This window comes from Hymenobacter sp. HSC-4F20 (genome assembly GCF_019599275.1).
GTDB lineage: Bacteria > Bacteroidota > Bacteroidia > Cytophagales > Hymenobacteraceae > Hymenobacter.
Window position 1 is genome coordinate 399,668 of the sequence record NZ_JAHZTD010000003.1, and the last position, 57,671, is coordinate 457,338.

Annotated in this window: 40 protein-coding genes, 1 other RNA gene and 1 pseudogene (2 of these 42 running past the window's edge); 18 read left to right on the forward strand and 24 right to left on the reverse strand. The window is 59.9% G+C overall.

Annotated features, from left to right (window positions below; all coding sequences use genetic code 11):
• On the forward strand, positions 1-1,585 hold the 3' portion of the coding sequence (ade, locus tag K3G63_RS17735; RefSeq protein WP_220615454.1) for an adenine deaminase. It extends 71 nt beyond the left edge of the window; only the last 1,585 of its 1,656 coding nucleotides appear in the window; its start codon lies off the left edge, out of view; the stop codon is at positions 1,583-1,585.
• A gap of 85 nt (positions 1,586-1,670) precedes the next feature.
• Here ade and K3G63_RS17740 read toward each other — a convergent pair whose 3' ends face one another.
• Both K3G63_RS17740 and K3G63_RS17745 read right to left on the reverse strand, forming a co-directional pair.
• A complete protein-coding gene (locus K3G63_RS17740; RefSeq protein WP_220615455.1) occupies positions 1,671-2,090 on the reverse strand; it encodes a response regulator in 420 nt (139 codons plus the stop codon).
• A 49-nt stretch (positions 2,091-2,139) separates the two neighbouring features.
• Positions 2,140-3,114: pseudogene (locus K3G63_RS17745) on the reverse strand (PLP-dependent cysteine synthase family protein); the annotation flags it as partial.
• Between the two features lie 248 nt (positions 3,115-3,362).
• Here K3G63_RS17745 and sucD point away from each other — a divergent pair.
• Together sucD and K3G63_RS17755 are read left to right on the forward strand one after the other, a co-directional pair.
• Positions 3,363-4,244: a succinate--CoA ligase subunit alpha gene (sucD, locus tag K3G63_RS17750; protein WP_220615456.1), complete on the forward strand. Its 882-nt coding sequence runs from the start codon at positions 3,363-3,365 to the stop codon at positions 4,242-4,244.
• Positions 4,245-4,954: 710 nt separating this feature from the next.
• Positions 4,955-5,689: a hypothetical protein gene (locus K3G63_RS17755; protein ID WP_220615457.1), complete on the forward strand. Its 735-nt coding sequence runs from the start codon at positions 4,955-4,957 to the stop codon at positions 5,687-5,689.
• Between the two features lie 55 nt (positions 5,690-5,744).
• On the opposite strand, the gene K3G63_RS17760 is transcribed toward K3G63_RS17755, so the two are convergent.
• Together K3G63_RS17760 and K3G63_RS17765 are read right to left on the reverse strand one after the other, a co-directional pair.
• Positions 5,745-6,485, reverse strand: a complete 741-nt coding sequence (locus K3G63_RS17760) for a hypothetical protein (protein WP_220615458.1) — start codon at positions 6,483-6,485, stop codon at positions 5,745-5,747.
• A 168-nt stretch (positions 6,486-6,653) separates the two neighbouring features.
• On the reverse strand, positions 6,654-7,388 hold the full coding sequence (locus tag K3G63_RS17765; protein WP_220615459.1) for an outer membrane beta-barrel protein: 735 nt from the start codon (positions 7,386-7,388) through the stop codon (positions 6,654-6,656).
• A gap of 161 nt (positions 7,389-7,549) precedes the next feature.
• Between K3G63_RS17765 and K3G63_RS17770 the strand changes: the two genes are divergently transcribed.
• Positions 7,550-8,950 carry a mercuric reductase gene (locus tag K3G63_RS17770; RefSeq protein ID WP_220615460.1) on the forward strand — a complete coding sequence of 467 codons (1,401 nt, stop codon included), beginning with the start codon at positions 7,550-7,552 and terminating at the stop codon, positions 8,948-8,950.
• 563 nt (positions 8,951-9,513) lie between these two features.
• Here the strand turns inward: K3G63_RS17770 and rny are convergent.
• From rny to radC, 6 genes are all read right to left on the reverse strand, one after another.
• The gene (gene rny, locus K3G63_RS17775) at positions 9,514-11,211 is read right to left on the reverse strand and encodes a ribonuclease Y (RefSeq protein WP_220615461.1); all 1,698 of its coding nucleotides are present in this window, start codon (positions 11,209-11,211) and stop codon (positions 9,514-9,516) included.
• Positions 11,212-11,345: 134 nt separating this feature from the next.
• Positions 11,346-11,636, reverse strand: a complete 291-nt coding sequence (locus K3G63_RS17780) for a cell division protein ZapA (protein WP_220615462.1) — start codon at positions 11,634-11,636, stop codon at positions 11,346-11,348.
• Positions 11,637-11,667: 31 nt separating this feature from the next.
• Positions 11,668-11,964: a hypothetical protein gene (locus K3G63_RS17785; RefSeq protein ID WP_045687575.1), complete on the reverse strand. Its 297-nt coding sequence runs from the start codon at positions 11,962-11,964 to the stop codon at positions 11,668-11,670.
• 134 nt (positions 11,965-12,098) lie between these two features.
• Positions 12,099-14,534, reverse strand: a complete 2,436-nt coding sequence (gene pheT / locus K3G63_RS17790; protein ID WP_220615463.1) for a phenylalanine--tRNA ligase subunit beta — start codon at positions 14,532-14,534, stop codon at positions 12,099-12,101.
• 98 nt (positions 14,535-14,632) lie between these two features.
• Positions 14,633-15,274, reverse strand: coding sequence for a DUF1684 domain-containing protein (locus tag K3G63_RS17795; protein ID WP_220615464.1), 642 nt, complete (start codon positions 15,272-15,274; stop codon positions 14,633-14,635).
• 44 nt (positions 15,275-15,318) lie between these two features.
• The gene (gene radC / locus K3G63_RS17800) at positions 15,319-16,083 is read right to left on the reverse strand and encodes a RadC family protein (RefSeq protein ID WP_220615465.1); all 765 of its coding nucleotides are present in this window, start codon (positions 16,081-16,083) and stop codon (positions 15,319-15,321) included.
• A gap of 113 nt (positions 16,084-16,196) precedes the next feature.
• Here radC and K3G63_RS17805 point away from each other — a divergent pair, with 113 nt between their 5' ends.
• The 5 genes from K3G63_RS17805 to K3G63_RS17825 all read left to right on the forward strand — a co-directional run bounded on the left by K3G63_RS17805 (position 16,197) and on the right by K3G63_RS17825 (position 20,626).
• Positions 16,197-17,444 carry a metallophosphoesterase gene (locus K3G63_RS17805; RefSeq protein ID WP_220615466.1) on the forward strand — a complete coding sequence of 416 codons (1,248 nt, stop codon included), beginning with the start codon at positions 16,197-16,199 and terminating at the stop codon, positions 17,442-17,444.
• 152 nt (positions 17,445-17,596) lie between these two features.
• Positions 17,597-18,253 carry a hypothetical protein gene (locus K3G63_RS17810; RefSeq protein WP_220615467.1) on the forward strand — a complete coding sequence of 219 codons (657 nt, stop codon included), beginning with the start codon at positions 17,597-17,599 and terminating at the stop codon, positions 18,251-18,253.
• Between the two features lie 155 nt (positions 18,254-18,408).
• Positions 18,409-19,074, forward strand: coding sequence for a carboxypeptidase-like regulatory domain-containing protein (locus K3G63_RS17815; RefSeq protein ID WP_220615468.1), 666 nt, complete (start codon positions 18,409-18,411; stop codon positions 19,072-19,074).
• A gap of 268 nt (positions 19,075-19,342) precedes the next feature.
• On the forward strand, positions 19,343-20,251 hold the full coding sequence (gene uvsE / locus K3G63_RS17820) for a UV DNA damage repair endonuclease UvsE (RefSeq protein WP_220615469.1): 909 nt from the start codon (positions 19,343-19,345) through the stop codon (positions 20,249-20,251).
• A 21-nt stretch (positions 20,252-20,272) separates the two neighbouring features.
• Positions 20,273-20,626 carry a hypothetical protein gene (locus K3G63_RS17825; protein WP_220615470.1) on the forward strand — a complete coding sequence of 118 codons (354 nt, stop codon included), beginning with the start codon at positions 20,273-20,275 and terminating at the stop codon, positions 20,624-20,626.
• Positions 20,627-20,694: 68 nt separating this feature from the next.
• Here the strand turns inward: K3G63_RS17825 and K3G63_RS17830 are convergent, their stop codons facing one another.
• The 7 genes from K3G63_RS17830 to K3G63_RS17860 form a co-directional block, all read right to left on the reverse strand.
• Entirely contained in the window at positions 20,695-21,090 is a 396-nt protein-coding gene (locus K3G63_RS17830) for a hypothetical protein (RefSeq protein WP_220615471.1), read from the reverse strand.
• Between the two features lie 241 nt (positions 21,091-21,331).
• On the reverse strand, positions 21,332-23,032 hold the full coding sequence (locus K3G63_RS17835) for a sodium:solute symporter family transporter (protein ID WP_220615472.1): 1,701 nt from the start codon (positions 23,030-23,032) through the stop codon (positions 21,332-21,334).
• A 131-nt stretch (positions 23,033-23,163) separates the two neighbouring features.
• A complete protein-coding gene (locus tag K3G63_RS17840) occupies positions 23,164-24,384 on the reverse strand; it encodes an aldose epimerase family protein (protein ID WP_259404546.1) in 1,221 nt (406 codons plus the stop codon).
• An 83-nt stretch (positions 24,385-24,467) separates the two neighbouring features.
• On the reverse strand, positions 24,468-26,087 hold the full coding sequence (locus tag K3G63_RS17845) for a family 43 glycosylhydrolase (protein WP_259404547.1): 1,620 nt from the start codon (positions 26,085-26,087) through the stop codon (positions 24,468-24,470).
• Between the two features lie 49 nt (positions 26,088-26,136).
• A complete protein-coding gene (locus K3G63_RS17850) occupies positions 26,137-27,198 on the reverse strand; it encodes a family 43 glycosylhydrolase (RefSeq protein ID WP_220615473.1) in 1,062 nt (353 codons plus the stop codon).
• A gap of 87 nt (positions 27,199-27,285) precedes the next feature.
• Complete coding sequence (locus K3G63_RS17855) at positions 27,286-28,851, reverse strand: RagB/SusD family nutrient uptake outer membrane protein (protein ID WP_220615474.1); 1,566 nt, start codon at positions 28,849-28,851, stop codon at positions 27,286-27,288.
• A gap of 30 nt (positions 28,852-28,881) precedes the next feature.
• Entirely contained in the window at positions 28,882-31,956 is a 3,075-nt protein-coding gene (locus tag K3G63_RS17860) for a TonB-dependent receptor (RefSeq protein WP_220615475.1), read from the reverse strand.
• Positions 31,957-32,430: 474 nt separating this feature from the next.
• Between K3G63_RS17860 and galK the strand changes: the two genes are divergently transcribed.
• Positions 32,431-33,600 carry a galactokinase gene (gene galK / locus K3G63_RS17865; RefSeq protein WP_220615476.1) on the forward strand — a complete coding sequence of 390 codons (1,170 nt, stop codon included), beginning with the start codon at positions 32,431-32,433 and terminating at the stop codon, positions 33,598-33,600.
• Positions 33,601-33,807: 207 nt separating this feature from the next.
• Positions 33,808-34,872, forward strand: coding sequence for a UDP-glucose--hexose-1-phosphate uridylyltransferase (locus K3G63_RS17870; RefSeq protein WP_220615477.1), 1,065 nt, complete (start codon positions 33,808-33,810; stop codon positions 34,870-34,872).
• Positions 34,873-34,943: 71 nt separating this feature from the next.
• Here K3G63_RS17870 and K3G63_RS17875 read toward each other — a convergent pair whose 3' ends face one another.
• The 5 genes from K3G63_RS17875 to K3G63_RS17895 all read right to left on the reverse strand — a co-directional run bounded on the left by K3G63_RS17875 (position 34,944) and on the right by K3G63_RS17895 (position 42,559).
• Positions 34,944-36,008: a family 43 glycosylhydrolase gene (locus K3G63_RS17875; RefSeq protein WP_220615478.1), complete on the reverse strand. Its 1,065-nt coding sequence runs from the start codon at positions 36,006-36,008 to the stop codon at positions 34,944-34,946.
• 62 nt (positions 36,009-36,070) lie between these two features.
• Positions 36,071-37,171 (reverse strand): 1,4-beta-xylanase, encoded by a 1,101-nt coding sequence (locus tag K3G63_RS17880; protein ID WP_220615479.1) that lies wholly within the window; start codon positions 37,169-37,171, stop codon positions 36,071-36,073.
• 45 nt (positions 37,172-37,216) lie between these two features.
• The gene (locus K3G63_RS17885) at positions 37,217-38,251 is read right to left on the reverse strand and encodes a family 43 glycosylhydrolase (protein ID WP_220615480.1); all 1,035 of its coding nucleotides are present in this window, start codon (positions 38,249-38,251) and stop codon (positions 37,217-37,219) included.
• A gap of 48 nt (positions 38,252-38,299) precedes the next feature.
• Positions 38,300-40,372, reverse strand: coding sequence for a glycoside hydrolase family 127 protein (locus K3G63_RS17890; protein ID WP_259404548.1), 2,073 nt, complete (start codon positions 40,370-40,372; stop codon positions 38,300-38,302).
• 57 nt (positions 40,373-40,429) lie between these two features.
• Positions 40,430-42,559, reverse strand: a complete 2,130-nt coding sequence (locus K3G63_RS17895) for an RICIN domain-containing protein (RefSeq protein WP_220615481.1) — start codon at positions 42,557-42,559, stop codon at positions 40,430-40,432.
• Between the two features lie 441 nt (positions 42,560-43,000).
• Here K3G63_RS17895 and K3G63_RS17900 point away from each other — a divergent pair, with 441 nt between their 5' ends.
• From K3G63_RS17900 to K3G63_RS17915, 4 genes are all read left to right on the forward strand, one after another.
• Entirely contained in the window at positions 43,001-44,161 is a 1,161-nt protein-coding gene (locus K3G63_RS17900; protein WP_220615482.1) for a glycoside hydrolase family 172 protein, read from the forward strand.
• 61 nt (positions 44,162-44,222) lie between these two features.
• The gene (locus K3G63_RS17905) at positions 44,223-46,715 is read left to right on the forward strand and encodes a glutaminase family protein (RefSeq protein ID WP_220615659.1); all 2,493 of its coding nucleotides are present in this window, start codon (positions 44,223-44,225) and stop codon (positions 46,713-46,715) included.
• 275 nt (positions 46,716-46,990) lie between these two features.
• A complete protein-coding gene (locus tag K3G63_RS17910) occupies positions 46,991-48,064 on the forward strand; it encodes a glycoside hydrolase family 43 protein (RefSeq protein WP_220615483.1) in 1,074 nt (357 codons plus the stop codon).
• A gap of 224 nt (positions 48,065-48,288) precedes the next feature.
• On the forward strand, positions 48,289-49,311 hold the full coding sequence (locus K3G63_RS17915; RefSeq protein WP_220615484.1) for a LacI family DNA-binding transcriptional regulator: 1,023 nt from the start codon (positions 48,289-48,291) through the stop codon (positions 49,309-49,311).
• 338 nt (positions 49,312-49,649) lie between these two features.
• On the opposite strand, the gene ssrA is transcribed toward K3G63_RS17915, so the two are convergent.
• Positions 49,650-50,020, reverse strand: a transfer-messenger RNA (tmRNA) gene (gene ssrA, locus K3G63_RS17920).
• A gap of 244 nt (positions 50,021-50,264) precedes the next feature.
• Positions 50,265-52,439: a prolyl oligopeptidase family serine peptidase gene (locus K3G63_RS17925; protein WP_220615485.1), complete on the reverse strand. Its 2,175-nt coding sequence runs from the start codon at positions 52,437-52,439 to the stop codon at positions 50,265-50,267.
• Between the two features lie 177 nt (positions 52,440-52,616).
• On the opposite strand from K3G63_RS17925, the gene K3G63_RS17930 reads away from it, so the two are divergent.
• From K3G63_RS17930 to K3G63_RS17940, 3 genes are all read left to right on the forward strand, one after another.
• On the forward strand, positions 52,617-53,372 hold the full coding sequence (locus K3G63_RS17930) for a LuxR C-terminal-related transcriptional regulator (RefSeq protein ID WP_220615486.1): 756 nt from the start codon (positions 52,617-52,619) through the stop codon (positions 53,370-53,372).
• Between the two features lie 60 nt (positions 53,373-53,432).
• A complete protein-coding gene (gene dnaX, locus K3G63_RS17935) occupies positions 53,433-55,583 on the forward strand; it encodes a DNA polymerase III subunit gamma/tau (protein ID WP_220615487.1) in 2,151 nt (716 codons plus the stop codon).
• Positions 55,584-55,925: 342 nt separating this feature from the next.
• Positions 55,926-57,671, forward strand: the 5' portion of a protein-coding gene (locus K3G63_RS17940; protein ID WP_310794608.1) for an insulinase family protein. It continues 1,359 nt past the right edge of the window; the window shows 1,746 of its 3,105 coding nt (coding positions 1-1,746); it begins with the start codon at positions 55,926-55,928; its stop codon lies off the right edge, out of view.

Consider the following 57,671-nt stretch of genomic DNA (forward strand, 5'->3'; position numbering starts at 1 on the left):
GCACGTAGCCGGGGGCCGCATCCAGCGCATTACGCCTACCGGGGCTACCTCCCCCGACCCGGCCTTGCCTTACGCTCTGCCTGGCTTCGTGGATGCGCATGTACACGTGGAAAGCTCCCTGCTCGTACCCTCAGAGTTTGCCCGCCTGGCGGTGGTCCACGGCACGGTGGCCACCGTTTCAGACCCCCACGAAATTGGCAACGTGCTGGGCGTGGCCGGGGTAGAGTATATGCTGAAAAGCGGCCGGCAGGTGCCGTTCAAATTTTGCTTCGGAGCCCCTTCTTGTGTGCCGGCTACCCCCTTCGAAACGGCCGGGGCCGAAATAACCGCGGCCGATATTGAGCGGTTGTTCCGGGAGCATCCGGAAATCGGGTACCTGGCTGAAATGATGAACTGGCCCGGCGTGCTGCACCGCGACGAGCTGGTGATGGAAAAAATCCGGCTGGCCCAGCGCTATGGCCGCCCCGTGGACGGGCACGCCCCTGGCCTGCGCGGCCCGGATGCCCAGCACTACGCCGCGGCCGGCATCAGCACCGACCACGAGTGTTTTACGGCCGAGGAAGCCCTGGACAAACTGGCCGCGGGCATGAAGATTCTGATTCGGGAAGGCTCGGCGGCCCGCAACTTCGAGGCTCTTATCGACCTGCTGCCCGAGCACTACGAGCAGATGATGTTCTGCTCCGACGACAAGCACCCCGACACGCTCGTGCTGGGCCACATCAACCAACTGGTGCAGCGCGCCGTGGCCCGCGGCCAGGATGTGCTGAAAGTGCTACGCGTAGCCTGCCGTAACCCCGTAGAACATTACAAGCTGCCTGTAGGCTTGCTTCGCGAAGGCGACCCGGCCGACTTTATCGTGGTAAATAACCTCACCGACTTTACGGTTCAGCAAACCTACCTCCGCGGGGAGCTGGTAGCCGAAAGCGGACAGACGCTGATTCCGGCCGTACCCGTGGAGGTAGTAAACAACTTCAACACCGCCCCCGTGCGGCCCGAAGATTTCCAGTTGCCGGCCCCGCAGCCGACGGCAACCGTGCGAGTAATTGAGTGCTTCGATGGGCAGCTTATCACGGCCCGCCACGACGTGCCCGCCCGCGTGGAAGGCGGCCTAATTCTGCCCGACCTGACCCGCGACGTACTCAAGCTCACGGTAGTGAACCGCTACCACGCCGCCCCGCCCGCGGTGGCCTTTATCCAGGGCTTTGGGCTGCAGCGCGGAGCCCTGGCCAGCAGCGTCGGCCACGACTCGCACAACATCACCGCCGTCGGCTGCGACGACGAGAGCCTGGCCCGGGCCGTAAACCTGGTGATTGAAGCCCGCGGGGGTCTAGCGGCCGTATCGCCGGACGGGCAGGAAATAGTGCTTCCCTTACCTGTGGCAGGGCTGATGTCAGACCAGGAAGGCTACCGCGTGGCGGAGGCTTATACCGCCGTTGATGCCTTGGCCAAACAGCTTGGCTCCCCACTGCAAGCGCCCTTCATGACCCTATCCTTTATGGCCTTGCTGGTGATTCCCAGCCTGAAACTGAGCGACAAAGGCTTGTTCGATGGCGAGGCGTTTCGGTTTGTAGAGGCCGTAGTATAATGCCCTGGCTGTTCTAGCTAGCCCAAGCAAAAAGCCCCGGACTATGATAGCCCGGGGCTTTTTTTAGGTAGCGTTACCCGCCGAATTAAGCCAGTTCAAAGCGCTTTTGCAGCAGCTTCTGCATCTTTTCCTCGGTCAGGGGCTTGGCCAGATACTCCACACCTTCGTACTGGGCCACGCGGGCCGTGTCGGCGGCGTGCATGGAGGTGGTCAGGACGGCCATGACGGTTTTTTCGCGTACAGCTTCGGGCAGGGCGCTGTACAGCTTCAGGAACTCGAAGCCATCCATACCGGGCATTTTCAGGTCCACGAACACCAGGTCGGGGGCTTCCGCTGTGGGCTGCCCGCCCTGAGTATTGCCCCACAGGTGCTGATAGGCCTGCTCAGCCTTGGAGAAGGTTTGTACTTGCTCGGCCACGTCGAGGCGGCTGAGCAGCCGGTTGTTCAGGAAGCTGGTAGTTTCGTTGTCGTCTACCAGCACCACATTGCGCAACTTCTTAGACATGGTACCGAAAATTAAAGGGCGGTGAAAAGTGAACAGGTGAGGCGGCTTACAGCCAGCCTTGTTCGCGCATCCAGTCGTCGTTGTAAATTTTGCCGAGGTAGCGCGTACCGTGGTCGGGCAGCACGATAACCATCGTGTCATCTTCCGTCAGATGTTCCTTGGCGTACTCGAGGGCTCCGTACACGGCCGAGCCGCACGACCACCCCACGAATAACCCTTCTTCCTTGGCCAAACGCCGCGTCATTAGGGCTGCATCCTTGTCGGAAACTTTGATAAAGAGGTCAATCAGGTCAAAGTTAACATTCTTAGGCAGAATATCTTCGCCAATGCCCTCGGTCTTGTAAGGATAAATTTCGTTCTCGTCGAAAACACCCGTCTCCTTGTATTTTTTAAATACCGAGCCGTACGTATCGAGGCCTACCGTTACCAGCGCCGGATTTTGCTCCTTCAGGAACTTAGCCGTGCCGCAGATGGTGCCGCCCGTGCCTACGCCGCAGGCATAATGGGTGACTTTGCCTTCCGTCTGCCGCCATATTTCGGGACCAGTGGTTTCGTAATGAGCCGCCGAGTTGGAGAGGTTGTCGTACTGGTTAGGATAGATGGAATTGGGAATTTCCTGGTTTAGCTTTCGGGCCACGGAGTAGTAGCTGCGCGGATCGTCGGGGGCTACGTTGGTGGGGCACACAATTACCTCCGCTCCCACGGCCTTCAAAATATCCTGCTTCTCTTTGCTCTGCTTGTCGCTCATGGTGAAGATGCACTTGTAGCCCTTCGCAATGGCGGCCAGCGCCAGGCCCATGCCCGTGTTGCCGGAAGTGCCTTCAATGATGGTGCCGCCGGGCTGAAGCAGGCCCGCTTTTTCGGCGTCCTCAATCATTTTGAGGGCCATCCGATCTTTTACTGAGTTACCCGGGTTGAAGTATTCAACCTTTGCCAGGATAGTGCCCTTGATGCCTTCGGTGACTTTATTGAGCTTCACCAGCGGGGTGTTGCCGATGGCCTCAATGACGTTATTTAAGTACATGGGTGAGAGGTAGGTGGTGGAGAGAGAAGACAAAGGTACGGATTTCGGGTGGCAGGCCTGAACTGCCCAACGGAATCCTGCCGGGCCCCTTGCGCGGCGCGGCCAGGGCGGGCTGAGCTCGGGCTTGCTCCGGAATGCAAAACATTGCTTCGCCCGACAGGCAAAAAAGCCTACTTTTGCGCACCATCGGCGGGAGCCGATGGGTAGTACCCCACCCCAAATCCGCATCTTCCTCTAACCCCACTTCTATGAGTGTTCTGGTCAACAAGGATTCTAAAGTGATTGTGCAGGGCTTCACCGGCTCCGAAGGCTCGTTCCACGCCCAGCAGATGATTGAGTACGGCACCAATGTGGTGGGCGGCGTGACCCCCGGCAAAGGCGGCTCGCAGCACCTGGAGCGGCCCGTGTTCAACACCGTAGCCGAAGCCGTAGCCCAAACCGGTGCCGACACCAGCATCATCTTCGTGCCGCCGGCTTTTGCCGCCGATGCCATCATGGAAGCCGCCGACGCTGGCATCAAGGTTATCGTGACCATCACCGAAGGCATCCCGACCAAGGACATGATTGCGGTGAAGGAGTACCTGAAAGGCCGTGAAGGCCTGCGCATGGTAGGCCCCAACTGCCCCGGCGTAATGACGGCCGGCGAGTGCAAGGTAGGCATCATGCCGGGCTTCATTTTCCAGAAGGGCCGCGTGGGCATCGTGTCGAAGTCGGGCACGCTGACCTACGAAGCGGTTGACCAACTGACCAAAGCCGGCCTGGGCCAGACCACGGCCATCGGCATCGGCGGTGACCCCATCATCGGCACGACTACTAAGGAAGCCGTAGAGCTGCTCATGAACGACCCCGAAACTGAGGGCATCGTGATGATTGGCGAAATCGGGGGCGGCATGGAAGCTGAAGCAGCCCGCTGGATCAAGGAAACCGGCAACAAGAAGCCCGTAGTCGGCTTCATTGCCGGCCAGACTGCCCCTCCCGGCCGCCGCATGGGCCACGCCGGCGCCATTGTAGGCGGCGCTGACGATACAGCCGCCGCGAAGATGGCCATCATGCGCGAGTGCGGCATCCACGTGGTAGACTCACCCGCCGAAATCGGCGACACGATGCTGCGCGTGCTGGGTAGCAAATAGCACAACCTATTGCCACTAAGAGAGTAAGGGCTGCTTCCGCTGGTTCGGGGGCAGCCCTTATCTATGCGTATAAATTTATTTTAGTAATACTTTACATATATAATTACAAAACTCTATGTTTACAGCGCTAGCCCGCGGTAGCCGAAAAGCGGTAGTAGAGTAGGCAACGTTTTTAGAATAATGTGTAACTGTATGAAAAAGAAATTATTCGCAGCTCTGCTATCCGCAGGACTAGTTCTTGGGGCCGTACAAACTGCTTCGGCAAATCCATTCATTGGATCAGAGTCGGTTCCCGGTGAATGCTTCGCGGGTGTTCGTCCAGTATATACTACCATCTATGTCTTCTGGCTGGAAGTTAGCCATGGGGTTGAATACGAAGCCTGCTAAAAAATTTCTAGTGCGCTCGTAATAAAGTACCGGGGCAAACTTTACCCCGGTACTTTTCACGAAACCAACTCTGTATACTATGAAAGCTCTAGCGAGAGTATTTGCTGCTGCTATTCTGTTAACAGGAGCTATTGGAGCAGTTGCGCCTACCCCAATGTTTGGGAAGAAGTTGACTGGAAAAGCTAAATGCGTAAATAACACAGCTTCTTTCGAGGCTAACCACTATTATTTCTGGGTGAACATTTACGCTGACTGGGACAACACGGGGATTAAGTGCAGGTAATTTTTCAGGTAGTTATCTTCCGCAAAAGCTTCGTAACAGTATGCGTTATTCCAGTGCCGTATTTCTTCTCCTGTGCTTCCTGAGCCGGAGTAATGCTATTGCCCAGATTACCCCAAACTCTGCTAAGGACTCTGCTCGTGTTATTGCCTTACCGGACGTGCAAATTGCGGGTATCTCACAACAGCTCGTGGTAGCGTCGGGCACCGAGGACAATAAGCATGCACATATAGTAGGCCCTGGTGGCGGTAATGCAATTCGTTTTCTGGCAGCGCAGGCTGGTTATCATCAACTGCGCCAAGTACGCCTGCACGTTCGGCATGCAAGCGAATTGCCGGCAAACAAAATCCACGTGCGCGTAGCCTCCGTAACGGATGCTGGCAGCCCGGCTGATGATAATTTACTACCTGCTTCAGTGCTCCTGTTACCGGCTGATCTGCGGGCAGCCCGCCGTACTATAACCCTCCAGTGGCCTATGGATGCGGTGCCGGTGCCGGAGCGAGGATTTTTTATTGTGGTGGAGGGATTAGGGGAGACGACCGACGAGTACGTGAGTGGAATGCTAGATGAGCAGAAACATGCGTATTATAAAATTTCTCGTCGTAGTCAGCCTGGCACAGTGGTACGAACAATAGATGCATTCAAGCTTCCCCGGCTTAAGGGCACCAAGCCTGATTCCACCAAGATAGACAGTTGGCACCGGGATACACTAACCCAGGAATGGCGCCAAGACCGCGCGGGCAAATCTGTATTATTAGTTGAAGCTATTTTTGAATAACTACGCCCCGCTCATCATGCGCTCCGGGGTACTTGCTAGCACTTGCTGGTACTCCTTACCAATTGCGCTTGGCAGGTTGCCATACCAGGCCTACGTTCACGAGCAAAGTAGGTAGCTGGGTATACTGCACCCCAAAAGCCGTCGGATCGTCATCGGCGCCGTCGCCCGGACGACGGCCGCTCGAAAGGCCAACGCTGGTTTGGGTTTGCCACTGCGCGCCCCAGCCGGGGTTGTGGCGGAGGTTCAGCAAGATTTCGTGGCGGCTCATGCGTTGCAGGGGCAGGTCCAGTGCTTCATCCCGCAGCTGCCGAAACTGCACGGAGGTGAGGCGGTAGCCCAGGCTGATACTGCTGCCATTGTCGAATTGCCAGCCCAAACCTCCCTGCCCAAACCACGTGGTGTAGCGCGCCTGATACTGTTGGCTGCCACCCAGAATCTGGTCGAACTTTCGGTTGGTGCTGGCTACTCCAGTGCCGGCCAATCCGCTGAGTAGTAGCTTCTTTTTCAAGGTGGTGTAGCCTCCCAACAGGGCCTCTACCTGCCGTACCCGGAAGTAGTTATCAGCCGACAGCCGGGGACAGAAACTGCTACCCGCTCCTATCAGCACGTGGTGTAATGGCGAATACACTCCGCGCGCCTCCAGGCGTCCGTTTAGCTGCACGCTACCACTGACCTCTGCTTCGCCTTTATTTTCGACCATAGGCACTGCCGGCGAGGTAGGCGCGTAGACGATGCAGCCCGGCAAAAGCAACAGTAAACTGCCAAGCGTACCAGGGATACGTAGTAATTGAAACATAATGGGTAGAAGTAAGAATACCCATTGAAAGTAGGAGAAGTCCTGGGCTAACTGAAGTCAACTTTTCTTTTTGTCTGACTTTTCAACTAGCCCCAACTAGGCGCTTACCTCCTGTTTTTTCGGCCCGCAGGCTGATACGCACCCTACATATTAGACTTTTCCCGCGCGCTATTTGCTTCCGCTCTGTCCACCCACATTCACCACTACCCCAAACTGAAACACGGAGTTGGCCGCCTTCAGGTACTTGCGGTGCTTGAGGCCAAAGTTGCTGCCGCTGATCAGCTGAAAGTCGACGGGGCCGACTAGGTTGATGCGGGTGTAAGTAATGGGTTCCAGAAAGATGTTGTCTTCAGAAGCGTGGGCTTGCTGATCAAGGCGGAAGTTGCTGAGGTTGACGTAGCTCAGGCGCAGAGCCGTGCCATAGGTTACGGGCCAGTCGCGGCCTAGCACGTGATAGGTTTTCTTGTCCTTCGAGGTATAGTTGACCTGGGCAAAGTACTTGGTCAGGTTGCCTTCCAGGGTACGGGTAACGCCCTCGGCGGGCGTGCGCTCTACCCGCTTGGTGTGGCCCAGCCCATATCCCCCATAAATTTCCAGCACCCGCTTGTCGCGCAGGCGGGTGTAGTAGCCTAGTCCTACCTCGCCGAAATCGTGGTCCTCAGCCCGCTTCTTCTTATCCGTGTGCAGAAACGAGGCAGAACCCATAACGCCTAGGTGGTCAGTGAAGGCGTAGGCGCCCTGCACGGAGGTGTTCTGGCTGAAATTGGTGTGCAGGCCCCCACTCCATTCACCCTTCTGCGTGAGCAGCGGCACCTGGGGCGGCGGCGGGAAGTACAACGACGAGCAGCTAGCCAGCAGCGGCAATACGAGTAGCACCCGGATACGGTGGAAAACAAGCAGCATAGGCAGAAAGGAAGAGAGCCAGTTGGGGCAGAACGTTCGCCGTGGGCTTTCGTTGTGTTGGTAGCTGCTGGTGCCCTGCAACAACTGAGCCGGCAGTTTACCGGCAAGCTGCGTATACGGGCTATGGTTGGGTTTCAACTATGCTTCTGGTGTGCTTTTCTATGGCCTCTACTACCCACTTCGATGCGCTGATTATTGGCTCCGGCCAAGCGGGCAACCCCTTGGCTACGGCCCTGGCCAAGGCCGGTCGAAAGGTAGCCCTTGTGGAGAAAAACCTGCTGGGCGGCTCCTGTATCAACTACGGATGCTCCCCGGTGAAGGCCCTGCTGGCTTCAGCCGAACGCGCCCACCAGGTAGCCACGGCCGCCGACTATGGTATTCGCACTACCTCTCCTCAGCCCGATTTTGCCGCTATTGTAGGCCGTAAGGACGCCATCATCCAGAAAAAACGCGAGGGTATTGCAGAAAACCTTACCCAGGAGCAATCAGGTATTACACTACTGCACGGGCGGGCTACCTTCACGGGGCCGCGTAGGGTGCAGGTAACCTTAGCCACGGGCGAGCAGCAGATTCTTACCGCGCCGCGCATCTTCATCAATACTGGCACCCGCGCCGCCGTACCGCCCATCGAAGGACTAACTGAGAGTGGGTACCTCACCAACGTGGAGATTCTCGACCTGAAAGAGCTACCCGAACACCTACTGATTCTGGGCGGGGGGTATATCGGGTTGGAGTTTGGCCAGATGTTTCGGCGCTTTGGCAGCCGCGTAACTATCATCGACTCCTCGGCCCACCTCATGGAGCACGAAGACGACAACGTGTGCGCCGCCATGCAGGCGCAGCTGGAAGCCGATGGCGTAGGGTTTGTGCTCGGGGCTGACGTACGGCGCGTTTCGCGCAACGCCGACGGCGAGTACACCCTCACGGCGAGTACCAAGGCTGGGGAAAGGCGCCTGCGTGGCTCGCACCTGCTGGTAGCCGTGGGCCGGGAGCCCAACACCGATGAGCTGGGCCTAGATGCTGCCGGTATCGAAACCAATGAGGAAGGCTACGTGCTGGTTAATGAGCGCCTACAAACTAACGTGCGCGGCATTTATGCCCTCGGCGACTCCCACCCTGGCCCCCAATTTACGCATCTCAGCTACGATGACTACCGTGTGGTACGTGATAACCTACTGCATGGCAAGCGCCGCTCGGCCAAGAGCCGTCCCCTACCCTACGTGGTATTCACCCAACCCCAGTTAGGCCGTGTTGGCCTAAACGAAAAGCAAGCGCAGGAGCAGAAAGTAGCTTACCGGGTAGCTACCATGCCCGTACGCACCATCGGAAGGGCTCAGGAAACCGGCTACACTACGGGCTTTATGAAGATACTCGTAGACCCACGCGGCCATCTTCTCGGGGCGGCCATTTTCAGCGAGCAGGGCGGCGAAATCATGTCCATGCTGCAGCTGGCCATGGCCGGCGGCCTCACCTGCAACGATTTGCAGAACATGGTGCTGGCCCACCCTACCTGGGCCGAGGCCCTGAACAACCTATTCAGTAAGCTGGAGAAGCCAGAGTAGCGCAGCCGATACTAACAAGGCCATGGCTTATGTTACCAAATGTTCTGCTGTACTCCGTTGGGGCTTCAGTGCAGCCTGCTTGTTTGTAGCCTGTGAGGTTAGCCCTCCCGCTACAAGCAGGTCTGCCACTTCTGTTACTCCAGCCCCCGCCACCTCACCTGCTGCGCTCAATTCCGGCCCCAACTACGCCGGAACGTACGCCGTGCAGGATACGGCCGTCTGCCAGCTGTCAATTACCGTAAAAAAACAGGCTAGCAGTTATACCTACTCCTACGCTGCTACCCAGGGTCTGGTAGAAGTAACCCGGGAAGGTTCCGATACCTATTTTACCTTCATAGGGCTAAAGGGGCAGGACCCGGAGGAAGATGTTTCCGCTGTTTGGCAGGATAGTGTACTGCTCATTCAGAACTCCGGCAACTCTATGAACGAGTACACGCGCTTTGGCAGTTGCGACGCGAAGTATCTGGAACTTTGGTGCCAACGATAGTTGCCACCAGATAAAGCAACCGCCCCCGCAGCTTATGCTACGGGGGCGGGTTTAGGCTTCGCAGCCGGCATAGACCTTACTTGGCGTAGGCTACAGCGCGCATTTCGCGGATAACCGTGATTTTGATCTGGCCGGGATACTGCATTTCCTTCTCAATTTTCTGGGAAATTTCGTAGCTCAGCTCAGCGGCACGCTCGTCGGTTACGTTCTCGGCGTCCACCATCACGCGCAGCTCACGGCCGGCCTGAATGGCGAAGCATTGGTTCACGCCCTTGAAGCCATTGGCCGTTTCTTCCAGCTGCTTCAGGCGCTTGATGTAGCTTTCCATCATCTCGCGGCGGGCACCCGGTCTAGAGCCAGAAATGGCGTCGCAGGCCTGCACCAAGGGCGAAATCATAGCCGTCATTTCGATTTCGTCGTGGTGAGCACCAATGGCGTTTACTACGTCGGGGTGCTCCTTGTACTTCTTGGCCATCTCCATGCCCAGGATGGCGTGGGGCAGCTCGGGCTCCTCGGTGCTTACTTTACCGATGTCGTGCAGAAGGCCGGCGCGCTTGGCATGCTTCACGTTCAAGCCCAACTCGGCGGCCATGGTAGCGCAGAGGTTGGCTACCTCGCGCGAGTGCTGCAGCAGGTTTTGGCCGTAGGAAGAGCGGAAACGCATGCGGCCAACCATCTTAATCAACTCCGGATGCAGGCCATGAATGCCGAGGTCGATGATGGTACGCTCCCCGATTTCGACGATTTCCTCCTCGATGTTCTTGCGGGTTTTGGCTACAATCTCCTCGATGCGGGCCGGGTGAATGCGGCCGTCTTTCACCAGCAAGTGCAGGCTCAGGCGGGCAATTTCGCGGCGCACCGGGTCAAAGCCGGAAATGATGATGGCCTCGGGAGTGTCGTCCACTATAATTTCGACGCCGGTAGCGGCTTCCAGGGCGCGGATGTTGCGCCCCTCACGGCCGATAATCTTCCCTTTTACGTCGTCCGATTCAATGTTGAACACCGACACGCAGTTTTCAATAGCGTGCTCGGCGGCGGTGCGCTGAATGGTTTCCAGCACTACCTTCTTGGCGTCTTTGGTGGCCGTGAGCTTGGCCTGGGCTACTACGTCCTTGATGTAGCTGGAAGCCTGAATCTGAGCCTCGTTTTTCAGCGACTCCACCAGTTGCTCCCGGGCTTCGGCGGCGGTCAGACCGGAAATGCTTTCGAGCTGGGTTGTTACCTGCTGGAGCTTTTCGCTTAGCTCCTGGCCGCGCTCCTCCAGCTCGGTTTCTACTTCCCGCTCGCGCTGCTCCAGCTTCGCCAGTTGGTTTTCGAGGGTAGTGCGGCGCTTTTCTTCCTGCGCGTCCAGCTTCTCGCGCTGCTGCTGAGCCTGCGTTTCAATTCGTTCCCGGGTTGCATCCAGCTCTTTTTCCTTGCGCTGAATCTGCTCCAGCTGCTTTTGGGTAGTGAGGGTGAGCTGCTTGATGCTTTGCTCCTGCTCCACTACGGCAATGCGACGCTCCGTTAGCTCCTGCTCCAGAGCTTGCTTTTGGCGGCGGCTTTCTTGTTCAAACTCCTGCTTAAGGGTGCGGAATTTATCTTTCGACTGCTGAATCCGCTCGTCGCGGGTGCGGGTAGCCTGGGCTTCTGCCTCGGCCAGAATCTGCTGGGCGCGGGCTTTGGCATCGGCTTCGTGGTCCTGCCGGGCTTTACCCGCCAGCAGGCGCCCTACCACCACGCCAACCACCAGGGCCAGCACAGCAGCGAGGACAATATAAAGAGGTTCGGACATGAGCTATGAAGGGGGTTAAGGAAGGAAGAAACCCATAGCTCCGGTAGAAACACCAATGCCCGCGCAGAAAGTAGAGCCGATTGCCCTACCCTGCTCGGGCTTACGCTTCGCGTTGCTGCTAACCGCGTAACTGGCTAGACTAGCACCACTCCCGACATCAGCTCATCCAAACGCGTAAGGCGCTCAGTCAGGGCTGCATCGGTCCCGTCCTTTTCCTTGCTAACCTTGAGGCGGTCAGCCATTGTTGATAACGCAATCATGGCTAGCAAATCCTGCTTGTCCTGAATGCCATACTGTTCCCGAAACTCCTTCAGCCGCTCGTTTAGCAGCCGGCCCGCGAGGCGCAGGCGTTCTTCGTCCTGGGGGCTTACCCGCATGGGGTAGTCCCGGTCAGCAACGCGGATTTTAATGGATAGCTCGGACATCAGTAGCCAGTGGGCGGTGGGTTGGTGGTGGTTACTCCCTCAAATAGGCAAGGCACTTATCTATTTCTCGGATGTATTCGTTGAGGCGAAGTTTCAGCTCGTTGACATTGGCCGGTTCTCCGGCTATGGTATTGACAAGTTTAGTGATATTCTCCTGATTCTGGAAATCCTTCAGCTGCCGCTCCCGGTCGCGCACGTCGGCCCGGAGTTGCTGAATGGTGGTTTGCGAATCGGCCAGCTCCTCGCGCAACTGCTGATAGGCAGCCACTAAGGTGGTCACCTGCCGCTCCAGGCGGTCGAGTTGGGCAAGCTGCTGGGAAGAAGCCATTTTTTAGGTTAGATGTTTTCGGTGAAGATACGCAGGTAGCGCGAAGCTCCAGCCTCGTGTTTTGCTACCTTCTTTGTGGCCCTAACGACCACGGCATGGGCAATAACACACGGAGCCAGGGCTTCGCCCGAAAGCTACTTCCGGATTAGGGCCCCAGCCTGCTTTTCGAACTGCTGAATCAGGCGCTGCATTACGCCATCAATAGCTTGGTCGGTCAGGGTTTGGCTGGGGTCCTGAAGGAGGAAGCTCACGGAGTAAGATTTCTTGCCCGCTCCCAGGTTCTCACCTTCGTACACGTCAAACACATTTACCTGCTGCAGGAGTTTCTTCTCGGTGCGGCGGGCAATCTGCTGCAATTGGTCGAAGGTGACGGTTTTATCAACTACCAGCGACAAGTCGCGGCGCACCTCCGGGAACTTGGGCAGCTCGCGGGCTACCAGCGTGTTCTTGTACTTGCGCATCAGCCAGTCCCAATCCAGCTCGGCATACCATACCGGCTGCGACACGTCGAGCTTCTTGAGTACTACCCCTGATACAGCGCCCAAGTGCGCCACCGGCTGGTTCTGGGCCAGCAGCGTGAGGCCACCAGCCAAGTAAGGGTGTTGCACTGGCTGCGACGTAGGCTGCGAGAAACCCAGCGAGGCCAGCACCTGCTGCACTGCGCCAGCCAGCTGATGATAAGTTGCCTTTTCTGACTTCTGCTGCCAGGTTTCGGCGGCCGTGTTGCCCGTCAGGTACATGACGAGCTTGTTCTTCTCCTCGTACTGGCTGTCGGCTTTCTGGTGGTAGGTTTTGCCGAACTCGTAGAGCTTCAGGTCGCGCTGACGGCGGTTCACGTTGTGGCGCACTACCTCCAGGCCGCTGTGCAGCAGCGTGGGCCGCAGCACGTTCAGCTCGGCGCTGTTGAAGTTGAGCAGGCGCACCAGGGTAGCGTCCGGCTCCCCTTCCTTCTCGAAGTAAAGCGAGTTGGTGATGGAGTTGGTAATGATTTCGGAGAAGCCCTGGCCGCTCAACAGCCGAGCTGTGTTCTGGCGAATAACTTCCGGGTCGGGGTTCGGGAACTTGGCGAGGTAGGAAGCCGAGTTGTGGGGACGCAGCGCTACGTGGTTATAGCCGTAGATGCGCAGGATTTCCTCAATTACGTCGGCTTCGCGGGTCACGTCTACCTTGTGCGGGGGCACCGACAGAATCCACTCGGCGTGGCCGGCCTCGTTGGTCAGCTCTTCGGTAATCAGAATGTCGAGGTCAGTCAGAATCTGGCGGATACGCTCAGGCGCAATGAACTGGCCTACCAATTTCTCTACGCGCGGCAGGCGCAGGCGCACCAACGTGTGCTCAATGTGAGTGGGGTACTCATCTACCACCGGGGCGGCCACTGTAGCGCCGGCTACTTCCTGGAGCAGCAGGGCCGCACGCTTCAGGGCCACGGGCACCATGTGTGGGTCAGTACCCCGCTCGAAGCGGAAAGAGGCATCGGTTTTGAGCTGGTGGGTCTGGCCGGTTTTGCGCACCACGGCAGGTGTGAAGTAGGCGCTTTCCAGAAACACGCGGGTAGTAGTTTCCGAGACGCCGGAAGTTTTGCCGCCGAACACGCCAGCCAGGGCCATGGGTGTGCCATTGGCATCGGCAATAACTAAGTCTTCGGCGCGCAGGGTGCGCTCTACCCCATCCAGTGTCACGAACTTCTCGCCGGCTTCGGCGCGCTTCACGCGCACCTGGTTGCCTGTAATCTGGTCGGCGTCGAAGGCGTGGAGAGGCTGGCCCAACTCGTGCAGCACGAAGTTGGTGATGTCGACCACGTTGTTGATGGGCGAGAGGCCAATGCTGCGCAGGCGGCGTTGCAGCCACTCCGGCGACGGGCCTACCTGCACATTTTCCAGCAGCAAACCGGCGTATCGCGGGGCGGCTGCGGCATCCTCAAGCGTTACCTGAATGTTCTGCGCGGCTTCCTGAGGGGCGTGGAAGTGGTTGATATCAGGCAGATGGCAGGGCTGGCGGAGCAGGGCGCGTAGCTCGCGGGCTACCCCATAGTGCGAGGCAGCATCGGCGCGGTTTGGGGTCAGGCCAATTTCGAACACCGAATCGGAGCCCAGGCCGAAGTAGTCGGCGGCGGGGGTGCCGTTGGGCAGGTCGGTGTCCAGCTCCATAATGCCGGCGTGCGAAGTACCCAGGCCAATTTCATCCTCGGCACAGATCATGCCCTCGGAGGCTGCCCCACGGATTTTTGACTTCTTGATTTTGAACGGTTCGCCCTGGGTGGGGTAGAGCGTGGCTCCTTCCAGGGCTACTACCACCTTCAGGCCGGCGCGCACGTTGGCGGCACCGCACACAATCTGGCGGGGGGTAGCGTCGCCCACATCCACGGTAGTCAGGCTGAGTTTGTCGGCGTCGGGGTGTTTTTCGCAGGTGAGCACCGTGCCCAGCACCACGCCGCGCAGGCCGCCCGGAACGCTTTCCAGCTCCTCAATGCCTTCCACCTCCAGCCCCGAGCCCGTCAGTAGCTGGCCGATTTCCTCGGCGGATTTATCGGTAGGAAGTAGCGTGCGGAGCCAGTCGAGGGATATTTTCATCTTCGGTTGTCAGGTAGTAGTGGCCCCGAAGCAGGCCTGCGGCCAGCCTCAAGGGAGCACAAAGGTACGGATTCGGGCGGGCGGCTAAAACGTCGTGGCTAGTGGTTGTGGCCGGTGTGGTCGGTTTCGGGGAAGGCCATTTCGCCAGCCCGTACTTCCACAGCCAAGCGGTTTTCCTGGGGCGGCACGGGGCAGGCAAAGGCCGCTCCGTAGGCGCAGTAGGGATTATAAGCGTGATTAAAGTCGAGGATGATTTCGTCTTCCCCTTCGGCTGGCAAGTTCACGTCGAGGTAGCGGCCGCCCCCATAGGTAGTGAAGCCGTTGGTTTTATCGGAGAAGGCTACGAAGAGCTTGCCGTCCTTTTCCTCCGGCTTCAGGAGCAGCACCAACTGCTGGGGCGCGTCGGCTAGCTCAAAGGAAGCGCGGCCCCAGCGCAGGTAGGTTTCGGCTTTGCCATTGGTCATCGGAATCTGGATGGCTTCGGGCTTAGCAAACTGCTCTACCTTGGCATTTACCCGATATGCTTTGTCGGGGGCGAAGTAGCGGAGGCTGTCGAACTCCTGGCGCTGCTCGGCACTCAGAGGCGAATCGGTGGCGCGGCGGAAAGAGTCGTTCTTTTCCTTCCGGGCTTTGTACACGCCTACAGCGTACTGATTGTCGCTCAGCACCAAGTCCTGCAAGAAGTAGCCAAAAACGAGCAGCAGCCCCAGGCCGATAAAGAGTTTAGGATTAATTCGCATGGTGCAAAGGTAGGTACGTAGGCGCCCTGGCCCTCACTGGTAGGCTATAACATCCCTTCATCGGCAAAGCTGAAGTAGCCGCCGTCGGTATAAATCAGGTGGTCCAGGATGGGCAGGTCCAGAAACTGGCCTGCTTCCCTGAGCTTGCGCGTGAGGGCAATGTCGGCGGCCGAAGGGTTGCGGTTGCCGCTGGGGTGGTTGTGCACCAAGATGATGGAAGAAGCTAGCTGCTCCAGGGCTTCCTTGAAAATCAGCTTGGGGTCGGCGACGGTGCCAGCCACACCGCCGCGGCTGATGGCCACGGTGCGCATCACCACGTTGGCCCGATTCAGGAGCACCACCCAAAACTCCTCGTGGGGCAAATCCTGGAGGTAGGGCCGCACTACCCGGTAAATGTCGCGGGAGCCGGTAATGGTAGGGCGGGCGGGTGCGTCGGCTTCCTTGCGGCGGCGGCCCAGCTCCAAAGCGGCCACAATGGTAATGGCCTTGGCCTCGCCGATGCCTTTTTGGCGCATCAGCTCTTTCACCGAGAAGCGGGCCAGTTGGTTGAGGTCGTTGCTGGCAGCGTTGAGCACTAGTTTGGCTACGTCTACGGCCGAGAGCTTGGCCGTGCCCGAGCCGAGCAGAATGGCCATCAGCTCGGCGTCGGAAAGGGCGGCCCGGCCTTTTTGCAGCAGCTTTTCGCGGGGGCGGTCTTCTTCGGCCCAGCTCTTGATGCCGAAGGTAGCCGGGACTTCATAGCGGTTGGGCGGGGGCTCGGGGGTAGTAGCGTCGGATAGATTTCCCGTCAGATTGTCAACTTCTTGCATAGGGCACCGTTGTTGTAAACCCCGGAATTTAAAGCAAAAACCTGGTTCCCGCGTCTGCGTTCAGGGCAACTTAGCCCGAACCTATTCCGCCCGCGCGGGTTTGCCTTCTACTTATGTCAAGATCCGTCATTCCGTTCATCTTCTTCGCGCTGGTTATTGCCGGCGAGTGGTACGGCTTTCAGGCCGTACGCACCCTGGTTCAACACTCCTCCCCCACCGCCCGCCGCACTACCGTGGCCGTGTACTGGATTCTGACGGTGCTGATCTGGGGCCTGGGTATCTGGGCCATGAGCAACCGTCGCCAGCACGCTTCCTTTAAATCGTACTTCGGCGGGGTGCTGCTAGCCATGGTGGCCGCCAAAATTGTCATCATCATTCCGCTGCTGATTGAAGACGTAACGCGGGTAATCCGCTGGGTAGTGCAGGCTGCGTCGCAGCCAAGGGGTAGCGCGGAGGGCCGGGCTATTTCGCGTAGTGAGTTCCTGAGCAAACTGGCTCTGGTGGCGGGGGCTGTGCCCTTCGTGGCCCTGATTTGGGGTATGGTAAAGGGCGGCACCGACTACACCGTGAAGCGCGTAACCCTGCGTTTCCCCAACCTGCCCGCTTCCTTCGATGGGTTTAAGCTGCTTCAGATTTCGGACCTGCACACCGGTTCGTTCCAGTCGAAAGAGCCCTTGCAGCGCGCCGTAGCTATGATCAATAAGCAGCAGGCCGACCTGGTGTTCATGACCGGCGACCTGGTGAACAACTTTGCCCATGAGGTAGAGGAGCACATTGACACGCTGGCCGGCATCAAATCCAGCCTGCCCATCTACTCCATTCTCGGCAATCACGACTACGCCGACTACGTGAATTGGGAAGAGCAGGGCGGCGCCCCGGCTAAGGCCGCTAACCTGGCCCGCATCAAGCAGAACCACGCCAAAATCGGTTGGGAGCTACTCCTCGACGAGGCCCGCACCATTGAGCGCAACGGTGAGAAAATTGCTATTCTGGGCGTGCAGAACTGGGGAGCCCGGGGCTTTGCCCAGTACGGCAAGCTCGATAAAGCCCACGCCGCCGCCGACCCTACCGCCCCATTTAAGATTCTGCTTTCCCACGACCCTTCACACTGGGACGAGCAGGTACACGGTTACGAAGATATTGACCTGACGCTTTCGGGCCACACCCACGGCATGCAGTTTGGCGTGAACCTGCCCTTTCTGAAGTGGAGCCCGGTGCAGTACGCCTACAAGCAGTGGGCCGGCTTGTACCAGCGCGGGCGCCAGTACCTGTACGTGAATGCCGGGCTGGGCTTTATCGGCTACCCCGGCCGGGTGGGCTTCCTGCCCGAAATAACCGTTTTCGAGCTGCGCCGGGGGTAGCAATTTTGCTTTGTTCAAGTTCTGAAAGCCACTGCAAATCGTTGTAGTGGCTTTTTGTTTACCCCAGAGTAACCGCCTCCGTAGCAGAACCGTATAGGTCCCATTGGAATTTTCCACCTCTCCCCTTCTCTTTCTCTCACCTCTCCTCCATCATGAAAAAGACCCTGCTTCTGCTTTCGGCTGCGGCTGCTTTCTCCATAGCATCGTGCTCGGAAAATAAAACCGGCGAAACCACGACCACTGACACCGCTGCTACCTCTACCACGGCTCCGGTTTCGAACACTTCGTACTCGGAAGACGCCATTCAGCGCCGCGCTGACCGCATTGCGGCCGACATGGCAACCAAGATGAAGTTTGACGAGGCTACCCGTGACAAAATCCGGACGGCTTACGTAACGCGCGGCCAGCGCATTGCCGAGCTGCAAACCCGCTACGCCTCTGATACGGCCGGTATGGCCGCCGCCATGCGCGACGTGTACACCAACACCGACACCGAGCTGAAAAGCATCATCACTGACCCCACGCAGTACTCCACGTACGAGTCGAGCCGCATGGAATACATGGATGACCGCTACATGGACGACGACAGCAACATGGCTACTTCCGACATGAGCTCGGACGCCTCGATGGATGCTTCCGGCTCTGCTGGTATGGAGTCGGGCTCCGCTGGGGGCGAAGGCAAGCTGAAAGTAAAACGCGACGGCGACGTAAAAATTAAAGACGCCGAGGGCAACAAGCTGAAGATGGATGCCGACGACGGCACCGTGAAAGCCAAGCCCGAAGACGGCAAAAAGGCCAAAGTGGAATAACGGACAGCTCTGCTGTTTTGCTTTTCTGAGTAAGTCCGCGCCTGCAACGGTGCGGACTTTTTTTGTCTCTGTTTAGCGTTATTCCGTCGATAATAGTTTGTGGTCGGTAGGTTCTGCTGGCTTCCTACCCCGGTACTGTGTTAGTTTACCCCTTGATGAGAGTTCAGCTTTCCCCTTTTTGGTTTGTGTTGTGGCTGGTGCTGCTGGCTGGGCTTGGGGCTTCGAGCCGCGCTACAGCTCAGATCCGGGTAACCGGTAGCATCTCCGATGCCAGCACCCGCAAGCCGATTCCGGGCGCTTCAGTGTTTATTCAGCGGACCCGGCTGGGGGTAGCCGCCAATCAGGAAGGTGACTTCAGCATTCAGGCCGCCAGCACCGATACGCTGATATTTCGGGCCGTGGGCTTTAAGGCGCAGCGCCTGCCCCTGGGCGGGGCGGGACTTTCGCAGCTGATTGTGCAAATCAAGCTTCAGCAGGATACCGTGCTGCTGGGGGAGGTGCGCGTGACCGAAGGCCGGCCCGACCGAGCCACCATCAACAAAGCGCTGCGTAACATTAAGCGGCCCAGCACCGCACCCAAAAGCTACGTGAAGCGCCCACCGGCGCCCAAGCCCATGTTCCCCGTCGACTCGGCGGCGCCCAAGGCCCCTACGCCTACCCTGGCCAGCCCCGTAAGCCTGCTGTATGAGCAGTTTTCGCGGGAGGGAAAGCAGCGCCGCAAAATGGAGGAAATTCAGGCGGCAGAAGCCGCTGAAAAAGCCCGCCAGGCCCGCCGTAAGTACAACACCAACTTCAAAGACAACCGCGGCTACGAGCAGTAGGCGGTAACATGGGGCAGTAATGCACAAACCCTGGGGGTTGCAGGGGGCAAAGAGGCACAACGAAGTCAGACCTTTACTCATCGTGCTACCCCTTACGATACGGCTAACCTTTGATGCCAGTGCGCCGAAGGTGTATCGGTTTAGTAAGCGGTAGGCTTGAGCGGCGCAAGGATGGTACTGGGCTATTCGCCACCAGCCTATTTGGTAACCCCACCATTTCACACGTTCACCTCTTCGCCATTTCGCGGGTTCTCACGTAAGCGAGTCTATGAGAATAGGCTATCCTTGCGTCAACGAATCGTTGGACTGCACTTCTACCAGCACTTTCCGGCTGGCTTCCTACTCCGATGAGCGGGTGGAACTGGCCGTAGGCAACAACCTGGCATGCCTGCAGCGCATTCTGGTGTACAATGTGGCGCAGCATCTGCTGTTCTTTCGCATTGGCTCGGGCATTGTGCCCTTTGGCTCCCACCCCATCAATACCTTTCCCTGGCAGACGCGCTTTGCCGCCGAGTTTCGCTCCGTGGGCGACTATATCAAGGCCAACGGCATGCGCGTCTCGTTCCACCCCGATCAGTTTGTGGTGCTGAACTCGCCCGATGCCGGCATTGTGGAGCGCAGCATTCAGGAGCTGGTGTACCAGGGCTCCATGCTCGATCTGATGGGCCTCGACAGCACCCACAAGCTCCAGATTCATGTGGGCGGCTTGTACGGCGACCGGGAGCTGGCCATTTCGCGCTTCATTGCTACCTACCAGACGTTACCCGAAGCCGTGCGCGCCCGCCTCGTCATCGAAAACGACGACCGGCTCTTTAGCCTCCAGGACTGTTTGCGAGTACACCGGGCTGTAGGCATCCCCATCTTGTTCGACAATTTCCACCATGAGTGCCTGAACAACGGTGAGCCCATGGCCGAGGCCCTGCGCCTGGCGGCGGCTACCTGGCACCCTACCCGCGACGGTATCATGATGATGGACTACAGCTCGCAGGCCCCCGGTGAGCGACGCGGCAAGCATACAGCTTCGCTAGAAGAAGACCTGTTCCAGGATTTCCTCACCGAGCTAGGCGACCTGGACGTGGATATTATGCTTGAAATCAAAGACAAGGAAGCCAGTGCGGGCCGGGCCTGCGGCATTCTGCGCGACCTGGGCCGCATTGTAGCCGCTCAAACCATCTAACCCGACTCCTACCCTACTATTATGGCTGAACTCTCTGACCTGCTCGACGCAACCACCCATTCCTTAAGCAACGGCGTAACCGGCTTGCCCATCAGCGCCGCCATGGACACCACCGAAACCTGGCAGCAACACTTTCTACAAAGTGGCGACCCCATGCTTCAGAATATTGCCCGTGAAATCGGCAACCTACAATCGTTGCTAAGCAGCGAGGAAACAGCCGGGCTGGATGGCCCTTCTATTGGCCGCTCGCTTAGTATGCTCGGTAGCCAAACCGCCGAAGTAGCTCGCACGGCCAACGAGGATGTGCGCAGCCGCCTCACGGCCCTGTCGGATACGTTGCTTCGCATGGGCGGGCAGCTAGAGCAGGAGGCATAACACTACTCTTTGCGCGCAAAAAAGCCTCCTCAGCGTACTGAGGAGGCTTTTTCGTTTTCTACGTTTGGCTAGGGCCGGGGGGTAGCAGATTGCGTGGTAGTGGTTCGGCGCTCGGTGGTAGTACGGCGAGGCGCAGTGGTTTGGCGCGCAGACCGGCGCATGGTACCAGTGGTAGTGCCCGTTGCCGGAACCGGCTGACGCATCTCTTGCTCAGTAATCGGGCGCTGGGGTTGGGGAGTCTGGTCGATGGTACCTATTACCCCTTGCTGCGTAGGGCTGGCCGTGGTGGGCGTGCGCTGATCCAGGGTTCCCGGGTTGGTTGTGGGGTTAGCCGGATTCATGGGCGGTACGGTAGACTGGTTGACTACCCCACCATGCTGAGTGGAGGTAGGCGTAGTTTGGGCCGAGGCAATCGTTGCCGAGCCCAGTAGGAGCGCAGCCGCCAGAAGAAGTTTCGTTTTCATGAGAAAGGCAGAGTGGATGGCGGCGCCTACCTGGCACCGACTCCCAGGTATACGCTCTTCCCTACGGCTCAGCTACTAACCCCACAATCTTGTTCATAGCAGCAAGCCGCTGTTCTACAGCCTCCTGCTACTGCCAACACCTTCTACTCTGCTGGCTTTGGAATCCACAACGAACAGAAGGTGCGGCAAGTAGTCCTTCCAAATCAGCTAGTTTCGGGGCGGATGCTTGTTCGGCAGGCAGCTACCAGAACTTCACGTACAACGCCGTAATAAGCAGCAGAATAATGGCAATAAGGGCCGTGTTTTGGGGGCTGACGTTGAACAGACCGCGGGGCAAATCGAGGGCTTTGGGGTTGATGGCCGGGCCCGCGAGGCTCAGGGCAACCATCAGAACCACGGTGAAGAAAAACGACCAGCCCATGCACACCAGGAAGGGGATTTCGTAGCCGCCGTGCCCGTTGGGGAAAGCCGAGTACAACAGCGTTTCGGGCCCGAACCAGGCCGGCGCGTACTGGTTGAACACCACCGACAGCAGGAAGCCCGCCAGAATACCGGCAATGGCCGCCGTACCGGTGGTGCGCTTCCAGAACATGCCCAGCAGGAACACGGCCACGATGCCAGGCGAGATAAAGCCCGTGTATTTCTGAATGTAGGTGAAGCCCCCCTCCCCGCTAATACCCAGCAGGTCCTTCCACGTCAGGGCAATAGCCAGCACCATAGCCAGCGCTACCACCAGCCGGCCCACCACTACCAGCTTTTGCTCGCTGGCGTCTTTGTTGAGGTAGCGCTTGTAGATGTCGAGGGTGAAGATGGTGGAAATGGAGTTGACCTTGCCCGCTAACGAGGCCACAATGGCCGCCGTGAGAGCCGCCAAGGATAGGCCTTTCAGCCCATTGGGTAGGAAGGTAAGGATGGCGGAGTAGGCGTTGTCGGCGTTGAAAGAGCCCGAGGAAGCCATTTCGGCCTGCAGGCTACCATTCTTGTGCAGCACGTAGGCGGCAATACCCGGCAGCATCACAATCACCGGCATAATCAGCTTCAGAAAGCCGGCGAATAGGATGCCATTGCGGGCCGTGGGCAGGTCAGCCCCCAGGGCGCGCTGCGTGATATACTGGTTACAGCCCCAGTAGTTGAGGTTCGCAACCCACTGCCCCGCCGCGTACATGGCCAAGCCCGGCAGCGCCAGATACTTATTGATGTAGGGCTGAGGGGCCTCAGGGCCGGGCTTCTCGAAAATCATGTGGAAGTGGTCACCGGCGTCGCGCATCATCGCGCCAAAGCCCGCCACCACGTTGTTGCCCAGCCCAAATTTCTGGCTGACCAGCGTGAGGGCCAGGTAGCTGGTAGCCAAGCCGCCCAGCAGCAGTACTGCTACCTGAATCACGTCGGTGTAGCCCACTACCTTCATGCCGCCCAGCGTAATTACCACGGCAAACACGGCCAGGGCCAGCATAATCAGATGAAAGCTGTCGCCGCCCACAATGTTGTTGATGGCCAGCGCGCCCAGGTAGAGAATGGCCGTTAGGTTGACCAGCACGTAAAGAAACAGCCAGAAGATACTCATGATCAGGCTCAGGGCCGCGTTGTAGCGCTGCTCCAGAAACTGGGGCATGGTGTAGATCTTCTGCTTGAGGTAGATGGGCATGAAGAACACGGCCACGAAAATGAGCACAATGGCGGCTACCCACTCGTAGGCCGCCACAGCCACGCCCACTGTAAAGCCCGAGCCCGACATGCCGATGAACTGCTCGGCCGAGATGTTGGAGGCAATCATGGAGGCCCCAATGGCCCACCACGTCAGGGAGCCTTCGGCCAGAAAGTAATCTTTGGTGTCCACCTGGGCTTTCTGCTTGCTGCGGTACACGTAGTAGCCGTAGGCTGAAACCCCTACCAGGTAGAAAAGAAAGACCGCTAGGTCCAGAAAGTTAAGTGCGTTCTGCATCGAAATAGAAAGAGAAAGGCAACCACAGGGCACACAGCTCCGCCCGGCCGCCCGGAAAGGCAGCTTTTTGCGCGGGGTTGGGGCCGCGACTTTTGCCCGCAGAATGGAATTACCCGGGAAGGGCCGGCGCGCTACTTGCGCACCCCAAACCGGTACTCCGTGGTGGAGTGAAACGTCTGGCCGGGCTGCAGAATGGTGCTAGGAAACTTGGGTTGGTTGGGCGAATCGGGGAAGTGCTGGGTTTCCAGGCAGAAGCCATAGTTCTTGCCGTAGGTGGTGCCTCCCTTCCCCGTGAGGTTGCCATTGAGGAAGTTGCCGGAGTAGAACTGCACGCCCGGCTGATCGGTGCGCACCTCCATGGTCCGGCCCGATACGGGCTCGTACACTGTGGCGGCCAGCTCGGGTTGGGCGCGCTGCTTATCAGCCAGCACCCAGTTGTGGTCGTAGCCGCCGGGCACTTGCGTAATCCGCTCCCCAATGGCGTGGGGCTGGCGGAAATCCATGGGCGTGCCCTGCACCGGCCGCAGCTCCCCGGTCGGAATCAGGGTAGCGTCGACCACCGTAAACCGGTCGGCATTAAGCGTCAGCACGTGGTCGAGGGCGTTTTTGGCTTGGCCGTGGTTGAGGTTGAAGTAGCTGTGATTGGTTAGGTTAAGCGGCGTGGCCTTGTCCGTGGTAGCGGTGTAGTCCAGGCGCAGGGCGTCGTCGTTGGTAAGGGTATAGACAACCGTCACCTTCAGGTTACCGGGGTAGCCTTCCTCGCCATCCGTGCTCAGGTAGGTCAGCGTGAGGGTCTGGCCGTCGGCGGAGGTGCCGGGCTGGGCCTGCCAGATTACTTTGTCGAAGCCGCGCTTGCCGCCGTGCAGGGTGTTGGGGCCGTTGTTTTTCGCCAGCGTGTACTCCTTGCCATCGAGCGTAAACTTGCCTCCTTTGATGCGGTTGCCGTAGCGCCCAATCAGGGCCCCGAAGTACGGTCCTTCTTTGAGGTACACGTCGCTGGTATAGCCGCCCAGGTTATCGAACCCAAGTACTACGTCGCCCAGCTGCCCGTTCTTATCGGGGGTGAGCAGGCTGGTGAGCGTACCGCCGTAGGTAGTGATGGTAGCTTTGAGGCCGTGGGCGTTGGTGAGCGTGTAGAGTTGGGCCTCGGCGCCGGCGGGGGTGTTGCCGAAGGAGGCTACAGGTGGCGCGGTGGTAGCGCCGGCAGCAGTTTGGGTAGAGTCGGTCATGGAGTGAGCGGCGCCATCGGCCTGCGAAGCAGTGGCAGAGTCGGAGGTAGAGGAAGTGCAGGCGGCCAGCAGGGCCAAGCCGGCCAGTCCGCCAGCTAAGCCGGTACGGAGCGGTAGGGTCATACGAGCAAGGGAAAGAACGTGGAGGAAATAAAGCAGTGGAAAACCGGCCAAAAGCCGGGCTTCAGCCAAGCAGCTTGGGTAGCTCAGGGCTGGGAACTGAGGTTGAAATTCTCAAAAGCTGCCACTGTAGTTGCTGGCCCCTGGGCCACAACGCCTACCCGCACGCCCCGGTCCCAGGGCGGGAGGTAGCTGCCATTTACGGCGGTGCCGGCAGCGGGCAAGGGCTGCCAGCGGCTCCCCCCATCAGTGCTCCAGCTGAAGGTAAACTGGCTGCCTTGCTGGGCCTGCACCCGAAGCTGCAAAGAAGTGACCGTGGCGGGTAACGGGGCCTCGGCCAGCGTTTTGGCCTGGCCTTTCTCTAGCTGAATGAGCTGCACCTGCCCACCGTTGGCTACCAGCATCAGCGTGTTGTCGGGGTCGCCGTGGGCGGCCAGACCGGCCCGGCTACCGGCGGCTAGAGCGCGGGGGTTGAGCAGCGTCGTGGTGGCCGTGTAGTTCGGGGCCGTGGTAGACTGGCCCAGGGCGGCGCCGCTGTGGTCGGGGCGGGCCGTCAGGCGCAGCTGGCCGCCGCTAAGGGCGTAGGTGGGGCGTAGCTCCACCGGCCACTGCCAGGATAGTTGCAGGGCCTTTGCCGTAAATTCATCGGTGAACGTGCGGGGGCGCGCCGCCGGCGCGGCCGTAGCTACCGGGGTGCTGCCGCCGCGAAACTCAGGCCAGCCCTCGGCAGTCCAGACAAACTCGCTGAGCACGCCCTGCCGGCCCACAAACTCCTGGCTTTCGGTATTGTAGGCGTGATGCAGCATAAACCAGCGCCCCTGGTGCTCCACGGCCGTGCCGTGACCGGGGCACTTCCAGGTATCGTTGTTGATGAGCACGGGGTTCTTGGCGTACTTCTCCCAGGGGCCCAGCAGATTTTTAGCCCGCGCCACGCCAGTGGCGTAGGTGCACCCCCGCCCGCAGCAGCCGTTCCCGGCGTAGAAGGCGTAGAAGTACCCCTCGTGCCGCACAATGGAAACACCCTCCACGAGGTTACCTTCCCAGGTGCTGGGGTCGTTGCGGAACAGCTCCTGCTTTTCCCCTACCAAGGCAGTGCGCTCCTCATTCAGGCGCTGGGCCCAGATGGGGGTAGGCTGCTGAATGCTGTTGCCGTCTTCCTTCCAGATCAGGTACAGCTGGCCTTTCTCGTCGCGCATCGGGAACCCGTCGATGGAGCCGTCGGGCTGGCCTACCAGGGGGCCGTGGTCGGTGTAGGGGCCTTCCGGGCGGCTGGCGCTGGCTACGCCCACGGCCAGATTGCCGCCGCGCTTATGGGCCGTGTAGAACACGTAGGTTTTGCCGTTTTCCTGGCTGATTTCCGGGGCCCAGTAATAGTAGTCTGACCAGCCGGGGCGCTCCTGCGGAAACACATGGCCTACCAGCTTCCAGTCCGTCAGGTTCTTCGAGGAGAGCAGTGGAAATACCGGTCCCCAGTTGGAGGTAGTGGCCGTAGCCCAATAGGTGTCGCCCACTTTCACTACGGAGGGGTCGGGGAAGTCGCCGGGCAGCACGGGGTTGGCAATGGCGGGCGTCGCCGGGCCGCTAGCTGCCGGGGCCGAGGTGCCCGCGCCGGTGGTGGCGGGCCGCTGGCAGCCAGCCAGTACGCTACCCGCCAGCAGCAGGCCGCCAAGCCCGCGGGTAGTCAGAGCAGAAAAGGAGAAGTGCAAGATGCGTAACAGCTAAAGTGAACAAGAACGAACCGCCGGGCCCCGGCATCTACTCGCCGGCGGGTTTGGGCAAGGAAGTACCCAGGGCTACGGGCGTGCCAAAATCGGGAGTACCGTCGGCTTTCCACGTAAACTTTTGCATCCGGGGGCTACGGTTGTCGCCACACCCCTGGCCGGGTTGGGGGTTGGCGTGGTAGATAATCCAGTCCTCGGTGCCATCCTTGGATTTAAAGAAGCCGTTGTGGCCCGGGCCGAAGGCCTGCCCTGCCGTGTTCTTGGTGAATACGGGCGTAGTCGACTTGGTCCAGGAGGAAAGCTGCATGGGGTCGGCCGTGGAGGACGCCGTGAGCATACCCAGGGCGTAGTCGTCGGTGCTGCAGTGGCTGGCCGAGTAGATGAGGAAGGTTTTGTTGCCGTGCTTAAGAATCTCCGGCCCCTCGTTCACGTCGGGGTCCCCCACAGTCTCCCAAGTATACTCGGGATGAGAAAGCTCCACACGCGGGCCCACTAGGGTCCAGGGGTTGCTCATCTCGGAAATATAGATGCGCTGGGTGCGGCCATTCTCTACCTCGTGGCCCGACCAGATCAGGTAGCGCTTGCCGTTCTGCTCCAGCACGGTGCCATCAATGGCCCACAAATCCACGTTGGGATTGGCAATGCGGCCCTTATAGGTCCAGGTGCCGGTGGTAGGGTCGGCGGCGGCGTTTTCCAGCACGTGCACGCGGTGGCCGGCGCAGCAGAGGGGGTCGGCGGAGTAGTAGATGTACCACTTGCCATCGAAGTGAAAGAGCTCCGGGGCCCACAGGTCGCGCTGGTTGATGCCGGCCTGCTGGGGCGTCCAGACCACCGTACTTACCGCCGAGCCCAGTTCCGACATCTTCGCCGTTTTGCGAATAACGAGGTTGCCACCCGTAGTACTCATGTAGTAATACGTGTTGTCTTTCTGGTACACCCATGGGTCGGGGCCCACGGTGAGCAAGGGGTTAGTAAACGTGGTAGTAGTGGGCGGGGTATTCGGCACGTAGGGTGCCAGCTTTTCTTTCTGGCACCCAGTCAGCAGTAATGTAGTTAGCAGAAGTGCCCTCAGTACCTGATGCGAATAAGAAAACATGGACAAGGGAAAAGGAATAGACAAGAAACTGTGAACATAGTCCGGCCGCCGCGTATACTACTCGCGGCGGCCGGGGTACTGGTTTTGCTAGTTCCAGCCTGGGTTTTGGGCTAGGCCGGCTATATCCACGTCAGTGCGCGGAATGGGTAGGTACTTGGATCTGCCTACCACGTAATTACTAAAATCCGGGTCACGACTTTTCAGTTGATCAATGCCCGCTTGGTTATCAAGCAGGCCCCAGCGGCGCAGGTCGTGCCAGCGCCAGGTTTCGCCAGCTAGCTCCGTCACGCGTTCGTGCATCAGCTGAGTGCGCAATGCGCTTTGGCTCAGGCCGCTCAGATCAGCCAGCCCTACCCGGCGGCGCACCAGGTTGATCAGCGCCATTGCATCGGTTGTCTTACCCTGCTCATTCAGGCATTCGGCCTGCGAAAGCAGCACGTCGGAGTAGCGAATCACCCGGTGATTGATGGGCGAGTAATAGCCCTCTACGTTTTTCCAGTAGTCGTTTTCGTACTTGCGCCAGTAGACGCGGTTACGATTGTAGGCATCGGTAGAAAAGCGCTGATCCAACGTCTGGTTGTCGTAGGCTTTGTCGTCTTGGTCTACGGGGTCGGTGGCATCGTAAGGGTAGCCCGTCCGGTTGCGGCTGAAGAAAAGAGTAGCCGCCAAGCGCGGGTCTTTCCGACCGGTGGTAGTTTTTTCCCTTAAGAATTCATCAATCAGCCACGACCGGGCTTCGCCATCAGTCCAGCCTTTGCTAGGCAGGCCGAAGAACTGAGCCCGCTGGCTGGCCTCCGAGGCGCCAGCATAGTCGTCGTCACGGTCAGCGCTGTACTCAGCCGTGAACTGCACTTCAAATACCGATTCAGAATTGTTTTCCCGGTCGTGACGGAAGTTGTCGCGGTAATCTGCGGCTAGCGAGTATCTGCCCGAGCTGATTACCTCCGCCAGCTGGGTGCTGGCCTCAGCCCACTTCTGTTGTTGCATGTATGCCTTCCCGAGCAAGGCCGTAGCGGCGCCTTTGGTGGCACGGCCTAAATCAGCGCCGGAGTAGCTTACCGGCAAACCCGCCTTGGCAGCCTGCAAATCCTGCACGATAAAATCCCATGCTTCCTGCTCTGAGCTGGCTTGGGGAGGCCGGTAGTCGGCCGTAGAGGGCTCCGTGGCCAGCACGGGCCGTCCGTACAACGAAACCAAGTTGAAATAATGCAGAGCGCGGATGAAACGGGCTTCGGCCAGAATCTGGGTTTTTAGCGTTCCATCCATCTGAATGGCTGGCACATAAGCCAGTACCTGGTTACAGCGGTTAATGCCCACGTAGTGGTTGCCCCAGGTTACGGCATTCACCTCAAAGTTGTAGTCCGTGAGAATAAATTTGGTGAAATTCTGCAACTCGGGCCAGGGGCTGCTGGAGAACCCTTCATCGGAGCGCAAATCGTAGTCGAAGTATATCCAACGGCGATAATTGCCCAGCAATTGTAGGCCGCTGTAGGCCGCCACAATACCCTTGGTGGCATCCTGGCTGTTCTTCCAGAAGGTTTCGGCCGTGGGCAGGTTGGGGTTAGGCTGGTCGAGCAGGTCTTTTTCGCAGCCCGTGGTGAGCAGCAAGGCGCTGGACAGAAAAGCCAGCAGGTGTTTTTTATGATATTTCATGGGTAAAGTCAGCGAAAGGTGGGTGGGAGATTAGAAGCCAACCTGCAAGCCACCCGTGATGGTGCGCACGTTGGGGTAGTTGCCCTCATCAACGCCGCGGGCCAGCGAACCAGCACCCACAATTTCAGGGTCGTAGCCGGTGTACTTGGTGAAGGTGAGCAGGTTCTGGGCCGTGAGGGTAAATCGGACGCTTCCCACGCCGGTCAGCTTCTCCGTGACGGTCTTGGGCAGGGAGTAGCTCACCTGCAGGTTTTTCAGGCGCAGGTAGGCTCCGTTTTCCAGCCACCGGTCAGTAATCATCAGCGCGTTCTGGCCTCCACCCAGCAACGGACGGGGCGTGGTAGTGGAAGGATTGGAAGGCGTCCAGGGGCGAATGTCGGCGCGGAAGTTGCCATTGTCGTCCATGCGGTCAGTCCAGTAGCGCGTCACGTTGTAGATGTCGTTGCCCTGCACACCCTGAAATAACGCGGCCAGGTCGAAGTTTTTGTAGCCCAGCGTCAGGTTGAAACCGTACTGTAGCTTGGGGAAGGGACTTCCTGTGAAGCGGCGGTCGGCATCCGAAATTATTCCATCGTTGTTCAGGTCCTCATACTTTACGTCGCCGGGTTTAGCACCAAGCTGCTTGCCGTAGGCGTCGATTTCAGCCTGCGTCTGGAAAATACCCAGCATATGCATCAGGTAGAAAGCCCCTACCGGCTGTCCAACCACGGTACGAGTTACCCCGCCTGGACCCGACGTATAATTTTGTCCTTCGAAGGCCAGGCGCGTTACGCGGTTGCGCAGGGTTGTGAGGTTGGCATTGGCGCCGTAGCGGAAGTTGCCCGTGGTGTTCTGGTATCCGGCCTGAAATTCGAAGCCCCGGTTTTCTAACTCACCCAGGTTGGTGAAAGGGTTACCGCCCACATTGCCCTCATACAGCGGAATAGCCGGGTTTACCAGCGCGTCCGTGGTGCGCGAAATGTAGTAATCGGCTGCTAGCGTGAGGCGGTTGTCCAGGAAACCCGCGTCGAAACCAAAATTGGTCGTTTTACGCTTTTCCCAGCGCAGGTCGTTGCTGGAAAGCTGGTTTTGGGTGGACCCGTTCTGCACGGGCTGCGAAGCCCCGCCCCCAAGCGGGTAGTTTACGTTCGGGTTCAGAATGCGCTGGTACAGGTATTCCGACAGGTTGTCGTTACCGAGCTGGCCGTAGCTGGCCCGCAGTTTCAGGTCGCTGAACAGCGGCACGTTCTCGAAGAACGACTCCCGGCTAATACGCCAGCCCAGCGAGAAGGCCGAAAACGTACCCCATTTATTGACCGGGTCTACCAACGACGAACCGTCGCGGCGAACGGCCCCCGTGAACAAGTACCGGTCATCGAAGTCATAGGCTACTTGCCCCAGGAAGGAGCGCTTGGCCCACTTATTCGTGCCGCCGCCTACACTAGCCGAACTCGTGGCGGCGCCAAACGACCAGTAGTAGGTTGGACCCGTACCGAAGCCCTGCGCATCGGCAATCGTGTTCCGGATAGTATTTTTTTGTTCCGTGTACCCCGCTACGGCACTCACATTATGATTGCCAAAGGTACGCTGGAAGTTCAGTGTATTTTCGGCCAGCAGGAAAATCCGTTCACCGCGGCTTTCATACAATTGCGCCGGCCGAACGGGCTCGTTCATGCGTAGGCCGCCCGCCTGCCCGTATTTGCTTTCCGTTCGGTCCAGGAAACCTACGTACTCCATCCCCAGGTTCAGGCGGTACGTCAGGAAATCGAACAGTTTGATTTCCGGCGCTAATGAGCCGATAAGACGGTTTTCCAGATTAGTATTATGGTACACATCCTGCTGGCCTACGGGGTTAGTACCAAACGTAATCCGGTTGGTATTGCCGAAGCCGTAGCCGCTCACCGTTGCAGAATCGCGCACCGGGATGATGGGTAGCATCCGAATCACGTCGATGAAGGGCAGCCCATTCACGCGGGTAGTCATTGCCCGTGAAAGCTGCGCCGACTGCTCGATGCGGAAGCGGCCCCGGTTGGCACCTGTATTCACGCGCACGCTGTAGCGCTCAAAATCCGGTCCGACGATGGTACCCTTCTGATTGAAATAGCCCGCCGACACGTTGTAGTTAGCTGACTCGCTGGCCCCACTCAGCCCTAGGTTGTAGCTCTGTACCCGGCCGCTCTGAATAAGGGCTTTCTGCCAGTCGGTATTAATAGCCGGGGGGTTGGCGGCCCCGGAAAATGGTGTTTGACCCGCATTTTCGTACATCTGACGGGTGATGTCGGCCCACTGCGCGGTACCGGCTAGGTCGTAGGTATGGGCGATGTTCTGAACCCCAGCGTAGCCATTGAAGTTGAAGGCCGGCTTGCCCTGCTTGCCCCGGCGCGTCGTGATGATAATGACCCCATTGGCGCCTCGGGAGCCGTAGGGTGCCAACGAAGCCGCGTCCTTCAGAATAGTCGACGATTCAATGTCGCTGGGGTTGATGTCGCGGATTTCATTGGTCCACACCCCGTCTACGATGTAAAGGGGCGAACTACCCAATTGAATACTTCCCACGCCGCGAATGTTGACAATGGGGTTCTGCCCGGGGGCCCCAGAGTTGGCTACCTGCACGCCAGCAGCCCGGCCCTGCAGGGCTTCCGTGACGGAGGCCACCGGGGCGCGCCGGATCTGCTCTTGGTTTACCTGTGTTACAGAGCCGGTTACTTGTTCAGTAGGCAGGCGCAGGTACCCTACTACTACTACCTCATTCAGCGCCTTGGAGTCAGGGGCCAGGTTAATGTTGATGCTGGTACGGCCATTTACGGCTACCTCCTGCGTTACATATCCTACAAACGAGAACGTGAGGGTTGCGTTATCAGCTACCGTGAGGGAATACCGGCCGTCGTTGTCGGTAGTAGCACCGTTGGAAGTACCCTTTTCCAGCACAGTTACGCCGGGCATGCCTTGGCCTTTTTCATCTACTATGCGGCCCGTAATAGTTTGGGCGGGCACCAGCGCATTGAGGTGCTCGGTAGTGCGCAGAGCCGCTGCTTTAGCTTCCGTAGCTGCCGTAGCCGCCAACGGCAGAAAACAGAGCAGCGCTGGCACGGTGGGCCGCCGCAGCTTGAGGTAAGAGTTTTTCATGGGAATTGATGAGTGGGAATGGTAAATTGGTCTAACTACTGCAAACGTTTGCGCGATTAACCCATAGGCAAACGTTTGCGACAGAAGGCGACAGATGGGGAAAGAAGATGGACTAACGCAGGAAAAGAGGTGGAAAATGCGGCCTACAGGCAAGGAAGGCGGCATAGCCCTCCGGTGCACTTCACAATTACAGCGTAAGAATAAGCACCATTTCAGGAATTGTCAAGAAATTATCAAGAATAGTTCACTTCTACAAGCCCTACATATCCAAGCAGCTATGAAATAAATTCTATTCCTACCAGGCATTAGCCTTACGCAATTGCTATTCTTTCTCGCTTACTCACTACCCCCGCAGCTAGGTTACAAGTAGATAATTCGTACTATTGCAAACGTTTGCGCAGGTGAATACCCGTTGGAGCCTTCCAACTGCCGGCCCCGGGCCAAGGTTTTACCGTCACTTCATCGTACTGTCTTATGTTAGCTGAGTCCGTCAGCGCTGCTTTTCAGCGTCAATTCCACCATACCCCTACCCTGCTCGTACGCGCTCCTGGCCGCGTTAACTTAATCGGTGAGCATACGGATTACAACGCGGGCTTTGTGCTGCCGGCTGCTATTGACAAGGCCATTTACTTTGCTATCCGCCTCAACAACACGGCCACTACCCAGCTCTACTCCTACGACAATCAGGCTCTATATACTACCCCAGCCACGGAGGTGCAGCCGGGAGCTACACTCTGGGCCAACTACCTGCTGGGGGTAGTAGCCCAGTTTCAGAAGCGAGGCATTCAGGTGCCAGGCTTCGACTGTGTGTTTGGAGGAAACGTGCCCATTGGAGCGGGCCTTTCTTCATCGGCGGCAGTGGAGTGTGGGCTGGCCTTTGCCCTGGACCAGCTGCTGGAAACCCAGCTGGACCGGATGACGCTGGCTCACATGGCCCAGAAAGCCGAACACGAGTTTGCCGGCGTACAGTGCGGACTGATGGACCAGTTCGCCAGCCTGTTCGGGCAGGCGGGGCAGGTAGTACGCCTGGACTGCCGCTCCCTGGCATACGAGTACTTTCCCTTTGATACCTCGGCCTGCCACATTGTGCTCTGCAACTCCGGGGTGAAGCACTCTTTGGCCAGCTCGGAGTACAACACCCGCCGCCAGGAGTGCGAGCGGGGCGTTGCCATTTTGCAGCAGCACTACCCCGCCGTGCAAAGTCTGCGCGACGCTACCTGGGAACAGGTGCAGGCCCTGCGCGAGGAGCTGGGCGAGGTAGTGTGCCGCCGCTGCCTGTACGTGGTCGAAGAAAACCTGCGGGTAGAAGCGGCCTGCCACCACCTGGCGGCCGGCAACCTACAGGCCTTCGGGCAGGAAATGTACGCCTCCCACGCCGGCCTGCGCGACCAGTACGAGGTGAGCTGCCGGGAGCTGGATGTGCTGGTGGCGGCGGCCCAGACTGCGCCCGGTGTGTTCGGGGCCCGCATGATGGGCGGCGGCTTTGGTGGCTGCACCATCAACTTGGTAGAGGTGAACCAGGTAGAGGAGTTTATTCGCTCCATCAGCTCCCAGTACAAGCAACAGACCGGCATACCCCTGGAAACGTACCAGACCACTATTATGGCTGGCGTGGAGGCCCTGGAGCCAGCAGTGGTCCACTAGCAGCAGATATTTCGGACCCAGGCAAGCGGGCCATGGAGGAGTGGGAACCGCCAAAGGCTGCTGCCTGGGCCGGAATATCTTAAATACTGCTGGCCTGGACATGATCAGACCCCGCCAAAACACGTTAGAGGCAGCACTGGGCCGGCCATCGCCTAGTAGCCCAGTGCTTACCCCTGGACCCTAGCTTCTCACTTTTTTGCTTTCCGCATGGCTTCCTTCGACCTCGCCCAACATCCGCACCGTCGTTTTAACCCCCTCACCGGCGAGTGGCTGCTCGTGTCGCCGCACCGGGCGCTGCGCCCTTGGCAGGGCCAGCAGGAAGCCCCCGACCGCAGCCAGCGCCCCGCCTACGACCCTACCTGCTACCTCTGCCCCGGCAACACCCGCGCCAACGGAGCCGTGAACCCGGCCTACACGGGCACCTTCGTATTCGATAACGACTTTGCCGCCCTCACTCCCGATGCTCCCGCCGGCACGGTTGAGATAGGTAGCCTGCTGCGGGCCGAGGCTGAATCCGGCGTGGGCCGCGTCATTTGCTTTTCGCCCCGCCACGACCTGACCCTCCCCGAGATGAGTACGGAGGAAATCCGGGGGGTAGTAGATGTATGGGCCGATGAGTTTCAGACCCTGGGGGCCCGGCCCGACATCAACTACGTGCAGATTTTCGAGAACAAGGGCCAGGTGATGGGTTGCTCGAACCCCCACCCGCACGGCCAGATCTGGGCCCAGCGCACGGTACCCGGCGACCCGGCCAAGGAAACCGTGCAGCAGCGCGCCTACTTTCAGCAGCACGGCCGCACTTTGCTCACCGCCTACCTCGAAACCGAGTTGCGCGAGCAGCAGCGGCTAGTGCTAGAAAACGAGCACTGGGTAGTGCTGGTACCCTTCTGGGCCGCTTGGCCCTTTGAAACACTGGTGCTACCGCGCCGCGCCGTGCAGGATATTACCCAGCTTACCGAGGCAGAGCGCACCGGCCTGGCCGACGCCCTGCGCCGCCTCACTATTCGCTACGATAACCTGTTCCAAACGTCCTTCCCCTACTCCGCCGGCCTGCACCAGCGCCCCACCGACGGGGCCGAATACCCCGAGTGGCACTTGCACCTGCACTTTTACCCGCCCCTGCTACGCTCGGCCACTGTGCGCAAGTTTATGGTGGGCTACGAGTTGCTGGCCAACCCCCAGCGCGACATTACCCCCGAGTACGCTGCCCAGCGCCTGCGCGAGCTACCCGAGGTGCATTATAAGCAAGCCCCGGTACAGGAAGCTCGTTAGACCAGCCCTCTTCCCAACGCAACGCCCCACCGTGCAGTACGGTGGGGCGTTGCGTTGTTTGCGAAAGAGCTTCACTCCCCCGATGGCCGGGCCACGGGCTGGCCGATTGGCACCGGAGCGCCAAAATTCGGAGTTCCATCGAGGTTCCAGGTAAAGGGCTGAGCCCGGGGCGTGCGGAACCGGCCGCAGCCCTGGCCGGGCTCGTCGTTGGCGTGGTAAAGAATCCAGTCCTGGGTGCCGTCGGGCGACTTGAAGAAGGAATTGTGACCGGGCGCGTACACCTTGTTGGCCGCGTTTTGCTGGAACACCGGCGTGGACGACTTGGTCCAGGAGCCGGGTTGCAGCAGGTCGCTGTCGGCGGAAGCCGTGAGCATGCCCAAGGCGTAGAAATCCGTCCAGCAGCCACTGGCCGAGTAAATCAGGAATAGCTTGTCGCCGTGGCGCAACACCTCCGGGCCTTCATTCACATCGACGTGGGGCGGGTCCTGGGGGTTGTTCAGGTCGCCGTTTCGCTCCCAGCTGTACACCGGCGTCGAAACTTTCAGGCGCGGGCCATCAATGGTCCAGGGGTTTTTCAGGCGGGCCAGGTAGATGTCCTGACGGCCGTTCACGTCGCCTTCCCACCCCGACCACACAACGTAGAGCTGCCCGTTGTTCTCGAACACCGAACCATCAATGGCCCACTTGTCAGCAGTGTCGCGGAGCTGGCCTTTGTCAACCCAAGTACCCTCCAGCGGATCGGCGGCGCTATTTTCGAGCACCCAGAGACGGTGCGTTTGGTTGGTGCCGGCATCGGCGGCGTAGTAGAGGTACCACTTGTTTCCGATGCGGTGCAGCTCCGGAGCCCAGATGTCGCGGGAGTTGGGGCCAGTGGCCGGCGGTGTCCAGACAACCTTGTGCGGGGCCGTTTTCAGCTGGCTTAGCGACGTGGTTTTCCAGAGCGTGATGTTGCGGCCGGTGGTGTGGGTGTAGTAGTAATAGCCGTTGTGGTAAATGCTCCAGGGGTCGGCCCCGGCCGGCAGCAGTGGATTGGTGAAGGTAGCGGCAGGCCCCGTACCGGTGGCCGACTGCTGAGCCTGGGCACCGCTGCTTAGCAGAACGGCACTAAGTAGCAGACGCCAAACTGTATTTCTCATGGGTAGGCTATTTGAACTAGAGCAAAAGCGAGCCGCTAGCGTTGGCTAACTGACAGCTCCGGCTACTTGCCGTTGGTTTTGCGGATTAGGTCGGTTTCGTCCTGGTGGTAGGGGGTGCCATCTTTGCGGAAAACTTCGTGGAACCATTCGCCCGGCTCGCCGCCGTTGGCAATGGGCACGTCCCACTGGTACTTGGTGTTGGTTTTACCGTCGACGAGGCCCCAGTTGATGGCGCCGATGTTATGCTTTTTCAGCAGGGGCAGGATGTTGACGAAGCGCGAGTTGCGCGGGCGGGCCATGTACTCAGTACAAATCATCGGGCGGCCGTGGGTTTTCAGCAACTCAATTACTCGTTCGTGGGCAGCCACGTCGTCGTAGTTGTGGTAGGTCATCACGTCGGAGTTCAGGGCCTGAAAGGTGTTCAGCTCCGTGAGGCCCCAGTTCCACAGGCCCGAGCTAAGGGGCTGGCTGGGGTTTACTTCGCGGGCCCAGGCAAATACGTTGCGCAGCAGCGGCAACGAGGCGTTGCCCTTGTTGTTGTTGCCGGGCTCGTTGTACAGGTCCCAGAGCAGAATGCGCTTGTCGGTGGCAAAGCTGCGCAGCACGTCCTGCACGTAAGGCTTGAGCTTTACGAAGGTAGCCGAGTCGCGGGAGGCGGGGTCGCCGGGGTCCTGGGCCCAACCCGAGTTGTGGATGCCGGACTTTGGGGCGGGCTGCACGCCAGCTTTGGGGTCCTTGTTCCAGCAGTCGTCAAAGAACACGAACATGGTCTGGATGTGGTGCTTATCGGCAATAGCGAGGTAGTCGTTCACGCGCTTCTTGAAGCCCTGCGGGTCCTGCTGCCAGGCCAGGCTGTGCAGAAACACGCGCATGGTGTTGAACCCAATGCCCTCGGCCCAGCCCAGCTCCCGGTCGATGGTGGCGGGGTCGAAGGTGTCGGCCTGCCACATTTCCAGCTGGTTGATGGCCGTGCTGGGCGCGAAGTTCGCCCCCGACATCCAGGGGTGCGTTTTATACCAAGCTTTGGCCTTCTCCGCCGACCAGCGCTGACCTTGCAGAGCCGCGGCGGTAGCCGCCGCTCCTTTGGTTTTGATTTTGGTTTTCTGGGCGAAGGTGCTGGTGGTGGCAGCCAGCAGCCAGACGAGAAGCAGCAGTTTTTTCATGTACTGTACGAAAGGAAAAGAAATAGTGGTAAAAGAAAGCGCCCTCTACTCGCCCGAGGGCTTCAGCTGGGGCTGGGTCAGCGACACGGGGGCACCGAAGGTAGGCGTACCGTCGGGGTTCCAGGTGAAGCGTTGCATGCGGGAGCTGCGGCCGGCGCATTTCCCGTCGGCAGCGGTTTTGGCATGGTACACAATCCAGTCCTCGCGCCCGTCCGGCGACTTGGTGAAGCAGTTATGCCCGGTGCCCCACACAGCGTTTTCAGCCGAGGGGTAAAATACCGGCGAAGGCGTTTTCGTCCAGGATTCCGGCCTGAGCGGATTGCTGCCCTTGGCGGCCACCAGCATACCCAGCGAGTAGTTATCGTCCCAGCAGGCGCTGGCCGAATACACGAGAAGCAGCTGGCCCTTTTTCCCCGGCAAAAACTCCGGCCCCTCCAGAATCTGGCGGCCTCCGCCTTTTTCCCAGTCGTAGGTAGGCCGGGCAATAATTACCTCCTGGCCTGGGCGCAGGGCCCAGGGGGTTTGCATGGGGGCAATGGCCAGCACGCTTTGGGCCCCTACGTAGGCCGAGTAGACAAAATAGCGCTGCCCACCGTGCTCGAACACCGAGCCATCGAGGCCCGGGTACTGGGTATTCACCTTGCCTTTGTCAGTCCACCGGCCGGTAGTGGGGTCGGCGCTGGCGTTTTCCAGCACGAACACGTAGCGCGCGTTGTCGCCGGGGCTGGCCTGGTCAGTGGCCGTGTAGTAGAGGTACCACTTGCCGTCGAGGAAGTGCAGCTCCGGGGCCCAGATGTCGCGGGAGTTGGGGCCGGTGGCCGGCGGCGTCCAGACTACGGCGGCCGGGGCGTCGCGCAGCTGGCTTAGCGCCTTGGTTTTCCAGAGCGTGATGTTGCTCCCCGTCGTGTTGGTGTAGTAATAATAGCCCCTGTGCTGCGTCACCCATGGATCGGGGCCATCGTTGCGTAAGGGGTTGCGGAACGTGCCGGCGGGCTGCTGGGCCGCAGCGCCGGAGGTCAGCCCGGCAGTGGTGAGGGCGGCGCCGAGCAGCGCGGTGCCCAGGAAGCGGAAAAGGGGCATGGAAACAGGAAAGGGGTAGTAAACTAGACAGTGGAGGGGTAGCGAGTGTTAGTTCTCGGTGGCCGTGGGTACTACCGGAAAGGCTACCACGCGCAGGGTGGTGCAGCCGTAGGGAATCAGGGTGATTCTCTCGGTTTCGGCGCTGACCTCGCCCTTGTAAACCTCCTCGCGCGAGGTAACGGGCTGGGGCGCCACGTTGCCGATGAGCTGCCAGCCTGGAATGCGGCGGGCAGGAGCCGTCAGCTCAACGGGGGCCCGCTCGGCGCTCCAGACGGTGCCCGCTTGGTCTGGCAGCCACGGTGTTTGCCTAACGGTCAGGTGCTGCTCGGGCTGCTCGATAAGCTTCTTGGGCAGGCCGTAGTTCCAGGGGCCAGCGGGCCTGAACTCGTAGTAGTCGCCTTCTTCCTGAATCCTACCCTTAGTTTGCGTGTGAGGCACTTTCAGGGCGTACACGAGGGGGCCCCGCTCTACGGCGCGGGAGTTGCGGCCCCAGCGCGAGGTGGTAAGAGGCATGGGCAACTGCAGAGTCAGTACATCCTTGTTTTTCCACTCCCGGTTCAGCGTCACAACCTGCCCGCCTTTCTCGGAGCGGAGGGGCTGGCCATTTAGCAACAGGGTAGCCTGCGGGCACCAGCCCGGAATGCGCAAGGCCAGCGGGAAGGCTACTTTCTTCTTGGTTTCCACTACGAAGCGCACCTGCTCCTCGAAGGGGTAATTGGTTTCCTCGCGCACCGTTACGGGCACGTTACTGGCCACGGTGGTCGTCAGTACGTTGGGGGCGTATTCCAGGGCGGCTAGGCCGTGGGTGGGGGTGGCGTACCAGAGGTGGCTGGTGAACTTGGTCCAGCCCTGGTGCTGGTTGGAGGTGCAGCAGGTGTAGCCCGCGTAGGGCCCGAACACATTGTTCATGCCCCGCTCGAAGGGCAGGGAGAAGTCGTACACGCCGCGGGCGACCTGCACCTGGTTGGCCACCTGGAAGTACTGCCGGCTCTGGAAGTCGGGGGCAGTTTGGGTGGGTAGGGCGTTATAGGTCATACGCTCCAGGGCGTCCATGTAAAGCAGCTCGCCGGTAATGGCAATGGCCTGCTCCAGCGAGTACATGGTTTCTACGATGGCGCACAGCTCGGTGCCCTGGGTAGGCAGGTTACCGTGCAAGTCCTCATCGGCCGAGAAAATCCCCATGGGAAGGCCGTGCAGGGTCATTAAATCAAGCCAGCCGGTGCGCAAGGCCTGGGCGTCCTGGGGGTCGCCAGTGGCTTGGTAGCGGACAACCGGCAGCTTCAGGCCCTGGCCTACATTCACGCCGTGGCGGTCCATCCACTGCTCGCCGGTTTGGTTGGCCGCGGCTTGCATTACCCAGTCGCGGCCGCCCAGGTAGCGGGTCCAGGGTGTGGTTTGCTGGGTGAGCAGGTCGCCGAGCTGGAGCAGTTGGGCGTCGCCGGTTTGGCGGTAGAGCCAGTACACCAGTTCCAGGTTGTCGCCGCCGCGGGCCCGGCTCCACTCGCTCCATTTCACCAGTGGAAAGGCCGGTAAGGTCTGCAATTGATAATGGAAGTACCGGGTCATGAAGGGCAGCACCCGCGCGTCCTGGGTGGCTTGGTAGTACTGCTTGAGCACCTTTAGCATTACCATGCGCGGCCACCAGTCTTCGCCCTGCTCGCCTACAATGGTAAGGGGGTGGCCGGCGGCCTGCTCGGCCTTGGTCAGGGGGCCGAAGTACCCGGAGGGGCGCTGGGTGGTCAGGGTCCAGTGGATGTACTTCTGCACTTTGGCTTGCAGGCGGGCGTCGTTGAGCAGGTAAGCCAGGGGCACGGCGCCGTCGAGCCAGTAAGGCGTTTCTTCCCAGTTGTCGCCCTTGCCGCCGAGCCAGCCATTGTCGTCGCGGAGCTTGGGGAAGAACTCATCCAAATGCCCGGTGGCCCCCTGATTCATGATTAGGAGCTGTTGCCGCAGCCACCCTTGCGGTCGGATGGCACCCAGCGGCAGCTCGGTGTACTGCAGGGGCACGAGTGCAACGCCGGCACTTCCCGGGGCGGCCTGGCTCCGGGCCGGGAGGCTGCCCAGCATCACGCTACTTAGTAGCACGCTGGCAAATGAGTGCCGCAACACAAATTGAGTCATGGATAGTACCTGAACGCCGCGGGCCCTGGTAGGCCAGCACCCGCGGCTATTGACGGCTTAGTGCACTACTACCACGCTGCACCGCTGGGTACTACCTCCACTCGTTAGCCGAGCAGAGTAGAGGCCGGCGGGTAGCGTTTCGGTTGCTAGCACGTTGGTGCTGGCGACGCCGGCCACGGCCTGCACCGCGAGCTGCCGCACCAGTTGCCCCGTGCTGTTATACAACTCTACCTTCGCTGCCCCCGACTGCTGGGGCACGAACGAGAGCGTAAGGGCCTGGGTGGCGGGGTTAGGGTAGGCCATGAAAGCGCCGGCTGGGGTTTCGGCAAGGGTGGCCAGCACGGGGCGGCCGCTGTTCAGCGGCACCGGCATCAAATCCAGCTTCCAGCGCTGGGCGTCGTTGCCGTTATCGGTGTACTGGTGCACTGCGGTACCAGGGTTTGAGAGGTTATTGTCCACGTCGAGGCACATGGTAGTGCCTTTGTGCACCAGCTTCACGTAGCCATCACCGAGGTGTACAATCTGCCAGCGCTGGGCGTCGTTGCCGTTATCGGTCCACTGCTGCACCACGGCGCCGGCGCTGCCGCTGTTGCCGGCCACTTCCAGGCAGAGGTTGGTGCCCCGGTGGCGGATTTTGTAGTAGCCATCGGCCTCCCGCGTGATTACCCAGCGCTGGGCGTCACTACCATTATCAGTATACTGGTGCAAGGCGGTACCGGCCGTAACGGAGTTGTTGGGCACATCGAGGCACTGGTTCGTGCCCTTGTGGGTAAGCCGGTACGTGCCGCCCGACACAATATCAAGGTTCGTGAGCGTAAACTGCCAGCGCTGGGCGTCGTTGCCGTTGTCAGTGTACTGGGCCACATTGGCGTTGGGAGCACTGCTGTTGCCGGCCACGTCCAGGCACTGGTTTGTGCCCTTGTGCGTGAGCTTGTAATACCCGCCATCCATGGCTTCCACGCGCCAGCGCTGCCCGTCGGTGCCATTATCGGTGTACTGCTGCACGTTGGCGTTGGGGCTGGCGCTGTTATCGGCTACGTCCAGGCACTGGTTCGTGCCCTTATGGGTCAGCTTGTAATGGCCGTCGGCTTGCAGGGTTACAACCCAGCGCTGGGCGTCGTTGCCATTGTCGGTGTACTGCGCTACGTTGGCCCCGGGAGCTGGGCTGTTGCCAGCCACGTCGAGGCACTGGTTCGTGCCCTTGTGCGTGAGCTTATAAGTGCCGCCCGACACGAGGTTGTTGACCGGACAAGTGCCACCGGGCACCCGCGGGGCTACCCCGTAGTTGGTCATGTTCACCTTCTGAATGGAGCCGTCGGCAGCGAAATACAGCCGGTCGATGGCCACGTAGCGGGTCGAGAAGTTGTTGTTCTGGTAGCGGTGGTAGGTGATGTAGTACTCGTCGCAGCCCGGAATTTTGGTAATGGAGTGGTGCCCGGCCCCCTGGTTCTGCGCATCCGACGACAGCACCGACCCGCGATACGTCCAGGGGCCCAGGGGCGAGGTGCTGGTAGCGTACTGCACGTTGTAGGAGGCGTTGGTCCACGAGCCGTTGGAGTACGTCATGTAATAGAGGCCGTTGCGCTTCACCAGGTAGGGCCCCTCCGTATAGTTTTGGGGCGTGATGTTCACTGGGGCATCGGCAGTCAGGCTCACCATGTCGGGATTCAGCTTGCGGGCCACCAGCCTGCTGCCGTTCGAGCCGCCATAGTAGATGTAGGCCTGCCCGTTGTCATCCACGAACACATGCGGATCAATAATGTCCACGGTGTACGGGTCGGAGCCAATGAGGGGGCGGCCAATATCCGTAAACGGGCCAGTAGGGCTGGTACCCACGGCCACTCCTATCTTTACCTCGGCTGAGTAATAGAAGTAGTATTTGCCATTGCGGGCCACCACGGAGGGCGCCCAGCCATTGAAATCGGCCCAGGTGCACTGGGGTCCCACGTCGAAAATAACGCCTTCGTCACGCCAGTTGGTAAGGTCGGCCGAGGAGAAGGCGTGGAAATCTTGGCCGCCGGTGCCTTCGTTGGAGGTGGGATAAATGTAGTAGCGGCCATTAAAGTAATTCATCTCCGGATCGGCGTGGTAGTCGGGCAGCACCGGGTTGCCACTGGTCTGGGCCGCAGCGGGCCGCACGAGCAGCAGGGCTACAACAAGGCGAAAAAGAAATAGACAGTGCTTCATGGTTGTGGTGGGGTTGGGTGAAAGAAATAGGACTAAAGGAGCACATGATTGGGCCAAGCGCAGGGGCTCTTACTAGCTAAAAATTCCCTTGCGCAAACGTTTGCACCTACAGAAAATAGAGGTAGAGCAACGCATGCAGACCTCTCAGACTCACGACTGGCTGCTTTACACAAGGAAAATCAGCCTCTCATACCCCGGCCTACGGGTAGGGAGTCAGGTAGTACGCCAGACGTTTCTTGCTACCATCCTACTTCTCCTTCTAAGTAGAGAAAGGAGAAAGGGAGAAGTCCAGAAGAGGCGCATAGTACCTAACGCATACTGACTAGGACGAAAGTTGTGCTGCAATCTAAGTTTGCAGCACAACTAATGCAAACGTTTGCATCTTTCTCTGCATCTTGGTGCCTGTTGTTCTGCCACTCGCTCTGTCTTCCCCCACCCGCTATGCCCCACTCATTCCGACTAGCACTAGTACTTCTCGTATTCTGCCTCCCGGGACCTGCCGGGGCGCAAAAATTCAACGGGCTCGGCTCCGAGCTGGGCAACCTCTACCGCCTCTCCGATGCCAAGACCCGCTCTATCAGCCCTGAGAACTTTACCGGCGCGAAAGGCCAGGGCGGGCGCGCTACCACCGGCACGGGCCAGAACGCCTCCCGCGACCTGGGCCTTGGCTGGAAAGTAAGCCCCAGCATCATTATCAAAGCGGGTCAGACGGCCGTAGTGGCCGAAATCGACGGCCCCGGCGCCATTCAGCACATCTGGCTCACGCCCACCGGCCTGTGGCGCTTTGCCATTCTGCGCATGTACTGGGACGATGAGAAAACGCCCTCGGTGGAAGTGCCCGTGGGCGACTTTTTCGGGCAGGGCTGGGGCGAAACGGCCCTGCTCAACTCCATTCCGGTGGCCGTAAACCCTGGCAGCGCCTTCAACTGCTACTGGCTCATGCCCTTCCGCAAGAAGTGCCGCATCACCCTGGAAAATATCGACGAGAAGGAGATGTTTCTGTACTACCAGGTAGACTACACCCTGACCGACGTGCCCAACGACGCAGCGTACTTCCACGCCCAGTTCCGGCGCCAGAACCCTACCCAGTACAAGGTGCCTTATACCATTCTGGATGGCGTGAAGGGCCGGGGGCAGTACGTGGGTACCTACCTGGCCTGGGGCGTGAACAGCAACGACTGGTGGGGCGAGGGCGAAATCAAGTTTTTCCTGGATGGCGACGGACAGTTTCCTACCATCAACGGCACCGGCACCGAAGACTACTTCCTGGGCTCCTACAATTTCGAGAACAAGAAAACCCGCCAGTACCAGGAGTATTCCACGCCCTACGCCGGCCTGCACCAGGTTATCCGGCCCGACGGACTTTACCGCGCCAACCAGCGCTTTGGCATGTACCGCTGGCACATTCCGGACCCCATCCGCTTCACCTCCGATGTGCGCGTTACCATTCAAGCCCTGGGCTGGCGCTACAACGGCCGCTACCTACCCCTCCAGGACGACGTGGCCTCCGTGGCGTACTGGTACCAGACCGAGCCCCATGCCCCCTTCCCCGCCCTACCCTCCAAGGACGACCTGGAAGTAAACCTCGGCCCGGCCCGCTAACGGCAGCTTTTTTTCCCGGCTTAGCCCTTATTCTCTTCCTATGCTTTTCTCTCTTCTCGGTATGGGCTGGCCGCGCTTGGCCGGCGTGGGCGCGGCAGCTCTGCTGGCCCTGGTTTCCCCCGCGGCCACCGCCCAACAGCTACGCCCTCCGGCCTACCCCCTCATCACCCACGACCCTTACTTCAGCCTGTGGTCTTTCCAGGACACCCTGACGGCCGCCCCTACCCGCCACTGGACCGGGGAGCCCCAGGCTCTGGAGGGCGTCGTGCGCGTAGATGGGCAGGTCTACCAGTTTTTGGGCGAAGCGGCCCCGGAGTACCGCGCCATTATTCCTACTGCCCAGGAAAAGCCGTACACGGCCCGCTACACCTTTAGCCCACCCGCGCCGGGCTGGGAAAAACCTGCATTTGCCGCGGCCCAGGGCTGGCAGACCGGCCCCGCCCCGTTCACAGATAATACGTCGCTGCAAGGCACGGCCTGGAGCGGCGGCGACATTTGGGTGCGCCGCTCCGTGACGGTGGCCGACGCGCTGCCCAAGGGCAAGCTGGTGCTGCAGCTCTGGCACGATGACGATGTGGAGGTGTATTTGAACGGCACGCTGCTGCTGAAAAAAGACAGCTACAACGGCAGCTACCAGTATTTTGAGGTGCCCGAGGTGGCCCGGCAGGCGCTGCGCCGCGGCGAAAACCTGCTGGCCCTGCACTGCACCAGCCCCCAGGGCGGCGACCATCTGGACGCGGGGTTGTACGAAGTGCTGCCCCAGCCGCGCCTGCCCAGGGCCCGCCAAACGGCCGCCACCGTCACGGCTACGCAAACCACGTATACCTTCGCCACCGGCCCGGTACGCCTGACGGTCAACTTCCTCTCCCCGTTGCTGCTCGATGAACTGGAAACCGTAGCCCGGCCCGTGAGCTACGTCACGTTCAGCGCCACCACCACCGACGGCCAGCCCCACGCGGTGCAGGTTTTGTTGGCCGAAGCGGGCACAATAGCTACCAACACGCCCTACCAGCCCGTTACCACGCAGGCCGGCCGCACCACCCGGCTAGAGTGGCAGGCCGTAGGCACCACGGCTCAGCCCGTGCTAGGCAAGGCCGGCGACAACGTCCGCATCGACTGGGGCCAGGCCTACCTGGCAGCCCCAACGGGTAGCTCGCCTACCGTAGGCGCGCCTGCTACCCTGCGCAGCACCTTTGCCAAATCGGGCCAGCTGGCAACCACCAAATCCGTTAGCAGCCCGGCCCAGCGCGTGGCCCTAGCCACGGTACTCAACCTGGGCCGCGTGGGGCCCCAGCCAACGGAGCAGCACGTGCTGCTGGGCTACGATGACCAGTATTCAGTGCAGTATTTCGGGCAGAACCTGCGCGGCTGGTGGCGCCGGGCTCCGGGCAGCACCATGGAAAAAACGCTGGAAGCCGCCGAAGCCGACTACGCCCGCCTGCGCCAGAAATGCACTGCCTTCGACCAGCAGCTGTACGCCGAAGCCCAGGCCGCCGGTGGCCGGCAGTACGCCGACCTCTGCCAGCTGGCCTACCGGCAGGCCATTGCCGCTCACAAAATCGTGGCCGGCCCGAAGGGAGAAGTGCTGTTTTTATCCAAGGAAAACTTCAGCAACGGCTCCATCGGCACCGTCGACGTGACGTATCCGTCGGCCCCGCTGTTTCTGCTCTACAATACGGAGTTGGCCAAGGGCCTGCTGCGCTTCATCTTTGACTACAGCGAGTCGGGGCGGTGGAAAAAGGATTTTCCGGCCCACGACATCGGTACCTACCCTCTGGCCAACGGCCAAACTTACGGGGAGGACATGCCCGTGGAGGAAGCTGGCAACATGCTCATTCTGACGGCCGCCGTGGTGAAGAGGGACGGCAAGCCCGACTTTGCCCGCCAGCACTGGGCCACGCTCACCAAGTGGGTAGGCTTTCTGCAGCGCGACGGGTTCGACCCGGCCACCCAGCTCAGCACCGATGACTTCGCCGGCCACCTGGCCCGCAATACCAACCTCTCCGTGAAGGCCATTATGGGCATTGCCTGCTACGGGCAGCTGGCCCGCCAGCTCGGCGACGAGAAAACGGCCACTCAATACCTTGCCCTGGCCCGCGACCTGGCTCGGCGCTGGCAGCAAATGGCCCAGGATGGCAACCACTACGCTCTCACCTTCGACAAGCCCGCCGGCTCCTGGAGCCAGAAGTACAACCTGGTGTGGGACAAGCTGCTGGGCCTGCAGGTATTTCCACCGGAAGTAGCCCGGCAGGAACTGGCTTTCTACCTCCAGCATCAGCAGCGCTACGGCCTACCCCTGGACAGTCGCCGAACCTACACCAAGTCCGACTGGATACTGTGGACGGCGACCCTGGCCGAGCGTGAGGCCGATTTTCAGGCGCTGGTAGCCCCGGTCTGGCAGTTTGCCCACGAAACGCCCAGCCGCGTGCCACTCACCGATTGGCACGAAACCACCGATGCCCGCCAATCCGGCTTCCAAGCTCGCTCCGTAGTCGGCGGCTACTTCATTAAAATGCTGGAAAAACGTCTGTCGGCTGAGCAAGTGAAGCCGTAAACAGCGTGCTTGCACTCGTAGTCGCATGTTGCCCAAGCATGCTGTTTACCCTAGCACCCGCAGAGCCGGAGCGTTCCGCGTGCTGACGGGGCAAGACTACACGGTACACTGAGCAGGTTGCGGCCTCTCTGCCGCAGGCCAGCTCCTGCTATAAGCAGGCAAGCACGAAGGGGTAAAGATGCTGCCCGGGCTGGGCCGGGCGCTCCGCTAGTACAGCCGACTATTTCACTTCGTAAGCCTACCTCTAACCTCAACTTCTCCCACTCCATAACCCCATGCCTTCCCGTCGTCATTTTCTGCAACAAGCCACTGCCGGCCTGGCCACTCTCGCCCTGATGCACCAAGCGGCGGCCCGTGCCGCGGCCCGTACATACACCAACCCCGTGTACGCAGGCCAGTTTCCCGATCCGTTTGTGCTGCGCCACCAGGGTCGCTACTATGCCTTTGGCACCACCGGCACCGGGCGCACCACAGATGGCCGCATCTTCACCCTGCTCACCTCCGATAATCTGGTCGACTGGAAGCCTGCGGGCGGGGCTCTCACGCCGCCTGACGGGGCCGATGGGGCCGACTTCTGGGCGCCGGAGGTTATCTACCACAACGGCACCTTTTACATGTACTACTCCATGGGCGGCGGGGCCATCGGGGCCACGGTAGGTCACCGCCTGCACGTGGCCACCAGCAAAACGCCGCAGGGTCCCTACCAGCAGGTAGCCCTGCTCGACGTACCCGATAGCAAGTTTACCATCGATGCCCACCCCTACCAGGACACCGACGGGCAGTGGTACCTGTTCTACGCCCGCGACTTTATCGACTCCGACAATGGCTACCGCCCTGGCACTGGCCTGGTGGTAGACCGCCTGCTGGATATGACCCGCCTGGCCGGCGAAAGCCGCACCGTAATGCGGGCCCGCCACGATTGGACGGTGTTCGAGAAAAACCGCACCATGCCCCTGTACGGCGGCAAAACCTTTCCCGAGTGGCATACCCTGGAAGGCCCGTTCATGCGCAAGCACAACGGCAAATACTACTGCTTCTACAGCGGCGCTAACTTCCTGACTTCCCGCTACGGGGTAGATTATTGCGTGGCCGACTCCATTCTGGGGCCCTACTCTGATGCCGGAGCCGACAAGGGGGCCCGCGTCCTGCACGCGGTAGAAGGCCATGTGCGCGGCCCGGGCCACCACTCCCACGTGCTCAGCCCCGATGGTAAAACCGAATACCTCGTCTACCACGCCTGGGATAAGGGCATGAAGGAGCGGCAACTCTGCATTGATAAGCTGGCCTGGACGGCCCAGGGTCCGCGCTGCCAAGGACCTACCTACACGCCGCAGCCCCTGCCAGCCTAGCTGTGGCCGCCCTGGCCCAGCCTGAGGGCCGCGTGCTACGTGGGGCCGCAACCAGCGCCCCAGGTAGGCGGCTCTCAGGCTGGGCCAGGGCGGTGCAGAGAAGCGCCAAAACAACTGTGCGCAAAACTGATCAAAACTTTTGCTTCATTTAGCCAACTATTTGCGTAAGATTTGCGCATATAGTTGGCTAAATGAACTCCTCTTCTTTCTAATCCGGCAAAGCCTTGGCGCGCACGAAAGCTTCTATTTCTGATCTGGCCAAGCAGCTGGGCGTTTCCGTTTCCACCATTTCGCGGGCGCTGAGCGACCATCCCAGCATCAGTGACGCCACCAAGAAGAGGGTGTGGAAACTAGCCAAAGAGTTGCATTACCAGCCTAATCATCTGGCCGCCGGGTTGCGCAAGGGCCGCAGCAATTTGCTGGGGGTCATCGTGCCGCACATCGACGGGCACTTTTTCACGTTGGTGGTAAAAGGCATTGAAACAGTGGCTACCAAGGCGGGCTTCAACGTGCTCATTTGCCAATCGAACGAAGACGTTACCCACGAGCGCAAAAACATCGAAACGCTGCTCAGTGCTCAGGTAGAGGGCATTCTGGTGTCGTTGGCCCGCACCACCCGCGACTTTAAGCACTTCGAGAAGGTGGCCAAGCAGGAAATTCCCCTCGTTTTCTTCGACCGGGTGCTGGACGGCCAGAACGTAAGCGCCGTGGTGCTCGACGACCGGGAGGGCGGCTACCTGTCCACTAAGCACCTGATTGCGCAAGGCTGCCGCCGGATTGCCCATTTTGGCGGTCCGCTGCACCTGAACATCTACAAGAACCGCCGCCTGGGCTACCTCGACGCCTTACAGGAACACGGCCTGCCCGTGGACGAAAAGCTAATCTTTCACTGCGACATGACCGTGGACGACGGCATTCGGGGCATGGAGCAGATGCTGACCCTGCGGCAGCGCCCGGATGCGGTCTTCTCCGCCAGCGACTTTTCCATCGTTGGCGCTTTGCAAGTGCTGAAACGCGCCAAGCTGCGTGTGCCCCAGGATATTGCCCTGGCCGGCTTCAGCAACGAAACTTTCACGTCCCTGACCGAGCCCATGCTGACTTCCGTGGATCAGCGCTGTGAGCAGATGGGCCAATCGGCGGTGCGGCTGTTTCTGGAAATGCGGGAAGAGCGAAGCGAAATTTTTTCCCCCCGCCGCATTGTGCTGCAGCCCGACCTGCTAATTCGGGATTCCTCTCAACGCCGCTAGATCAGCCGTGCCGTGTTGCGTAGGCTGTATAGCGGATAGCGCCAGACTGGGTGGCGCAGCGGTACCGGAAACAGGTTGGGGCTGACGGGAATGGTGACCGGGCTACCCTTTGTGGCCGCTAGCTAGAAACCAAGCAGGCACTCAGGATAGCAAGGCACATTTCCGGGCCTTCTCATCCTCCGGCTCAGCCTTACGCCACCTGTGCTGCCTACCCTACAAAGCCAACCGCCGCTAGCCGCCTGCAGGCTGCACTCCGTCAATCAGCAACTTTGCCCCAACGTGCCCGCAAGGTAGCCGAAAACGAAAAACCCGCCCCATGATGCCATGAAGCGGGTTTAAAGTGGAGCTGCAGGGATTCGAACCCTGGTCCAGACAAGGAAGCCGTCGAGCTTTCTACGTGTGTATCTATGCTTGAATTTTCGTGACATCCCAGGCGCACATCAGGCCCTTGGTTTGCCCTTATCTGCTTGAGTTTCGCCCTGGAGTCGCAGCGCCCCCAAGACTATCCTACTACTTACGACGCCCCGAACTCACCCGTGAGAAGGAGGACGGATGCGGGACGATGGCAATTACCTAATACCTAGATTAGGCAGCCATGGCGTAGCTATACTCGCCGGTTGTTGTTTGGACGACTTTTTAACGGGAGATTCATCCAACTCCCGACACGCTTACTCGCGACCTGCACAAGCTGTCAATTCCGGTCAGCCCCAATTGGTAAAGAACGATTCCTGCTCCGGGGAGCGGGGTGCAAATGTACGCACGCTGAGAAGAAAACGTTGCCTGCTGGTAAAATTGTTCCTGCCAGCCACCCTGTTTATAGAGCGGGAGTAGCCCAAAACCATTGTAGAAAGCACACAGACCGTCATGCAGAACTGCGCTCTGCATGACGGTCTGTGAAAACACGCGAGATGTCTCGACAAGCTCACAATGACGTTCTACTGTAGGGTTTTCGGCTACTTCATAGCCGCCGCTTTGGGCTGGAAGCGGGGGTGCCCCGTTTGCCAGAGGCCGAAGGCCAGCAAGTCGGCCATGGTTTCAAACTGCTTCTGCTTGGAGTCGCCGATGCCGTGGCCGGCTTCGTAATCGGTGAATAGTAGCACGGGCTTGCCGGAGGTGGTGCTGGCTTGCAGGCGGGCGGCAAACTTGGCGGGCTGCCAGGCAATTACCCGCGGGTCGTTCATGCCGGCCGTCACGAGGGTAGCGGGGTACTTAGTGCCGGGTACTAGGTGGTGGTAGGCATCCATTTCCAGCAGGGCCTTGCATTCCTCCTCTTTCTGCACGGTACCAAACTCCGGCACGTTTACGGGGCCGTTGGGCGAGTTTTCCATGCGCACGGCGTTCAGGCAGCCTACTTCCGGCATGGCAACGGCAAATAAATCGGGGCGCTCCGTCATGGCCCGCCCGATGAGGATGCCCCCGGCGCTGCCTCCATTGATGGCAATTTTGCCCAGGCCGGTGTACTGCTGCTTTACCAGGTAGTCGGCGCAGGCAATAAGGTCTTTCCAGGTGTTGGGCTTGGTCGTTTTCTGGCCGGCTTTGTGCCAGGCCTCGCCCAGCTCGCCCCCCCCGCGCACATGGGGCACGGCCAGCATGCCGCCCTGCTGGGTCCAGAGCAGGTAGGGCGGGTAAAAGAACGGGCCCGTGGACTTGGAATAGGCGCCGTAGCCCACCATCAGGGCGGGCGCTGTGCCATTGCGGGGCAGCCCCTTGCGGTACACCAACGACAACGGCACCTGTACGCCATCGTGCGAGGGCACCATCACTTCTTCCACCGTAAGGTCGGCAAACTCCGGGTACTGGCTTTCCGACGACAAGGGCTCGGGCGTGAATTGCCGGGTAGCGGCCGTGTAGCGGTAGCGCTGGCGGTCCGTAATCCAGCCCACGGCACTAATCCACAGGTCCGGAGACTGGGCGTTTTTGCTTTGCAGGCTGAGCGTGCCAACGGGTTGCGGCAGCTTGACTTCCTGAACGGTTTTACTGCCTCTGGCTACGAAATACAGCTTGGCTTCTACCCCGTTGCGGGTGCGCACAAAGTACAGCCCGTCCTTGGTAGTCTTAAGCTCTTCGTCGTTGATGGCCTCGTCAGGGCTTTCAGGCACCAGCAACTCGGCCGTGGCTACGTTAGGCTTCGAGACTGGCATGCGCATAATTTTCTCATGCGGCGTATTCTTCGAGGTAGTGAAGTAGATATACTGCTCATCTGAGGCCAGATTGGTCACCTCTTGCTCGGGCTTGAAGAGGGGCTGCCAGGGAATGGCCGGCTTGGTTAGGGCCGCGGCCGGTGCGTAGTACGCGTAGAGGTAGCGGTCCACGCTGCCCAGGAAGCCATAAGCCAGCTTCGTGTCCCGGTCGATGCCGGCGTAGGGATACTCGGCGGGCTGGATGCCCAGCTTCGGGTAGAGCTTAGCCGAGAAAACAGGTTTATCCTGGCTTTGCGGAGTGCCCACCCGGTGCACGTAAGCCTGGGTGTTGAGGCGGGCGGCAGGGTCCTTCACGTCGGCGCTGTTGAGGGGCGTGTAGGTGAAGCTCTGGTTGTCCGGCAGCCACTCGCCGCTGCCCCAGGGGCGGGCAATGCGCTCCGGGTAAAGCTTCTGGGTTTTCACCTCCAGAATGCGCACTTCGCCTATTTCGCTACCCTTCTCGCTGAGCGAGAAGGCCACTTTGCTTCCATCATACGCCGCCGCAAACTCATTGATGGTGTACACCTTGCCCGACTCGAAGCTCTCGGGGTCGAAGAGCAGCTTTTCGGTGCCCTGGTAGCCGTCGCGGTAGTAGAGCTTGGGCTGCTCGTCCTGGGGGCGCGTTTTGAGGTAGAAGTACCGGTCGTTGTCGGCTATGAATACCTGGCGGCCCACTACAGAAGCTTTGCGGGCATCGAACTCCTTCATTTTATTGATGAGTTCCTGCCGGCCCGGAATGGCGTCGAGGGTTTGGCGGGCGTAGGCGGCCTGGGCTTTCATCCAGGTTTGCACGGCCGGGTCGGTAAGGTTCTCCAGGTTGCGGTAGGGGTCCGTCACCTGCACCCCGAAGTAGGTGTCGGTAGCGGATACCGAGGGCGCCGTGGGCTGGCCCAGCGCGGCCGTGGCTACCAGCCCAAGTGCTGGTAGGAAGCAGAAAAGTTTAAGCATAAGGGGGAGTGCGTGGTTGCGTGGGGTGGAACAAGGAAAACACCAGCTGGCCGCCAGACTTGCCGCGTCCGCTTCGGTTGTGACCAAAGCTACGCGCTGCTATCGTCCAGAAAATGAGTAATATTACCTATAGCCTATTCTTTCTAAAACGCCCCTGGTTGCCTTACTTGCTCTGCCATGTTTCGCCTCCGCACCGCCGATTTTCTGCGCCTGAACCAGGCTGTTGCCCTGATTTACGCCGAGCTGGAACCCAGCACCTTGTTCGATAGGCTTTCGGAAGCGGCAGCACTGGCCATCCAGGCCGAAACGGCGTGCTTCGATGGGGTTGATCCGAGTGGGCGCATAGGCCACCTGGGGGCGTACCCCGAGGCCATGTTTTCCGTGCTCGATTTTCCTCAGCTGGCCGCTCAGCTGCCGGAGCACCCGCTGTTTCCAGCCCTTATAGAGCAGCGCTGGACTCAGCCCGTGCGCACGACCGATGTAGTATCGCTCAAGCGCTTCCTCAACAGCTCCTTGCACTATGATTTTTACCGGCCACTGGCTATTACCCACCAGTTGGTAGTGGGCTTATCGGTGGCGCACTACGGCCAGATTACGTGCGCCATCAACCGCTCCCACCGCGACTTTACGGCCACCGACCAAGCCCTGCTGCAGCTGTTGGTCCCCCACTTCCAGGCAGCCGTACGCCTCAGCCAGACGGTGCGGGAGCTGCAGCAAGCCGCTCCGGCCGCACGGCCCGCCACCCGCGAGCTTACCCCGCGCGAAACTGTGATTCTGGAGCACCTTATGCGCGGCCTCTCCGACAAAGAAATCAGTCGGGTGTGCAACATCAGTCCGCGCACGGTGCAGAATCATTTGCAGAATATTTACGCCAAGCTGGAGGTAGATAACCGCACGGCGGCCCTGTGCCGGGTATTGGGCGTGGCCGGATAAGAAGCGGTGGCTCTGGCTTCCAAACCCCGGCTTTTCGGGGTATCTTTGTAGCCAGGACTTATGGAGAATTTCGTTGTTTCGGCCCGGAAATACCGCCCCGCTACGTTTCGCAGCGTAGTTGGGCAGCAGCACGTTACTACCACGCTGCAGAACGCTATTGTGAGCCAGCACTTGGCCCAGGCGTTCCTGTTCTGCGGTCCGCGGGGGGTAGGCAAAACCACCTGCGCCCGCATTCTGGCCAAAACCATCAACTGCGAGTTTGTAGAGGAGCACGTGCGCAAAGGCCGGCCGGTTTCGGAGCTGCTGAAAAGCCAGCCCGACATCGTGCCCGACGCCCTGCAAACAGCCCCGGACCCCGACAACACGCCCTTCGAGCTGGAAGCCTGCGGCAAGTGCTCGTCGTGCCGGGCTTTCCAGGAAAACGCCTCGTTCAACGTGCACGAGCTGGACGCGGCCTCCAACAACTCCGTGGAAGACATCCGGAGCCTAGTGGAGCAGGTACGCTACGCCCCGCAGCAGGGCCGCTTCAAGGTGTACATCATCGACGAAGTGCACATGCTCTCGAATGCGGCCTTCAACGCCTTCCTGAAAACCCTGGAAGAGCCGCCGAGCTACGCCATTTTCATTCTGGCCACCACCGAGCGGCACAAGATTATCCCCACCATCCTCTCGCGCTGCCAGATCTTCGACTTCAACCGGATTCGGGTCGATGATATTCGGGGGCACCTGCGCTACGTGGCAACCCAGGAGCACATCAAGGCCGAGGATGACGCCCTGCACCTGCTGGCCCAAAAAGCCGACGGGGGCCTGCGCGACGCCCTGAGCATGTTTGACCAGATGGTGACCTTCTCGGGCCACGACTTGCGCTACAAGGACGTGGTGCAGAACCTGCACATTCTGGACTACGAGTATTATTTCCGGCTGGTAGATGCCCTGCTGACGGAAAACCTCTCGCAGACCTTGCTCTTGCTGGAAGAGGTAGTCCAGAACGGCTTTGACCTGCACAACTTTGTGGTGGGCGCCGCCGAACACCTGCGCGGCCTGCTGGTGTGCAAGGACCCCGTGACGGTACAGCTGCTGGAAGTTTCCGACAACATTCGGGCGCGCTACGTGCAGCAAGCCCAGGCGGCACCCCTGCCCTTCCTGCTCTCGGCTCTGAACCTGGTCAGCCAGTGCGACCGGGAGTTTAAGCAGGCCAAAAACCAGCGCCTGCACGTGGAGCTGATGCTCATGAAGCTGGCCTACCTCAACAGCGCCGTGCAGTTTGCCCGCGACCTGGGCAGCGGCGCCGCGCCTGCCAGTAACGGCGAGGCGAAAAAAAAAAGTAGTGTAGCCCCCGCCGCCCCGGTAAACGGCCAGCAGGTAGCGGATGGCACGGCCGGAGCACCGGCGGCTTATGCAAAAGCCGCCGGGAATGGAGCGGCTGCTCCGGTGTCAGAACCGGCAGCACCCGTGCCTACCCCCATTCCCCAGCCGAAGTCGGCCCCGGCTGACCCGGAACCCGTAGTGCCGGTGGAAAGCGGCGTGGAGGAGTTGCACGATACACTCAGCATTGAGGACGAGGCCGCTACCCTGGTGCCGCCCACCAGCCTGATCCGCGACACGGTGCCGCACGTGGAAATTGGTACGCCAAGCGTGGCCGGTCATGAGCCGGGCCAAACGCCGGTAACGGCCGCTCCCCTACCCCCGCCCCGCCCCGGAATGCCCACCGGTAAACCCCTGGGGCTGGGCACCAAGCTGCCGGGCCTGGGGAGCCTATCGGCCATGAAGGCGCAGCTGGAGCAGCAGGCCGCAGCCGGCAAAGCCGCCGTGGAAGCTGAGCCCAGCGGCCCCGTGACTGGCCTACCCACCATCAACGACGAGGTGTTGCAGCGGGTGTGGAAAGAGCTGACCGAGGAGCGTAAGGCCATCAGCATGATGCACTACAGCCTGCTTAACCGCCCCGTGCAGGCCAACGAGCAGCACCTGATTGTGCTGCGGGTAGATAACCCCGTGCAGGAGGACCAGTTCAACGAGTTTCGGGCGGAGTTCCTGGGGGAGCTGCGCCGCCGCACGGGCTACCCCCGCCTCAACGTGCAAGCCGAGGTAGTGGAGCGGGTGGAAACCGGCCGCAAGCTCTACACCTCCAACGATAAGCTGGAGTACCTGATGGAGAAGTATCCCATGCTCACGGCCATGAAGCAAAAGCTAGGGCTGGACGCTGATTTTTAAGCTGTTAGTTTTTTCTGTCATTTTGAACGAGGCCCAGGGCCTCTGCTGCTGGCTACCCTGCTGGGGGAACAACGAAGCGGTACAGGCTCTTCCTTCGCCAAGAGGACAACAAAGCCACCTGTCATCCTGATGGAGCAAGAGTCCCGCCAGAAGGTACCTACTCCTCCAACAAAGCGCAAAAGGTCCTTTGCTGTGCTCAGGATGACAGGATAAGACACTCCCTATACACATTTTTTCGCACTTCGCGGGCGCGGGGCCTTTGTCAAGCTTTTTATTCCCGGGGGGGCCGCCTATCTTTGGCTCCTTGTCCTTTCCTGCTCTGCTTTCCGCGTCGATTTGCCCGTGAAAAAACCCCTGCTGCTTCTCTTCCCGGCCCTGGCTACGCTTGGCCTCACCCAGTGCCAGACGAGCAAGCCAACGGCTACCTCCACGGCCTCACCCACCGAAACAGCCACTACCTCCACCCCGCAGCCGAAAGAGTACAAGTACCAGACCGTGGAGGGCGACCCGCTGAAAGCGCGCATCTACACCCTGGACAACGGCCTGACCGTCTACCTCTCCGACTACGACGACGCCCCACGCATCCAGACCTACCTGGCGGTGCGCGCTGGCTCCAAAAACGACCCTAGCACCGCTACCGGCCTGGCCCACTACCTGGAGCATATGGTGTTCAAGGGCACCTCTCGGCTGGGCACCCAGAACTGGGCCGCCGAGAAAGTGGAGCTGGATAAGATTGAGGCCCTCTACGAGCAGTACCGCGCCCAGCGCAACGACCCCGCCGCCCGCAAGCGCACCTACCACCAGATTGACTCGATTTCCAGCGTGGCGGCCAAGTACGCCGTAGCCAACGAGTACGACAAGGTGATGGGCGCCATCGGGGCCAAGGGCTCGAACGCCTACACCTCCGTGGAGCAGACGGTGTACCAAGAGGATATTCCGAGCAACCAGCTGGAAAAGTGGGCCGCCATTCAGGCCGAGCGCATGCAGGAAATGGTGCCGCGCCTGTTCCACACCGAGCTGGAAGCCGTGTACGAGGAAAAGAACCGCGGCCTGGACTCTGACTTCCGCAAGGAATTCGAGGCCATGAACGCCAGCCTGTTCCAGAAGCACGAGTACGGGACCCAGACCACCATCGGGACCATCGAGCACCTGCAGAACCCTTCGATTACAGAAATCAAGAAGTATTTCGGCCAGTACTACGTGCCGAATAACGTGGCCCTGTGCTTGAGCGGTGACCTGGACTACGACCAGACCATTCGCATCATTGACCAATACTTCGGCAAGCTGCAACCCAAGCCGGTGCCAGCCTTCACGCCCGCCCAGGAAGCACCGATTACGGCCCCTATCGTGAAGGAAGTGCTGGGCCCCGACGCCGAAAACGTCATGGTCGGGTTCCGCTTCCCCGGCACCGCCACCCGTGATGCGCTGGTGCTGCGCATGATCGACAAGATTCTGAGCAACGGACAGGCCGGCCTTATTGACCTGGATTTGAACCAGAAACAGGCCGTACTGAGCGCCGCTTCGTTCACGGACCTGAATAACGACTACTCCACCCACATTCTCTACGCTACCCCCCGCCAGGGCCAGAGCCTCAACCAGGTGCGCGACCTGCTGCTGGGTGAGCTCAGCAAGGTAAAGAAGGGTGACTTCCCGGAGTGGCTGATTCCGGCCATCATCAACAACGAGCAGCTGCAGCGCACCAAAAGCTACGAGAGCAACGAGGCCCGCGCCGGCGCCTTCGTGGCGGCTTTCGTGGCCCGCGAGGACTGGAAAGACTACCTCAAGCAGTTCGACGACTTCGCGACCATCACCAAGGAAGAAGTGATGCGCGTGGCCCAGCAGTACTACGGCCCCGGCTACGCCCTGGTATACAAGCGAACCGGCCAGGACCCCAACAAGGTGAAAGTGGTGAAGCCCGCCATTACGCCCGTGCCGGTGAACCGCGAAGCCGCTTCCGACTTCTACAAGCAGGTAACCAGCATGACCTCGCCGGAGTTGCAGCCGGTGTTCCTGGACTACAAGAAAGACATTCAGGAAACGAAGCTGGCCTCGGGCGTGCCGGTGTACTACACTCACAACGCCGAGAAC

What these genes read in the sequence shown, in the direction of transcription:
- K3G63_RS17740 (WP_220615455.1), bottom strand. Translation starts at nt 2,090, where the DNA reads ATGTCTAAGAAGTTGCGCAATGTGGTGCTGGTAGACGACAACGAAACT.
- sucD (WP_220615456.1), top strand. Translation starts at nt 3,363, where the DNA reads ATGAGTGTTCTGGTCAACAAGGATTCTAAAGTGATTGTGCAGGGCTTC.
- K3G63_RS17755 (WP_220615457.1), top strand. Translation starts at nt 4,955, where the DNA reads ATGCGTTATTCCAGTGCCGTATTTCTTCTCCTGTGCTTCCTGAGCCGG.
- K3G63_RS17760 (WP_220615458.1), bottom strand. Translation starts at nt 6,485, where the DNA reads ATGTTTCAATTACTACGTATCCCTGGTACGCTTGGCAGTTTACTGTTG.
- K3G63_RS17765 (WP_220615459.1), bottom strand. Translation starts at nt 7,388, where the DNA reads ATGCTGCTTGTTTTCCACCGTATCCGGGTGCTACTCGTATTGCCGCTG.
- K3G63_RS17770 (WP_220615460.1), top strand. Translation starts at nt 7,550, where the DNA reads ATGGCCTCTACTACCCACTTCGATGCGCTGATTATTGGCTCCGGCCAA.
- rny (WP_220615461.1), bottom strand. Translation starts at nt 11,211, where the DNA reads ATGTCCGAACCTCTTTATATTGTCCTCGCTGCTGTGCTGGCCCTGGTG.
- K3G63_RS17780 (WP_220615462.1), bottom strand. Translation starts at nt 11,636, where the DNA reads ATGTCCGAGCTATCCATTAAAATCCGCGTTGCTGACCGGGACTACCCC.
- K3G63_RS17785 (WP_045687575.1), bottom strand. Translation starts at nt 11,964, where the DNA reads ATGGCTTCTTCCCAGCAGCTTGCCCAACTCGACCGCCTGGAGCGGCAG.
- pheT (WP_220615463.1), bottom strand. Translation starts at nt 14,534, where the DNA reads ATGAAAATATCCCTCGACTGGCTCCGCACGCTACTTCCTACCGATAAA.
- K3G63_RS17795 (WP_220615464.1), bottom strand. Translation starts at nt 15,274, where the DNA reads ATGCGAATTAATCCTAAACTCTTTATCGGCCTGGGGCTGCTGCTCGTT.
- radC (WP_220615465.1), bottom strand. Translation starts at nt 16,083, where the DNA reads ATGCAAGAAGTTGACAATCTGACGGGAAATCTATCCGACGCTACTACC.
- K3G63_RS17805 (WP_220615466.1), top strand. Translation starts at nt 16,197, where the DNA reads ATGTCAAGATCCGTCATTCCGTTCATCTTCTTCGCGCTGGTTATTGCC.
- K3G63_RS17810 (WP_220615467.1), top strand. Translation starts at nt 17,597, where the DNA reads ATGAAAAAGACCCTGCTTCTGCTTTCGGCTGCGGCTGCTTTCTCCATA.
- K3G63_RS17815 (WP_220615468.1), top strand. Translation starts at nt 18,409, where the DNA reads ATGAGAGTTCAGCTTTCCCCTTTTTGGTTTGTGTTGTGGCTGGTGCTG.
- uvsE (WP_220615469.1), top strand. Translation starts at nt 19,343, where the DNA reads ATGAGAATAGGCTATCCTTGCGTCAACGAATCGTTGGACTGCACTTCT.
- K3G63_RS17825 (WP_220615470.1), top strand. Translation starts at nt 20,273, where the DNA reads ATGGCTGAACTCTCTGACCTGCTCGACGCAACCACCCATTCCTTAAGC.
- K3G63_RS17830 (WP_220615471.1), bottom strand. Translation starts at nt 21,090, where the DNA reads ATGAAAACGAAACTTCTTCTGGCGGCTGCGCTCCTACTGGGCTCGGCA.
- K3G63_RS17835 (WP_220615472.1), bottom strand. Translation starts at nt 23,032, where the DNA reads ATGCAGAACGCACTTAACTTTCTGGACCTAGCGGTCTTTCTTTTCTAC.
- K3G63_RS17840 (WP_259404546.1), bottom strand. Translation starts at nt 24,384, where the DNA reads ATGACCCTACCGCTCCGTACCGGCTTAGCTGGCGGACTGGCCGGCTTG.
- K3G63_RS17850 (WP_220615473.1), bottom strand. Translation starts at nt 27,198, where the DNA reads ATGTTTTCTTATTCGCATCAGGTACTGAGGGCACTTCTGCTAACTACA.
- K3G63_RS17855 (WP_220615474.1), bottom strand. Translation starts at nt 28,851, where the DNA reads ATGAAATATCATAAAAAACACCTGCTGGCTTTTCTGTCCAGCGCCTTG.
- K3G63_RS17860 (WP_220615475.1), bottom strand. Translation starts at nt 31,956, where the DNA reads ATGAAAAACTCTTACCTCAAGCTGCGGCGGCCCACCGTGCCAGCGCTG.
- galK (WP_220615476.1), top strand. Translation starts at nt 32,431, where the DNA reads ATGTTAGCTGAGTCCGTCAGCGCTGCTTTTCAGCGTCAATTCCACCAT.
- K3G63_RS17870 (WP_220615477.1), top strand. Translation starts at nt 33,808, where the DNA reads ATGGCTTCCTTCGACCTCGCCCAACATCCGCACCGTCGTTTTAACCCC.
- K3G63_RS17875 (WP_220615478.1), bottom strand. Translation starts at nt 36,008, where the DNA reads ATGAGAAATACAGTTTGGCGTCTGCTACTTAGTGCCGTTCTGCTAAGC.
- K3G63_RS17880 (WP_220615479.1), bottom strand. Translation starts at nt 37,171, where the DNA reads ATGAAAAAACTGCTGCTTCTCGTCTGGCTGCTGGCTGCCACCACCAGC.
- K3G63_RS17885 (WP_220615480.1), bottom strand. Translation starts at nt 38,251, where the DNA reads ATGCCCCTTTTCCGCTTCCTGGGCACCGCGCTGCTCGGCGCCGCCCTC.
- K3G63_RS17890 (WP_259404548.1), bottom strand. Translation starts at nt 40,372, where the DNA reads ATGACTCAATTTGTGTTGCGGCACTCATTTGCCAGCGTGCTACTAAGT.
- K3G63_RS17895 (WP_220615481.1), bottom strand. Translation starts at nt 42,559, where the DNA reads ATGAAGCACTGTCTATTTCTTTTTCGCCTTGTTGTAGCCCTGCTGCTC.
- K3G63_RS17900 (WP_220615482.1), top strand. Translation starts at nt 43,001, where the DNA reads ATGCCCCACTCATTCCGACTAGCACTAGTACTTCTCGTATTCTGCCTC.
- K3G63_RS17905 (WP_220615659.1), top strand. Translation starts at nt 44,223, where the DNA reads ATGGGCTGGCCGCGCTTGGCCGGCGTGGGCGCGGCAGCTCTGCTGGCC.
- K3G63_RS17910 (WP_220615483.1), top strand. Translation starts at nt 46,991, where the DNA reads ATGCCTTCCCGTCGTCATTTTCTGCAACAAGCCACTGCCGGCCTGGCC.
- K3G63_RS17925 (WP_220615485.1), bottom strand. Translation starts at nt 52,439, where the DNA reads ATGCTTAAACTTTTCTGCTTCCTACCAGCACTTGGGCTGGTAGCCACG.
- K3G63_RS17930 (WP_220615486.1), top strand. Translation starts at nt 52,617, where the DNA reads ATGTTTCGCCTCCGCACCGCCGATTTTCTGCGCCTGAACCAGGCTGTT.
- dnaX (WP_220615487.1), top strand. Translation starts at nt 53,433, where the DNA reads ATGGAGAATTTCGTTGTTTCGGCCCGGAAATACCGCCCCGCTACGTTT.